Origin of the sequence: Desulfomicrobium escambiense DSM 10707, from assembly GCF_000428825.1 — a bacterium.
Taxonomy (GTDB): domain Bacteria; phylum Desulfobacterota; class Desulfovibrionia; order Desulfovibrionales; family Desulfomicrobiaceae; genus Desulfomicrobium; species Desulfomicrobium escambiense.
This window is the reverse complement of the sequence record NZ_AUAR01000002.1, coordinates 285,564-330,803: the sequence shown is the minus strand read 5'-3', so window position 1 is coordinate 330,803 and position 45,240 is coordinate 285,564. Positions and strand designations below refer to the sequence as shown.

Genomic DNA, 45,240 nt, shown 5'->3' with positions numbered 1-45,240 from the left:
ACAGTTCACCCGAAGGAAGGAAGAATACCCCCTCCCCCTTCGGGTACTCCCCCTTGGCAGGGGGAGATTCAAGTTTGTTCTTGCCGTACAATCTCCTTCGGCAGGCCTGCACCCCTGCCCGCCGGAGGCATCTTCACCATCCCGTCCCCGCTAATGCCTCTCGTCGGCCAGCCGCCGCAAATCCGCCGGAGTGAAGGCGTACGGCTCGCGGCAGAATTCGCAGGTGATGACAGTGTCTTCGCCGCGCTCGGCCAGACTTTTGATTTCGTCCACGCCGAGCGTGATGAGGGCCTGTTCGATGCGGTCGCGGGAGCAGCCGCAGTGGAAGGCCACGTCCTGGTGTCCGAGGATTTCGTAGGGGATGTCGCCGAAGATGTGGTCAAGGATGTCCTTGGGGCCGGCCCCGTCGAAGAGGAGCCTGGCCAGGGGCGGCATGGCCGCGATGCGGGCCGTGAGGGTTTCCAGGGCCGCGTCGTTGGCCGGCGGGAGGGACTGGAGGAGGAAACCGCCGGCCACGGCGATGCCGCCCTGGTCGTCGGGGATGGTGGTCAGGCCCATGGCCGAGGGGGTCTGCTCAGACTCGGTCAGGTAGTAGGCGATGTCCTCGGCGATCTCGCTGGACACGAGGTTGACCACGCCCTGGTAGGGGCTTTTGAGCTGCAGGTCCTTGGTCACGGTCAGCAGGCCGGCGCGCCCCAGGGCGCCGGGGATGTCGAAGCGGCCGTCCCGCAGGGGCAGGTCGGCGCCGGGGTTGCCCACGTAGCCGTGGACCAGACACATGGGGTCGGCCTCGACGACGATCTTACCCAGGGGCCCATTGCCCTCGAACTTGAGAGCCACGCGCTGGCGGCCCTTAAGGAGCGCCCCCAGGAGCACCCCGCCGGTCAGGGCTCGACCCAGGGCCACGGAGGCGGTGGGGCTGGTACGGTGCCTGACGCAGGCCTCGCCGACCGTGGCGGTGGTCAGGCAGGCCATGGCGCGGACGTTGGCTTCGTCGGAGATGACGCGGATAAGGTTGTCTTTCATGGTGTCGTGTCCAAAATTACTGAGTTGATGATCAGGGCTGCGGAACAATGGGGAGGCGGCGGCCCAGGGCGATGCCATCTGGGGTTGCGTGCACCACATGGGGAAAAAACTCCACTCCCCTGTCCAGGGCCTGCCAGAAAAGTTCGGCGAAACGCGGATCGATGAAGTCGGCGGGGCCGAAGCACTGTCCGTCGGGACGCTGGACGGCCAGGAAGACGCCCACGCGCACGCCCCGCTTCGCCAGTTCCATGAGTTCGAGCAGGTGCTTCTGGCCGCGCTCGGTCACTGCGTCGGGGAAGCAGGCCACGCCGTCCTCGACCATGGTCACGTTCTTGGCCTCGATCCAGAACTCCCCGTCGGGGCCGGTGAGCTTCGCGTCCAGGCGAGAATCCCCCCATTTGGCCTCGGCGGTGAAATCCGTGTACGCACCCAGTTCCGGCAGGGCGCGGGTTTCCCAGGCCCTTTTGAGGAGCCGGTTGGGCGCGAGGGTGTTGACGCCGACCCAATCCCCGCACGGGCGCACCAACTCCAGGGTGTACGGCAACCTCCGTCCCGGCGAGGCGGCCGGGGAGAGAAAGACCTCCATGCCGGGCCGCAGGAGGCCGAGCATGGACCCGGAGTTGTTGGTGTGCGCGGTCACGGGTCGACCGTCCAGCAGGACGTGGATCAGGAAGCGCTTCTCGCGGGCGACAAAAAGGGCCGGACGGCTTCCCTGCGGAAATTTCAGGAGATACGGCATATTTCGGGTTGCGTTTCTGTCATATTCTTGACAGTTAGGCAGAATCGGAACAGCATCGAGACCATCCCCGTTCCAGGAGAGGCTATGTCGTTTGATACCTGTGGAATAATTGGAAAGAGTTCCGCCCTGCAAGAGGTATTTCGGGTTCTGGCCAAAGTGGCCCCCTCGGACAGCACCATCCTGGTCACGGGCGAGTCCGGTACGGGCAAGGAACTGCTGGTCCGGGCCCTGCACCGCAACAGCAGGCGGGCGGACAAGCCGTTCGTGCCCATCAACTGCGGGGCCATACCCCGAGAACTGCTCGAATCCGAACTTTTCGGACACGAAAAGGGCGCCTTCACCCACGCCATCCGCACCAAGATCGGCCGCTTCGAGATGGCCCAGGGCGGAACCGTCTTCCTGGACGAAATCGGGGAAATGGAACTTTCCCTGCAGGTCAAGATCCTGCGCGTGCTGCAGGAGCGCGAGTTCGAACGCGTCGGCGGGGGCAAGACCATCAAGGCCGACGTGCGCGTGGTGGCGGCCACCAACCGCGATCTGGAGGAGGAAGTGCGCAAGGGCACCTTTCGCGAGGACCTCTTCTACCGCCTGAACGTCATCCCCATCACCCTGCCCCCCCTGCGCGAACGCGGCGAGGACGTGCTCGTCCTGGCCCGGTACTTCCTGCGGAATTTCTGCGCCAACAACCGCTCTACGACCCTGGGCATGGCCGAAGAGGTGGCCGACATCCTGGCCCGCTACTCCTGGCCGGGCAACGTGCGCGAGCTCGAGAACTTCATGGAGCGCATGTCGATCCTGTGCGACGGCGAGAGCATCGGCCTGGTGGACCTGCCGGACAAGATCCTGCGGGAGACCGGAGTGGAGGTGCCTAAGCGCGCCCCGGTCCTGGCGGACGCTTTGTTCCGTTGGCCGGAACTCAAGGACCTTCGCGAACAGTGCATGGGCCTCAAGGAGTTTCTCGATCAGGTCGAGGAGCGGCTGTTGAACGAGGCCCTGGGAGAGGTCGACGGGGTCAAGAACAAGGCCGCCGAAGTTTTGGGCATCAAGCGCACCACCCTGATTGAAAAACTGAAAAAGAAGAATATGTTGTGATGTTCTGCCCGATTCTTGCTAACAGCAGACCGTGCGCGCACACACACCTGCCAGACTGATCTGGTTCCTCCTTGCCGCCCTTCTGGGCGCCCTCCCCCACCAGAGCGCCTCTGGGGCGGTCTTGACGTGGACTCGGGCGGCCGACCACGAACGGCTCCTGTTCTCGTTCTCCTCCTCCCTGCCCGTCGCCGAGCCCAGACAACGCGGGCTGACGCGGATCATCATCCCCATCTCCGCGGACTTCTGGGCGAACGAGGCCAAACCCAAAATCCCAAATTTTACCGCCTCGGCGCTCATCAAGGGCGTCTCGGTCACAGACGACGGCATTCTGATCGATACCCGCAACGGGGATTTCATCTTTTCCTCGGCCGCACACCCCGCCCTGCAGGAACTGAACGTCATCCTCTACCCGCCGCCGACACAGGCCCCCCCGCCGCCGCAAAATGCGACCCCGGCTACGGAGCCCGCGGCGCTGGATGGAACGAACTCCTCCGCGGAAACGCCCGCCAATGCGTCGACGCCCGGCAACGAAACGGCCCCCTTCCCGGCCGTGCAGGAGGAAGGGCGGGACGCGGCCCCGACGGCGGACGTCAATGCGACGAAGCCTGGAGACGATATCGCGATGGACGGCAATGCCACGGGCGGGTCGCCGCAGGATTCGCTCTCGGGCACGGCTTCCCTGCGCGGACGGATCAGTCGTCCCGCAACTCCACCCGACCAGGCAGAAACGGCGGCCCCCGGACAACGGGAGGCCGGTCTCGACGCCGCAGCGGAACCGAAGTCGCGCGACACGTTCCGGCTGCGCATGCCCGTCGAACGCAACGCGACAGCGCCCTTGCCGCAGACCGAACCTGAAGCGGCGGCCGAGGAGACTCCCACGGAACACGCCACGGGGCCAGGACCGGACGCAGCTGAAGGACATGCGGCGGACAACGCGACCAGTGCGCAGGCTCTGCCGGCTGACGCGCCCCACGCCATCACCGCCCGACCGGACCACGAGACCCAGGAGGCCGGCGCGCCCGACGGAAACGCGACCTCCTCGGCGCAGGAGACACGCCACAAGCCGGCACCCGACTCTGCACACGACGCCGAAGCGACGAACGCGAGCGCATCGCACGACGAACCCGGCAACGCCACCGACGCCGACGCCCCTGCGCAGGAGGCGGCCATGACGGTCAACGCCTCCTCCGAAACTCCCACAGCTGTCACCGGCAACATGACCGAGGACAACAGCACGGCCGAGCTGGAGGCGCTGTACAGACTGGCGCAGGTTGCGGTGGCCGCGGGCGATCTGCCGGCCAGCCGGCAGGCCATAACCGCCATGATCGAGCACCCGAAGGTGCCCGAAGCCCTGCGCGAGGAGCTGCTCTACAATCTGGCCGACATCACCATGCAGCAGGGCAAGGGTGACTTCGCGGGGAACTACACGGCCATCCTCGACGCCTACCAAACGGCCATGTACGCCAACCCCGCATCTCCCAACATGCCCGAGGCCCTGTACCGCATCGGCTTCCTGCAGCTCGCGGTGGGCAACCTGCCCGAAGCCAAGGGCAATTTCGACCTGCTGCGCCGCAAGTACCCGGACAACCCGCGCGTGGCCATGATCGACACGTTCTGGGGCGACCACTTCCTGCGCGAGAAAAAATTCGCCAAGGCCGCCGAGCACTACCGCTACGTCATCGAGAATTTCCCCATGAGCCCTGCCGTCAAGCCGGCCAACGTCGGCCTTCTCAAGGCCTACACGGAGCTGGGTTTTTTCGACAAGGCCATGGACATCGTGAACACCATCGAAAAACGCTGGCCCCGCTACTACCTTGAAGACCCGTCGTTCCTCATGGCCGCGGGGTATGCGGCCATGCTCAGCGGCAACGACGACCGGGCGCGGGATTTTTTCTGGACGTACGTCAACATCGTGCCGGATGCGCCCGACGCCGATGTGGCCATGGCCCGCATCGGCGACATCCACCTCAAGCAGAACAAGCCCAATGCCGCACGCGAACTCTACCACCGCACGGCCGAGGCTTTTCCGGACAGGGAAGGCGGCCTCATCGCCCAGATGCGCCTGGCCGAGGAAGGCGTGCTCGACAAGCCCTCCATCGGCGACATGGCCCCGGTCTTCGACCGCCCGAACGCCAACCCCGAAGAGATTTACACCCGCATCCTCGAACATGCGGACAGCCCCCTGGCCCCGATTGCCAGACTGAAGCTGGCCATGTGGCGGCTGTGGAAAGGGAAATTCCCGGAAAGCCTGGAGGACGTGCGCCGCTTCGAACAGGACTACCCCGAGCACGAGCTGCTGCCCAAGGCGCGGGAAGTCGCCGACAAGGCCCTGCGGGACTGGATCATGCGCGACCTGGAGCAGGGGAATTTCGAGGGCATCGTCCAGAACTGGTCGGACCACCAGGACCTCTACACGGACAGGGAGCCGGACCCGCAGACCAGGCTGGTCGTGGCCACGGCCATGATGCGTACGGGCCGCTCCAGGGAGGCCCTGGAGATGGCCAAACCCTTCGTCTTTGGCTCCATCCCCAGAGGGGAGCATTCCGAGCCGGGCATGGACCTGACCCTGGCCATGCTCGTTGAGCTGCAGGAGTGGAAGGACATTCTCGAACTGGCCCGCAGGGTTGCGCCCTGGAACCTGAACGCCGAGCGTCGGCGCCAGGTCGACTATGCCGCGGCCCTGGCCAACGAGAAGCTGAACCAGGCAGGAATGGCCAAGCCCCTGTGGGACCGGCTGGCCACGGACCTGGGCCTGACGGACACGCAACGCGGCTACGCCCACTATTTTCTCGGCCGGGCCGCGTTGGCCGCGGGTGAGTTCGAACGCGCCACCATCCTGGGCCAGGAGGCCCTGGAACTGCTGAAAAAGGAAAAGGACGACATCCCCAAGCTCAAGGAGACGCTGGAACTGCTCGTTCAGGCCGCCGAGCGGCGCGGACGGAACCAGGAAGCCCTGGCCTGGAGCCTCGAATACGACGGCTACGTCACGCCCGAGGACCGGGACTGGCCCGCGCACACCTACCGCAAGGCCGTCCTTTTCCGCAGGAATGACGACATGAAGAGGTGGCGGGAAACGCTTCTGGGCCTCAAAGAGCGCTTCCCAAACACGCTATATGGCCGTATGGCTGCCGCAGAGCTCGAAGGCGTGCGCATCGAGCGGGAAGTCGAGAAATTTCGCTAGGAGGGAGAGATGAGCATTGATCGCGAGCCCGTTGTCGCGGGACAGTTTTACGCCGGACGCCACGACCAGTGGCTGGCCTCGGTCAGGTCCTGCATGCGCGGGGAAACGGAGCGCGAGGCGGTGACCAGGCTGGCCATGGTGCCCCACGCCGGCCACGTGTTTTCCGGCGGCGTGGCGGGCCAGACCCTGGCCCGGGCCCGGCTGACGGACACGGTGCTGCTGCTGGGGCCCAACCACACCGGCATGGGCGCGCCCCTGGCCGTGTGGCCCGACGGGAAGTGGCATCTGCCCGGAGCGAGCCTGGAGGTCGACGCCGAGCTGGTTGCGGCCATCCTGGCTGCGGAGCCGGCCCTGACTGCCGACCGCGTCGCCCATCTGCAGGAGCATTCCCTGGAAGTAGTCCTGCCCTTCCTGTGGGCCAAGAACCCCGACATGCGCATCGTGCCCATCGCCGTGGGCGACCCGCGTCCCCACAAGCTCGCCGGGGCGGCCTCCAAGATCGCGGAGGTCCTGAACGCCCAGGGCCGCGACGTGTCCGTGGTCGTCAGCTCGGACATGAACCACTTCGCCTCGGACGCCGTGACCCGCATCGTGGACCAGAAGGCCCTGGACCGCATCCTGGCCCTGGACCCCATGGGCTTCTACGGCACGGTGCGCGAGGACAACATCTCCATGTGCGGCGTGCTGCCCATGACCATGGGCATGCACCTGGCCAACATCCTTGGCGCCAAGAAGGCCGAGCTCGTGGCCTACGCCACGTCGGGCGACGTCAACGGGGACATGTCGAGGGTGGTGGGCTATGCCGGGGTCATCATCGAATAGGTGCCGCGCCGAAAGCGGTCATGAAGAGGGGGCCAAAGCCCCCTTTTTTGTTGCCGTCAGCCCACGTGTTCGACGTAGGCTTCGAGGGTGTTGACCAGCAGCTGGGCGATGGTCATGGGGCCGACGCCGCCCGGCACCGGGGTCATGGCCGAGGCCGTGTCCTGCAGACCCGCGAAGTCGCAGTCGCCGACCAGGCCGAGCTCCGTGCGGTTGATGCCCACGTCGATGACCACGGCCCCCGGCTTGACCATGTCCGCGGTCACGAACTTGGGGATGCCCACGGCGGCCAGCACGATGTCGGCGGTGCGGACCTCCTCGGCGATGTCCCTGGTCCGGGAATGGCAGACCGTGACCGTGGCGTTCTTCTGCAGGAGCATGAGCGCCAGGGGCTTGCCGACGATGTTGCTGCGGCCGATGACCACGGCTTTCTTGCCGGCCACGTCGATGCCGTGGCGGTCAAGCAGGGTCATGATGCCGGCCGGGGTGCAGGAGCGCAGGCACGGCAGCCCAAGGGCCAGGCGGCCCATGTTCACCGGGTGGAAGCCGTCGACGTCCTTGGACGGGTCGATGAGGTCCAGGCAGCGCTGGCTGTCCAGCCCCTTGGGCAGCGGCAGCTGCAGCAGGATGCCGTCGATGGCCGGGTCGGAGTTCAGGAAGGTGATGGTGTCTTCGAGCTGCTCCTGGGGGATGTCCGCCGGCAGGCGGAAGCCCTTGGAGATGATGCCGACGTCGGCGCAGGCGCGCTCCTTGTTGCGGACATAGACCTGCGAGGCCGGATTGTCGCCCACCAGGATCACAGCCAGCCCAGGGGCCCTGCCGTGCCGGGCGGCCAGGACCCCGACCTGGTCTTTCAGTTCCTGACGGATGATGGCGGCCGTCTTTTTTCCGTCGATGATGCGCATGGTGTCCTCTGCTGATGAAAAAAGGCGCACCTCGGTGCGCCCTTTCGGTTACTCTTCCTCGTCGAACCAGTTGGCGGCCATGGCCGGTCCGAAGTACACTCCCTGGGAGTCGAGGTCCTCCTCGATGCGCAGGAGCTGGTTGTACTTGGCCATGCGGTCCGAGCGGCACAGGGAGCCGGTCTTGATCTGCCCGGCGTTCACGGCCACGGCCAGATCGGCGATGAAACTGTCCTCGGTCTCGCCGGAACGGTGGGAGATGACCGTGGCGTAGGAGGCCTCCTTGGCCATCTCGATGCAATCCATGGTCTCGGTCAGGGTGCCGATCTGGTTCAGCTTGATGAGGATGGAGTTGCCCACGCCGCGCATGATGCCGTCAGCCAAAAGCGCGGGGTTGGTGACGAAGATGTCGTCGCCGACCAGCTGCAGCCGGTCGCCCAGCACGTCGGACAGCACTTCCCAGCCGTCCCAATCGGCCTCGGCCAGGCCGTCCTCGATGGACACGATGGGGAACTTGCCGGCCAGGTCGGCGTAGTAGTCGGTCAGCTCGCGAGCGGTCAGGATTTTGTTCTCGCCGGCGAAGTGGTACTTGCCGTCCTTGTAGAACTCAGAGGCCGCCGCGTCGATGGCCAGGGCGATCTGGCTGCCTGGCTCGTAGCCGGCCTCCTCGATGGCCTTCATGATGTACTTGAAGGCCTGCTCGTGGCTGGCGAAGTTGGGCGCGAAGCCGCCCTCGTCGCCCACGGAGGTGGCCAGGCCGTCCTTGTGCAGGATCTTCTTCAGGGAGTGGAAGGTCTCGGCGCCCATACGCAGGGCCTCGCGGAAGCTGGCCGCGCCCAGGGGCATGATCATGAACTCCTGGATATCCAGGTTGTTGGCCGCGTGCGCCCCGCCGTTGATGATGTTCATCATGGGCGCGGGCAGGACCTTGGCGTTGATGCCGCCGATGTACTTGTAGAGCGGCAGGCCCAGGAACTCGGCCGCGGCCTTGGCCGTGGCCATGGACACGCCGAGCATGGCGTTGGCGCCCAGGCGGGACTTGTTCTCGGTGCCGTCCAGGTCGATGAGGGCCTGGTCCACTTCCACCTGGCGGATGGCTTCGAGGCCCACGACCTCGGAGGCGATCTCCTCCATGACGTTGCGTACGGCCTGCTCCACGCCCTTGCCGAGGTAGCGGTCGGCATCGCCGTCGCGCAGCTCGAGGGCCTCGCGGGTGCCGGTGGAGGCGCCCGAAGGCACGGCGGCGCGGCCCGTGGCCCCGGATTCGAGGGTCACCTCGACCTCGACGGTGGGGTTGCCTCTGGAGTCGAGAATTTCCCTGGCCCAAATGCCTGTGATGGTGCTCATGATTGCTCCCTGGATGTATCCGGTGAATGTTTCTGGAAATATGCGGCCGCCAGTCCCTGCATGAGCAGGTCCGGGGCCAGGTCGTCGATGCAGTCGGTGATGGCGGCCAGCTGGCGGGCGAAGCCCCCCGTGGCCACGACGCGGGCGTGCGGGTCGTTCAGGCGCTTCTTGAGCCGCGCGGTCAGCCCCTCCAGCATGGAGGCGAAGCCGAAGAGCACGCCGTGGTTGAGGCTTTGGCGCGTGCTGGTGCCGATGTCCAGGTCGTCCGAGTCCAGTTCCAGGCTGATCTGCGGCAGCTTGGCGGTCTGGGTGCCCAGGGCCGTGACCGAGCTGAGCACGCCGGGGCAGATGAGGCCGCCCAGGTAGGCGTTCCCCTGCACGCAGTCGAAGGTGGTGGCCGTGCCGAAATCCACGACGATGAGGGTCGGGTCGTCGAAGAGCTTCCGCGCCGCGAAGCCGCCGAGCAGCCGGTCGGCGCCCACCTCCTGCGGCCGGGCGTAGCGGTTTTCCAGGGGCAGGACGATGTCGCCGGGCACGAACAGGGCCGGACAGGTGAAGTAGCTGCCGCAAGCCGCCTTGAGCAGGCCGTTCAGAGGCGGCACCACCGAGGACAGCACCCAGGCCCGCACCGCGCCCTCGGCCACGCCCTCGCGGGCGCAGATGCCCGCGATGGTCAGCCCCAGCGAATCCGCGGTCTCGCGGTTGGTGGAGGGCAGGGAGTAGGTCCGGCCGAGGCCGTTTTCGTCGGCCAGGCAGAGCTTCACGTTGGTGTTGCCCACGTCGAAGAGCAGGACAGGTCCCGCGGAAGGATTCTTTGCGCCGTGCATCATGGGTGCGTTTGTACCCCATTGGTTCGAAAACTCAAGAACCGGGTGGCGTTTGCGCGCTTGTAACGCGGTATCGATCGGGGTAAGGCCGTGTCCATCATCACACCATGCACACCGGAGGAAACATGGCTCTGAACAAGGAACTTCTGCAGATCCTGGCCTGCCCCAAATGCAAGGGCGGTCTGGAACTCCTGGACCGCGAGGAAGGCCTCAAATGCGCCGCCTGCGGCCTCGTCTACCCCGTGCGCGAGGAGATCCCGGTCATGCTCATCGATGAAGCCGTGCCCGTGGCCAGATGGGAACAGGGCGTACGCGAGAACAAGGCGTGAGCAAAAAGCGGGAACGCGAGCTCCCCGAGACCCTGAACCTTCCGCCCGTGGGCGCGGACAGCCACGCCCACCTCGACGGCCGGGACTACGACGTGGACGAAGTCCTGGCCCGCGCCAGGGCCTGCGGGGTGCGCACCGTGGGCAACGTCTTCCTGGGCCCCGCGGCCTACCGGGAAGGACGCGGCCTCTTCGAGGGCCACCCCGACGTCTTTTTCCTGCTCGGCGTGCATCCCCACGACGCGGCCAAGATGACGGAGGATGACCTGGCCGGGATGCGCGAAGCCTTCACGGCCGACACCAGACTGCGCGCCGTGGGTGAGATCGGCCTGGACTACTATTACGACTTCTCGCCGCGTGAGGACCAGCAGCGCTGGTTCCGCCGGCAGCTGTCCCTGGCCAGGGAGCTGGACCAGCGCGTGGTCATCCACTGCCGCGACGCCGAGGACGACTGCCTGGCCACCCTCGACTCCATGGGCTTCGGCGGACGCCCGCTGCTGTGGCACTGCTTCGGCCTCGGGCCCGACTGGGCCAGACTCATCGTTGAACGGGGCTGGCACGTCTCCGTGCCCGGCACCGTGACCTACGCCAGATCCCAGGAGCTGCGCGAGGCCGTGAAGACCATCCCCGCCGACCGCCTGCTCCTTGAGACCGACTGCCCCTACCTCTCCCCCGAACCCTGGCGCGGCAAGCGCAACGAACCAGCCCTGCTCGGCTTCACGGCCCGGGAGATCGCCCTCCTGCGCGGCGAGGACGTGCGGGAATTGTGGCAGCGCTGCGGCGACAACGCGCGGGAATTTTTCGGCCTAATCTGAAAGAATCGGCGGTTCGACGAGCTTCGCGCCCTGGGCCAGGAGCATCCCGCGCAGGGAATGCTCCGCGTCGGGCGTAAAGCGCAGCTTGATGACCGCGCGGTAGCGGTCCACCACGCTCATGACGGCCAGGTTGTCGTAGCCTTCGAGCAGGAAGCGGTAGAGGGCGATCTGGCGGCGCGGGATCTCGGCGTACAGCACCCGACTCTGCGTGCAGGGGGGAAGAAGGCCGCGGTCGCGCGGCTTTCGTCGGCGCCCGCCCCTCGTGTCAGAGCACCTCATGGCCGTCCTCGGTCACGACCACCATGTGCTCCCAGCGCACGCCGCCCCAGGACGGGTAGTAGAGCCCGGGCTCGACGGTGATGACCATGCCGGGCCGCAGTATCGTCGGCCGGACGGGACCGACGCCGGGGGCCTCGTGGGTTTCCAGGCCGATGCCGTGGCCCAGGGAGTGGGTGAAACGGTCCGCCACGCCGTGGCGCGCGAAATGTTCCCTGGCCGTGGCGTGCAGCTCGTCCGTAGACACGCCGGGCGCAACCCTGGCGATGGCCAGGCCCTGGGCCTCGCGGACCAGGTTCAGGGTGCGCCGGAACTCGTCCGAGGGTCGCTGGCCGACCCACCAGGTGCGGGTCTGGTCCGAGCAGTAGCCGCCGAGGCGCCCGCCCATGTCGATGAGCACCGGCGTCTCGGGCTGCAGACGGGCCTCGCCCGGCGTGGCATGGGGCAGGGCCCCGTTGGGGCCGAAACCGACGATGGGCGCGAAGCTCAGGGCCTCGGCCCCGCCATCCCGGAAAAGCCGCTCCAGCATCCAGGCCACGTCCCGCTCGGTCATGCCGGGCGCCAAAGCCGATTCAAGCGCTTCGTAGACGCGGTGGTTCAGGGCGCAGGACGCCCGCAGCGCAGCCAGCTCCCCTTCGTCCTTGACCGTGCGCAGTTCCTCGACCAGGCGCGGGGCGGTGCGCAGCTCCAGGGATTTCCCCAGCTCCAGATACGTCTCGGCGCACATGGCGTGGGTCTCGACCCAAAGCTCGCGCACCCCGAGGCTCTTCACGAACTCCGCGATCTTCTCCACCCGCGGAGAGCCGTAGACGTGCACATGCTCCTCGGGCCAGTGCCGCCAGGCCTCCACGGTGAAGCGGGCGTCTGTCAACAGCCAGTCCGGGCCGTCCGTGCGCAGCAGCAGGCAGCCCGAACTTTCGTTGCACTGCCCGTCGTGCAACTCGAAGCCGGACAGGTAGAACCGGTTGGCCGGGTGGATGACGAGCAGGGCGCCGACGCCCTGCCGCCGCATGAGTTCCTTGAGCGCGTCGATGCGTTGCGACATGTCCTCTCCTTGGGAAAAATCCGCCGCCGTCACGGCCTGTCCGCCGTCGGCGCGCCCGGACAGCAGGGCCCAGGCTGGGTGTAGACCTCCACGGGCTTGAACAGCCGCCTGTAGAAAAACTCGTCCCCCAGCCGATTCACCACGCGCACGAGCAGGGCCACGACGATCAGCGTGAAGACGACACGCCCCGCCAGCAGGCCCGACGAGTGCCCGCCGAGGACGGCCATGAGGAAGGTGTCCTCGAAGACCGAGTGCGACAGGCTCATCAGGCTCAAGGAGGAGAAGATGTCCTTGGGCGGCACCTTGCCCGAGTGGGCCTCGTGCATGATCATGCCCCCGCCGTAGGACAGGCCCATGACCATACCGACGATGGTCAGGGTCCCGGCCTCGGGCCCGATGCCCAGCAGCCGCAGGACCGGGGAGAGCAGCCGCACGCACAGGGCCGTCAGGCCCACGGCCGTCAGCACCCGCATGAAGGCGTTGAGGGCCGTGATGATGACGAAGACCATGGCCAGGTTGCGGACCTGGTCCACGGACCAGACCACGAGGCTGGCGCTCTCGGGCTCGGGCCGCCACATGAGCACGTTCGGCTCCTGCAGCCATCCGCCCCACGCATAGACGCGAGCCAGGATGAAACCGAGGACCAGGGCCCCGCCGATGCGCAGCAGCGCCTGGAAGCCGATCCTGGGGCCCGATTTGCGCACGATCTGCAGTTCCACGGGCATGGAGTGGGCCACCAGTATCATGGTGCACAGCACCGTGACCTGGGCCACGCTCAGCTCGTGCTGCCCGGCCAGGGAGACGAAGACGATCATGCCGCTGTAGATGTTGTTGATCATGGCCGTGGCCCAGACCAGCCCCATCTCGCCGGGCAGGCCGACCAGGTGCATGACGGGCGCCAGCGGCAGCGCCAGCCAGGCGATGAGGCCCAGTTCCTGCAGAATTTTGACCGCGATCACGATGGGGATCATGATCTTGTAGAGTTCGAGGCTGATGCTGACCGAACGCCGCAGCACGGCCTTGGCTTCTTCGAGGAGGTGCATGCTCTTCCCGTCTGAATGGAGATTGCGGTTGCGGCCCCGGTCCCGAGCGGACCAAAGCCGCAGCCGTCTAGAATATCTGCTTGAGCAGGCTTTCCCCGCCGGCGTTGGAGGAGCCCGGCGCCGCGTCGAGTTCATCCGGCATGGCGGTCATGGTCGGCTCCGTGCCGTTGACGAAGGGCAGCATGTACGCCTCGGCCGCGTCCGGCCCGGCCAGCCGTCCGGTGCGCGCGTCCACACGGGCCATGACGATGCCCGGAGGCACCGTGAAGTTCTCCACGGGATATCCCGGCTCGACCTTGGCGCGGTAATCGATCCAGATGGGCAGTGCGGCCCGGGCCCCGGTCTCGAACTTGCCCATGGGCCTGACCTGGTCGTAGCCGACCCAGACGCCGGTCAGCAGGTATGGGGAGAAGCCCATGAACCAGGCGTCCTGTTCATCGTTGGTGGTGCCGGTCTTGCCGGCCACGGGCCGACCCAAGGACTTGGCCCGGGCGCCGGTGCCCTCCTGGACGACCTGCTGCAACAGGTTGGTCACGACGTAGGCGGTTTCCGGCGACATGGCCTCCCTCGTCTCCGGCGTCGAGGAGTAGAGCTGCTCGCCCCAGGGCGAGACCACGTTCTCGATGAAACGGGGCTTGATGGACGTGCCGCCTCTGGCGAAGGCCGAGTAGGCCTCGCACATGTTGAGGGGAGAGAACTGGCCGGATCCCAGGGCTAGGGACAGATTGGGCTCCATGATGCCCGTCAGGCCCATGGCCTTGCCGCGCTCGATGATCTTGCCGATGCCGATGTCCTGGGCCACGCGGATGGTCACCAGGTTGCGGGACTTGACCAGGGCCGTGCGCAGCAGCGTGGGACCGTAGAAGATGCCTTCGAAATTCTCGGGCTTCCACGTCTCGCCGCTGCCGTCCTCGAAGACGATGGGGGCGTCGAGGACGATGCTGGCCGCGGTGTAGCCGTTGTCCAGGGCCGCCGAGTAGACGATGGGCTTGAAAGCCGAGCCGGGCTGGCGCAGGGCCTGGGTGGCACGGTTGAACTGGCTGCGGAAGAAATCGTAGCCGCCGCACAGGGCCAGGACCTCTCCCGAACGCGGGTCCATGGACACCAGGGCGCCCTCGACCTTGGGCTCCTGGTCCAGGGAAAGCTGCCAGGGCTTGTCCTTGCCCGTTGCGTTCACGACGGCCCAAACCACGTCACCGAGCCTGACCACCTTGCCCGCGTCGCCCACCTTGCCCGCCTCCTCGGGGGCGAGTTTGGGGTTGGGCCGCCTGGCCCAAGACATGGTGGACACGGGCAGCACGCCGGTATGACCGCCGAAGCGCACCTTGGCTCCGACCTTTTCCACGCCGGTCACCAGGACCTGAGTCCGGTCCCCGACCTTGAGGTCGCCGATGTTCTGGCCGCGCAGAAATTCCTCGTAACCGCCCGGCTCGATGGTCGTGACGGGCCCCTGCCAGCCGTGGCGCTTGGAGGTTTCGCGCAGGCCCTCGCGCAGGGCCTGGTCGGCGACGACCTGATGGTCCATGTCCATGGCCGTACGGACCTGCAAGCCGCCGGCGTAGACCTTGTCCTCGCCGTACATCTCGACGAGCTGGCGGCGGACTTCCTCCAGGTAGTACGGTCCGACCTTCCAGGACGGGTCCTCCTGGGCGCCGTAGACCAGCGGCTCGTTGACGGCGGCCTCGTACGCGGCCTGATCGACCCAGCCCAGTTCCCGCAGGCGGGAGAGGACATAGAGCTGCCGCTCCCTGGCCCGCTCGGGGTTGCCGTAGGGCGAGTAGCGCGACGGGGCCTTGGGCAGGCCGGCCAGCAGGGCCGCCTGGGCCAGGGTCAGCTGGGAGGCGTTCACGCCGAAGTACTCCCTGGCCGCAGCCTCCACGCCGTAGGCCTTGGCCCCGAGGTAGATCTGGTTGAGGTAGATGGTCAGGATCTCGTCCTTGCTCAGGTATTTCTCCAGGCGGTAGGCCAGGATGATCTCCTTGATCTTGCGCTCGTAGCTGCGTTCCGGCGTGAGCAGCATGGACTTGATGACCTGCTGGGTGATGGTGCTGCCGCCCTGGACGATGCCCCCGGCCACAAGGTTCTTGACCGCGGCCCGGAAAATGCCCGGCAGATCCACGCCCTCGTGCTGGTAAAACCCCGAGTCCTCGGCGGCCAGGAAAGCCTTGACCGTGATGGGGCTCATCATGGACAGCGGGATGAGAAAACGCTTCTCGCGATAGAAATAGCCCAGAATCCGCCCGTCCCTGGCCCTGACCGTGGTAGCCAGCGCCGGGGAATAGTCGCTCAGCTTCGTGAACCCGGGCAGATCCTCCTGGGCCCAGTAGTACAGGCCCACGCCAGCTCCGCCCGCCAGCAAGGCGCCCAGGACTGCCAGAACCAGAAATATCTTCAGAATTTTCATGATTTCACCTTTGAACTGCATTCAAGCCCAAGCTTCGCGCACATCTCGCGATGCAGGGCCCTGGCTTCGGCGCTGTCGGTGCCCATGGCGCCGAGCATCGAAGAGAGAGAGGAACATTCCCTGTTGGCCAGGCACTCTTCGGCCGTGAACCAGGTCAGCCGGCCCTCGAAATGCCACAGGGGAAAAAGACGACAATAGAAGGGCCGCACGCTGCGCTCCAACCGGCAACCGTTCTCGCCCAGAAAGACGCATCGGCCCTCGGCGGTGGTGGCCAGCCTCCAGTGGGAGCCCTGGAGCGGGAAGGCCTTCCCGATGTCGCAATCCGGGAGGAGCACGGCCAGCTGCTCCACGAAGCCGGGCGTGTTGGCGGCGAGCACGAAGCATTCCGCGCCTTCGCCAGCGCCTCTGATGGCGGTCATCTCGGCCGTGGAGACGGGGAAGCAGTATTCCTCGTCCCCGCTGGAAACGGCGCAGCAGGTGCGCCCCACTGCCGCGCAACGGCGGCAGACATCCGGGTGTATGGTTGGCGTATCGTTCATGATTCTCGGGAAAAAATGTGATGCGGCCCGGTACGGTCAGGACCTGGAGAACTTGACCCGGCCCTTGCCGAGGACATCATGCATGTGCACCATGCCGGCCAGGGTCCGGTCCGCGCCGACCACGGGCAGAACCGTGATGGCGCGGGATTCCATGATGTCGAGGACCTCGGCGGCCTTCTGCCCGGGGGTGGCGTGCAGGGGACCGGCGGTCATGACCGAGTCCACGGCGACGTCCAGATCCAGACGGCCGGCGCAGACCAGGCGGCGCACGTCGCCGTCGGTCAAGAGCCCCAGGAGGCGCCCCTCGCGGTCCAGCACGCAGACGCAGCCGAGCTTGCCGGCGTTGAGGACCTCCAGAGCCTGGCCCAGGGAAGCCCCGCTCGGCGTGACCGGCAGCTGCGAGGAACGCATGAGTTCCTCCACACGCTGGGTCAGACGCTGGCCCAAGGCCCCGCCGGGGTGGAAGCGCCGAAAATCGTCCAGGGCGAAGGACTTCCACTCGATGAGGCAGACGGCCAGGGCGTCGCCGACGGCCAGGGTGGCCGTAGTGCTGGCCGTTGGGGCCACGCCCAGGGGACAGGCCTCGCAGGGCACCGACGTGTCGATGACCACGTCGGACAGGCCGGCCATGGTCGAGTTCACGCCCCCGGTCAAGGAAATGACGGCGCCAGCCAGGGACTTGAGGCTCGGCAGGATGTTGTTCAGTTCGTCCGTCTCGCCGGAGTTGGAGATGGCCACGATGACGTCCTCGCGACGGATCATGCCCAGGTCGCCGTGGGCCCCCTCCACCGGGTGCAGGAAAAAGGACGGGGTACCCGTGCTACTCAGCGTCGCCGCGATCTTACGGCCCACCAGGCCGGACTTGCCCAGGCCCGTGATCACGACACGGCCGGTACAGCCGGCCATGAGCTCCAGGGCGCGGACAAAGGAACCATCCAGCCTGTCGCGCACGGCGCGCAGGCCCCGGGCCTCGATGTCCAGAACCTCGCGGGCCTTGTCCAGCCAGTTTCCGCCCATCCCTTCACCGGCCATCTAGCAGCACTCCAGGGACAGCTTGCCCATGCCCTCGTCGGGCAGCACGGGGTAGGCGCCGTTGAAGCAGGCCAGGCAGAAGTTTTCCGGGGCGCGCACAGCCTTCAGCAGGCCGCCGATGGTGATGTAGTGCAGGCTGTCCAGACCCAGGTAGCGGCCTATGTCGGCCACGGAATGGTTGGCCGCGATGAGCTCGCCCTTGGAGGAGAAGTCGATGCCGTAGTAGCAGGGGTAGCGGATGGGCGGACAGCTGACGCGCATGTGGATCTCCTTGGCCCCCAGCTCCCTGAGCTGCTTGACGCGGGTGCGGATGGTCGTGCCGCGCACGATGGAGTCCTCGACGATGACCACGCGCTTGCCCTTGATCATGGACTTGACGGGATTGAGCTTCACGCGGACCGAAAAGTCGCGCATGCCCTGGGTCGGCTGGATGAAGGTCCGCCCTACGTAGTGGTTGCGGATCATGCAGGCCTCGAAGGGCAGGCCCGACTGCTGGGCGTAGCCCACGGCCGCGTACACGCCCGAGTCGGGGAACGGCATGACGAAATCGGCGTCGGCCGGACACTCCTGGGCCAGGATCTTGCCCATGCTCTTGCGCGCGTTGTAGACTTCCTGGTCGAAGACCAGGGAATCGGGCCGGGCGAAGTAGATGAGCTCGAAGATGCAGGAACTCTGCCTGTCGGCCGGCTCCATGAAGCGGTGCGAGATCATGCGCCCGTCCTCGATGACGAGCATCTCGCCCGGGTCGAGACAGCGCAGGTACTCGGCCTCCAGCAGATCGAAGGCGCAGGTTTCCGAGGCCAGTACGTAGGCGTCGCCGACCCGGCCCAGCGACAAGGGCCTGAACCCCCACGGGTCGCGCACAGCGATGAGCTTCTGGTTGACCATGAAGAGCAGGCTGTAGGAGCCCTTGATGCGGCTGCAGGCCTTGGCGATGGCTTCCTCGGGGGTGCCGCCGTTCATGTACTTGGCCACGAGGTGCATGATGACCTCGCTGTCCATGGTGGTCTGAAAGATGGTGCCCTGGTTTTCCAGTTCCTCGCGCAGGGAGATGGTGTTGACCAGGTTGCCGTTGTGGGCCAGGGCCAGATTCATGCCCTTGTAGGTGACCTTGAAGGGCTGGGCGTTGCGGATCAGCGAGGCGCCCGTGGTCGAGTAGCGGATGTGCCCCATGGCCACGTTGCCCTTGAGCTGGTGGCCCAGGTGGCGCTCCTGGAACACGTCCGCGACCAGGCCCATGCCGCGCTGCTCACGGATGGTCTGGCCGTCCCAGGTGATGATGCCGGCGCTTTCCTGACCGCGGTGCTGCAGGGCGTAGAGGCCGAAATACGTCATGCGCGCCGCTTCGGGATGACCGTAAATTCCAAATAATCCGCAAGCTTCCTTTTTCATATCGTTTCACGTTCCGTGTAGGTGTTCCTGAATGTGCAAAAGCCCAGGACCGCCGAAGGCCCTGAGCTTTGTACCAAAATCCGTGGTCCCGGGCACCCCTGGGCTAGTAGTCGCGACCGGGTTCCCGGTAGTATTCCTGCAGGCATTTCACGTCCAGACCTGAGGAGCTGCGTTCCTTGATGGCCATGGCCAGGGCCTTGGCCGCCGCCAGGTTGGTCGTGTAGGGCAGGCCGTACATGACCGTGGTCCGCCTGAGCTCGGAGGAGTCCTCCTTGGTGCGCTTGCCCGACGACGTGTTGATGACCAGCTGGATGTCCCCGTTCTTGATGTGGTCGATGACGTTTGGCCGCCCCTCGTAGACCTTGTTGACCACCTGGCACTCCACGCCGTGCCCGGCCAGGAAGGCGGCCGTGCCCCGCGTGGACATGATGGTGAAGCCGAGCTTCTGGAAGGTCTTGGCCGGGATGACGATGCCGTTCTTGTCGTGGTCGTTGACCGAGATGAACACGCACCCCGAGGCGGGCAGGAACTGCCCGGCCGCCAGCTGGGCCTTCATGAAGGCCAGGCCGAAGGACGGGTCCACGCCCATGACTTCGCCGGTGGAGCGCATCTCGGGCCCGAGCAGGGCGTCCACGCCGGGGAAGCGGTTGAAGGGCAGCACGGCCTCCTTGACGGCATAGTAACCGCCCTTGCGCATGTCCCAGGGCTTCAGGTCGCGGAGCTTCTCGCCCATCATGACCCGCGTGGCCAGCTTGGCCAGGGGCACGCCCGTGGCCTTGGAGACGAAGGGCGAGGTGCGCGAGGCGCGGGGGTTCACTTCCAGGATGTAGACCTGCTCGTCCTTGAGGGCGAACTGAATGTTCATGAGGCCCACCACGCCCAGTTCCTTGGCCAGGGCCTTGGTCTGACGCTCGATCTCCTGAATCCACATCTTGCCCACGGTGTGCGGGGGCAGCACGCAGGCCGAGTCGCCGGAGTGGATGCCGGCCTCCTCGATGTGTTCCATGATGCCGGCCACATAGGTGTCCTCACCGTCACTCAGGGCATCGACGTCGATCTCGATGGCGTTCTCCAGGAACTTGTCGATGAGGATGGGGTGTTCGGGAGCCACGGTCACGTGCCTGTCGAAATACTCGCGCAGGGACTTGTCGTCATAGACGATGTCCATGGCCCGGCCGCCCAGGACGTAGGAGGGCCGCACCACCACGGGGTAGCCGATGCGCACGGCCACGACCAGGGCCTCGTCCACGCTCATGGCCGTCCCGTTGTTGGGCTGCAGCAGGTCGAGCTTCTTCAGGAGGGCCTGGAAGCGCTCGCGGTCTTCGGCGCGGTCGATGGAGTCGGGGGAGGTGCCCAGGATCGGCACGCCCTCGCGCAGAAGCGGCACGGCCAGGTTCAGCGGGGTCTGGCCGCCGAACTGGACGATGACGCCCTCGGGCTTCTCCTGCTCGATGATGGCCAGCACGTCCTCGCGGGTCAGGGGCTCGAAATAGAGGCGGTCGGAGGTGTCGTAGTCCGTGGACACGGTCTCGGGGTTGGAGTTGACCATGATGGACTCGATGCCCATCTCGCGCAGGGCGTAGGAGGCGTGCACGCAGCAGTAGTCGAACTCGATGCCCTGGCCGATGCGGTTGGGGCCGCCGCCGAGGATGACGACCTTGCGCTTGTCGGAAACGCGGGCCTCGTTCTCGGTCTCGTAGGTGGAATAGTAGTATGGGGTGTAGGCCTCGAACTCAGCGGCGCAGGTGTCCACGAGCTTGTAGGTCGGCAGAATGCCGGCCTCCTTGCGCATGTTGCGGATGTCGATCTCGCCGCGCTTCCAGAGGGTGGCCAACTGCCGGTCCGAGAAGCCCATGGCCTTGGCCTGGCGCAGGACGCTGACGAACTCGGGGTTGTCCACGGTCAGGTTGCCCTGCAGGCCGACGTTCTTGAGCACGGCCTCGAAGTCCACGATGTCCTTGAACTGGCGGATGAACCAGGGATCGATGGCCGAGGCCTCGAAGATGTCCTCCTCGGTCAGCCCGGCCAGCAGGGCCTGGCGGATCTGGAACAGGCGGCGCGAGTTGGGCTTGCGCAGCCCGGCCAGGATCTCCTCGGTGTCGGGGAGGCGGCCGTCGAAATTCTTGCCCAGGCCGGGGTAGCCGATCTCCAGGGACCGCAGCCCCTTCTGCAGGGCTTCCTTGAAGGTCCGGCCGATGGCCATGGTCTCGCCCACGCTCTTCATGGCCGTGGTCAGGTAGTCCTCGGCGCCGGGGAACTTCTCGAAGGTGAAGCGCGGGATCTTGATGACCACGTAGTCGATGGTCGGCTCGAAGGCGGCGATGGTCTCGCGGGTGATGTCGTTCTGCAGCTCGTCGAGGGTGTAGCCGATGGCCAGCTTGGCCGCGATCTTGGCGATGGGGAAACCCGTGGCCTTGGAAGCCAGGGCCGAGGACCGCGACACGCGCGGGTTCATCTCGATGATCATCATGTCGCCGTTGGCCGGGTTGAGGGCGAACTGCACGTTGGAGCCGCCCGTCTCCACGCCGATCTCGCGCATGATGGCCAGGGAGGCGTCGCGCATCTTCTGGTACTCGTCGTCGGTCAGGGTCTGGGCTGGGGCCACGGTGACGGAGTCGCCGGTGTGCACGCCCATGGGGTCCAGGTTCTCGATGGAGCAGATGATGACGCAGTTGTCCTTCTTGTCGCGCACGACTTCGAGCTCGTACTCCTTCCAGCCCAGAAGCGACTCCTCGAGCATGACCTCCGTGGTCAGACTGGCGGCCAAGCCCTGCTGGGCGATGCGCTCCAGGTCTTCCTTGTTGTAGGCCACGCCGCCGCCCGTGCCGCCCAGGGTGAAGGCGGGGCGCACGATGATGGGGAACTTGAGCTTCTCGCCCCACTCGCGCACGTCGTCCAGGGAGCGGGCGATGCCGCTTTTGGGCACCTTCAGGCCGATCTTCTCCATGGCCTTGCGGAAGAGCTGGCGGCTCTCGGCCTTCTTGATGGCCGGCAGGGACGCGCCGATGAGCTCCACGCCGTACTTCTCCAGGACCCCGTTCTCGGCCACGGCCACCGCCGTGTTCAGGCCGGTCTGGCCGCCAAGGGTCGGCAGGAGGGCGCAGGGACGCTCCTTTTCAATGATGCGGGCCACGGTCTCGGGCTCGATGGGTTCGATGTAGGTCCGGTCGGCCAGGTTCGGATCGGTCATGATCGTCGCCGGGTTGGAGTTGACCAGGATCACCTCGTATCCCTCTTCCTTGAGGGCCTTCAAGGCCTGGGTGCCGGAATAGTCGAACTCGCAGGCCTGTCCGATGACGATGGGGCCCGAGCCGATGAGCATTATCTTCTTGAGATCTGTTCTCTTGGGCATGGATGATGTGTGGGTGGGTTATATGTGAAGGAATCCCGTCACAAGCGCGGGCGGGGCTACCGCCGTCATGCCCGCACCGATGAGGCCCCAGTACACTAAACACAGAGTTCGGGAAGGTCAAACACTGCGTTCTTGCAAAATCCTGCCCAACCCGCGCCGACGCCAGGACGCCGCGACGCAGGATTCCTCACTGTTCGGGCACGTTTGACAAAATCCGAAGCTGGGCGAATTTTTGTGACGATAATGTAATCCAGGCCATCTGATTACATCATATTTTCATCATAATTCTTTTTCTTGACCAATCATCCGAATGATATTCATATCCGCCCGTCCATGGCATGTGCCACAGAAAGCCCGGCCGGCTTTGGACACGCGTGCAAACCGGTTCTTTCCCAATAATGGCAATCTTCATTGACGAAGATCATTCAAAGAATTATATTCCCAAAAAGAGAGACAACCGACCATGTTAGACAGCACAGACATCCAGATCCTGAACATCCTTCAAGAAAACGGGAAGATCACCAACGCCGAGCTGGCCCGCCAGATCGGCATGGCGCCGTCGGGCGTTCTCGAACGCGTCAAGAAGCTGGAGCAGAAGGGCATCATCGCCGGCTACGAGGTCCGCCTGAACCCCAAGGCCCTGGGGATTTCCCTCTCGACCTTCATCCAGATCAAGACCTCCGACGCCGTTGGCAGTTCCGAGATAGGCCGCCAGCTGGCCGGGATCGACGAGGTGCAGGAAGTGCACTGGACCGCGGGCGAGTACAACTATCTCGTCAAGGCGCGGGTCAGCAGCACCGAAACCCTGGCCCTGCTCATGAAGAAGTTCGGCGAGATCCCCGGGGTGCGCGACAGCCGCACCACGCTGGTCCTCGATACCCTGAAGGAAACGCAGGCCCTGTCGCTGCAGTTCATCGAGTGCAGGCAACCCAAGAAAACGACAAAATAACACCCAGTACAGGAGACGAGGAATGGACAGTTCAGCTTTGGACAAAAAGATCCGCGACCGCGGCAGGGAGTTCTTCGCCAGCATTTCCGGCGAGGCGCCTTCCATCTTCAACAAGGGCTGGTGGACCGGCAAGGTCATGGACTGGTCCATGAAGAACGAAAACTTCAAGGTTCAGCTTTTCCGCTTCGTCGACGTCCTGCCCTATCTGAACACCTCCGACTCCCTGACCCGCCACATCGACGAGTACTTCGCCGGCGACGACCAGGACGTGCCCAAGGTCCTCAAATGGGGAGCGGGCGCCATGGGCTCGGGCCTGGGCGGAAAGCTGGCCGCCGGCCTCATGGCCAAGACAATCCGCTCCAACATCGAGGGCATGGCCAAGCAGTTCATCATCGGCGAGAACACCTCCGACGCCATGAAGAACCTGAAGAAGATCCGCAAGGACGGCTTCGCCTTCACCGTGGACATCCTGGGTGAGGCCACGGTCAGCGAGATCGAGTCCGAAGCCTACCTGAACGAATATCTGGAACTCCTGGCCGCCCTGAAGAAGGAGCACTCATCCTGGCCCGCCCTGGGCGTGGGCGAACTGGACTGGGGACACGCCCCCAAGGTCAACATCTCGGTCAAGCCCACGGCCCTCTTCTCCCAGGCCTCGCCCAAGGATTTCGAAGGGTCCGTGCGCGGGATCCAGGAACGCCTGGCCGCCATCCTGCGCAAGGTGAAGGAGATGAACGGCTTCATGCGCATCGACATGGAGCAGTACAAGTTCAAGGACATCACCCTTGAGGTGTACCGCCGCCTGCGTTCGAGCGAGGAGTTCCGCGACTACCCACACCTGGGCATCGTCCTGCAGGCCTACCTCAAGGACACGGACCGCGACCTGGCCGACCTCCTGGCCTGGGCCAGGGCCCAGAAGCTCCCCATTTCCGTGCGCCTGGTCAAGGGCGCCTACTGGGACTACGAAACCGTCATCGCCAAGCAGAACGGCTGGGACATCCCGGTCTGGACCGTCAAGGCCGAGAGCGACGCGGCCTACGAGCGCCAGGCCAGGGTCATCCTGGAGAACCACGACATCTGCCACTTCGGCTGCGCCTCCCACAACATCCGCACCATCTCCGCGATCATGGAAACGGCCAGGGAGCTGAACGTGCCCGAGGAGCGCTATGAATTCCAGGTGCTCTACGGCATGGCCGAACCCGTGCGCAAAGGCCTGCTGAACGTGGCCAAGCGCGTGCGCCTCTACGCCCCCTACGGCGACCTGCTGCCCGGCATGGCCTATCTGGTGCGCCGCCTGCTGGAGAACACGGCCAACGAGTCCTTCCTGCGCCAGTCCTTCGCCGAGGAGGCCGAGGTCGACCGCCTGCTGGAAAACCCGGTCCAGACGGCCGAACGCGAAAAGGCCTGCCGCGCCCCCAAGGCGGAAGCCGAGGCCAAGGGCCTGCCCCGCTTCGAGAACGAGCCCTTCGCCGACTTCACCAGGGAGTCCGTGCGCAAGGCCTTCATCGACGCCGTGACCCAGGTCCGCTCACAGCTCGGCCGCGAGTACCCGCTGGTCATCGGCGGCAAGGAAGTGCGCACCGCCGACACCCTGCCCTCGGTCAACCCGGCCAATCCGAGCGAAGTCATCGGCACCATCTGCCAGGCGTCCACCAAGGAGATCGACTTGGCCATCGAGGCCGCCAAGAAGGCCGCCCCGGCCTGGAAGGCCCTGTCCCCCGAGGAACGCGCAAGCTTCCTGCACAAGGCCGCCGACGTCGCCCGCAAGGACATCTTCACCCTGTCGGCCTGGCAGACCCTCGAGGTCGGCAAGCAGTACGACCAGGCCCAGGCCGACGTGGCCGAGGCCATCGACTTCCTCGAATACTACGCCCGCGAAATGATCCGCCTCGGCAAACCCCAGCGCATGGGCCGCGCCCCGGGCGAGATGAGCCAGCTCATCTACCAGCCCAAAGGCATCGCGGCCGTCATCGCGCCCTGGAACTTCCCCCTGGCCATCAGCTGCGGCATGAGCGCGGCGGCCATCGTGACCGGCAACCCGGTGCTGTACAAGCCCGCCGGCCCTTCCTCGGTGGTCGGCTTCACGCTGTCCGAGATCTTCCGCAAGGCCGGCCTGCCCGACGGCGTGTTCAACTACGTGCCGGGCCGCGGCTCGGTCATGGGCGACTACCTCGTCGAGCACCCCGACATCTCCCTGATCGCCTTCACCGGCTCCATGGAGGTCGGGCACCGCATCATCAACAAGGCCTCGGTGGTCCACCCCGGCCAGAAGCAGATCAAGAAGGTCATCGCCGAACTGGGCGGCAAGAACGCCATCATCATCGACGATGACGCCGACTTGGACGAGGCCATCAGGGAAGTGCTCCACTCCGCCTTCGCCTTCCAGGGCCAGAAGTGCTCGGCCTGCTCGCGCGTCATCGTGGTCGAGCCCATCTACGCCAAGTTCATCGAACGGCTGGTGGAGGGCGCCCGCTCCCTGGCCATCGGGCCCGCCGAGGACCCGACCTACTTCATGGGCCCGGTGGTCGACGACAAGGCCCAGGCCAACGTGCTCAAATACATCGAGATCGCCAAGAGCGAGGGCAAGCTCCTGGTTTCCAGCTCCGCGCCGTCGAACGGCTACTACGTGCCCCTGACCATCGTCGAGGACATCACGCCCGAGCACCGCATCGCCCAGGAGGAGGTCTTCGGCCCGGTCCTCTCGATCATGAAGGCCAAGAACTTCGACCAGGCCCTCGAGTGGGCCAACTCCACCCGCTACTCCCTGACCGGCTCCGTCTTCTCGCGCAGCCCCAGGCATCTTGAGCGCGCCCGTGCCGAGTTCAACGTCGGCAACCTGTACCTGAACCGCGGCTCCACCGGCGCCCTGGTCGAACGCCACCCCTTCGGCGGCTTCAACATGTCCGGCATCGGCTCCAAGGCCGGCGGCCCCGACTACCTGCTGCAGTTCATGGACCCCCGCGTGGTCTGCGAAAACACCATGCGCCGCGGCTTCGCCCCCATCGAGGCCGACGACGACTGGATCATCTGACGCGCGTCATCGCTTCGCATCGCGGCTTGCCGGACACCTGTCCGGCAAGCCTTTTTTTTGTCCGCACGGTTCCCGCCAGAGGCCGCAACAAACCTTTGGTCCGAACAATCACCCATCACAGGGGGATGCAAATCCGCGATCATCCGTATTGGGGTCTTGTCCAGCGGTTGTATTCGAACAAAATTTCGCATAATCTATTTTCTTCGAATATTCGCCAACGCAGTTCCGTCCTGGGCGAGCACCTTTCTCTTTTTGGAAAGAAATTGATTTCCAACCGGTTCTCATGTAGTCATTTTTTACAAAATTTGCATATTGATCCCTTCGTTCCCGCTTCCGTCCCTTGTTTTTCCCAAAGGGGGTAATCCGGATTCTCCGGTTCCATATCTCACCCAAACCGGTCCGCCGTCCGCGGACCCAAGGGCTCTGCAACCTGAAGGAGGACTGCATGAAGAAAAAGTTGTTCACACTTGGATTCCTGACCCTGGCCCTCGTGGCGCTGACCCTGGGGTCGGCCTGGGCGAAGACCGTCCGCATCGGCCTCATGTGTCCCCTGACGGGCTCCTGGGCCAGCGAAGGCCAGGACATGAAGCAGATCGTCGAGTTGCTCGCGGCCGAGACCAACAAGGCCGGAGGCATTAACGGAGACCAGGTCGAGATCGTCATCGAGGACGACGGCGGCGATCCGCGCCAGGCCGCCCTGGCAGCCACCCGCCTGACCACCAAGGAAATTTCCTCCGTCATCGGCACCTACGGTTCCTCCGTGACCGAAGCCTCCCAGAACATCTACGCCGAATCCGGCATCCTGCAGGTCGCCACGGGTTCCACGGCTATCCGCCTGTCCGAGAAGAACCTGCCCCTCTTTTTCCGTACCTGCCCCCGCGACGACGAGCAGGGCATGGTCGCCGCCAAGACCCTGGGCGCCCTGGGCTACTCCAAGATCGCCATCCTGCATGACAACACCTCCTACGCCAAGGGCCTGGCCGACGAAGCCAAGTCCCTGCTCGAAAAGGAAGGCAAGACCATCGCCTTCTTCGACGCCCTGACCCCCGGCGAGCGCGACTACAACGCCATCCTGACCAAGCTCAAATCCGCCGCCCCCGACGTCGTCTTCTTCACCGGCTACTACCCCGAAGCCGGCATGCTGCTGCGCCAGAAGATGGAAATGGGCTGGAACGTGCCCATGCTCGGCGGCGACGCCACCAACAACCCCGACCTCGTCAAGATCGCCGGCAACAAGGCTGCCGACGGCTACATGTTCCTGAGCCCGCCCGTGCCGGCCGACCTCGACACCCCCGAAGCCAAGGCTTTCATGGAAGCCTACAAGGCCAAGTACGGCACCGCTCCCGGCTCCGTCTGGGCCGTGCTGGCCGGCGACGCCTACCGCGTCATCGTCGAAGCCATCGCCAAGTCCAAGGAAACCTCCGGCGAAAAGCTCGCCGCTTACCTCAGGACCCAGCTCAAGGATTTCTCCGGCCTGACCGGCAAGATCTCCTTCAACGATAAGGGCGACCGCGTGGGCGACCTGTACCGCGTGTACAAGGTCGACGCCGCCGGCGCCTTCGTCCTGCAGCCGTAAACGCCAAGGGCTCCCCCGTTCGGGGGAGCCCTTTTCCATCAACACATTGCCCTGGCGTTCATCATGGAAGAATTTTTTCAGCAGCTGACCAACGGTCTGGCGGTCGGAGGCATCTACGCCCTCATCGCCCTGGGCTACACCATGGTCTACGGGGTCATGAAGCTCATCAACTTCGCCCACGGAGACCTTTTCACCATTGGCGCCTATCTCGGCCTGACCCTGCTGGTGTCCCTCGGCCTCTTCGACAAGATCGGGCCGCTCCCGGCGGTGATCCTGCTGGCCGTCATGGTCATGATCCTGGTGGCCATCATCGGCGCGATCCTCGAGCGGGTGGCCTACAAACCCCTACGGCATTCGCCGCGGCTGTCGGCCGTGGTCTCGGCCCTGGGCGCGTCCATCTTCTTTCAAAACGCGATCATGGCCATCTACAGCCCCAAATTTCTGGTCTACCCCCACGACATCCTGCCCAAGGCCGCCATCAACATCCTGGGCCTGGACATCCCGGTCATGCGCATCATCCTGTTCCTGACGTCCCTGCTGCTCATGCTGGCCCTCTACTTCTTCATCCAGAAGACCAAGATCGGCACGGCCATCCGCGCCGCGGCCATCGACCAGGGCGCGGCCAAGCTCATGGGCATCAATGTGGACCGCGTGATCATGCTCGTCTTCTGCATCGGCCCCGCCCTGGGCGGCGCGGCCGGTCTCATGGTCGGGCTCTACTACGGACAGATCAACTTCAGCATGGGCTGGATGTACGGCCTCAAGGCCTTCACCGCCGCCATCCTCGGCGGCATCGGCAACATCCCCGGAGCCATGGTCGGCGGGCTGCTGCTGGGCGTCATCGAAGCCCTGGGCGCGGCCTACATCTCCATCGCCTGGAAGGACGCAATCGCCTTCTGCGTCCTGATCCTCATCCTCATCGTCAGGCCAACGGGCCTGCTTGGAGAAAGGGTGGCTGAAAAAGTATGAAATCGAGCAAAATCCTCTATCTCGTCTTCGCCGCGGCCATGGCCACGTGCCCGTTCTTCCTCAACGCCTACTGGACGGACGTCTTCAACAACGTCGGCCTGTACGCCATCCTGGCCCTGAGCCTCAACGTCATCCTCGGCCACTGCGGGCTCTTCCACATGGGACACGCCGCGTTCTACGCCATCGGCGCGTACACCGCGGCCATCCTGAACACCACGTACGGCGTCCCCGTGCTCTGGCTCATGCCCCTGGCCGGCGTCATGGCGGGGCTGTTCGCGCTGGTCGTGGCCCGGCCCATCATCCATCTGCGCGGCGACTACCTGCTCATCGTGACCATCGGCATCGTCGAGATCGTGCGCATCGCCCTCATCAACAACGTCTTCGACATCACCGGCGGCGCCAACGGCATCTTCGGCATCAGCCGCCCTTCGGTCTTCGGCTTCAAGATTTCCAAGCCCGACCACTTCTTCTACCTCATCTGGGGGTTCGCCGCCCTGACCATCTTCCTGCTCATGCGTCTGGAGCACTCGCGCTTCGGCCGGGCGCTCCTGTACATCAAGGAGGACGAGGTGGCGGCCGGCGGCAGCGGCATCAACGTGGCCCACCACAAGCTCGTGGCCTTCATCATCGGCGCGGTCTGGGCCGGCATGTGCGGCACCATCTACGCGGCCAAGATGACCATCATCGCGCCGGAGTCCTTCTCCTTCGCCGAGTCGGTCATCCTCTTCACCATCGTCATCCTGGGCGGCTCGGGCAGCATCCCCGGCGTCATCCTCGGGTCCTTCCTGCTCGTCGGGCTGCCCGAAGTCTTCCGCGGCCTGGCCGAATATCGCATGCTCGTCTTCGGCGCGGCCATGGTCCTGATGATGATCTTCCGCAACCAGGGCCTGCTGCCGCCCGGACCCAAGCGGTACGACATCGCGGCCAAGCTCCACGCGGGAGGTGCACAGTGACCCTTCTGTCCGTCGACAACCTGAGCAAGAGCTTCGGTGGCCTCATGGCCGTGAACGACGTCACCTTCGAGGTGGAGAAAGGCAGCATCGTCGGCCTCATCGGCCCCAACGGCGCGGGCAAGACCACGGTCTTCAACCTCATTACAGGCAACTACCAGCCCAACACGGGCACGGTCCTCTTCGACGGTCAGAACCTCGTCGGACTGCCCACCCACACCATCGTGGAAAAGGGCATCGCGCGCACGTTCCAGACCATCCGCCTGTTCCAGAACATGACGGTTCTGGAGAACGTCCTGGCCGGAGTCCACTGCCGCATGCGCGCGGGGTGCATCGCGGCCATGCTGCGTACGCCCGCACAGCGCCGGGAAGAGGAAGAGGCCATGCGGCAGGCCATGTCGGAACTGGAATTCGTGGGCCTGGCCAGGGAATGGCAGAACAAGGCAAAGAACCTGTCCTACGGCAACCAGCGTCTCCTGGAGATCGCCCGCGCCCTGGCCACCAAGCCCAAGCTCATCGTGCTCGACGAACCCGCCGGCGGCATGAACGACCAGGAGACACAGGAACTCATCAGCCTCATCCGCGCCATCCAGGACCGCGGCATCACGGTGCTCCTGATCGAACACGACATGGGGCTGGTCATGCGCGTCTGCTCGTCCCTGGTGGTGCTGGAGCACGGGGCCAAGATCGCCTCCGGAACCCCCGCTGAAATCCAGTCCAATCCACGGGTCATCGAAGCCTATCTCGGCGCCGACTCCGAATAAGGTATCCGCCATGCTGCTCAAAATCGAAAATCTGCGCGTCAACTACGGCAATGTCGAAGCCCTGCACGGCATCAACCTCGAAGTGAACGAGGGCGAGATCGTGACCATCCTCGGCGCCAACGGGGCCGGAAAGTCCACCACCCTGAACGCCATCAGCGGCCTGGTGCAGATCACCGGCGGTGGGATCTTCTTCCAGGACACAGCCCTGCACAAGCTCCCGGCCCACGAGATCGTCAAGCTCAAGATCACCCAGAGCCCCGAAGGCCGGCGCGTCTTCACGACCCTGACGGTGCAGGAGAACCTCATGCTCGGGGCTTTCACCTCGGTCAACACCGAGCGCATCCAGAAGAGCCTGAAGTGGATCTACACCCTCTTCCCGCGCCTGGAGGAACGCCGCAGACAGCTGGCCGGCACCCTGAGCGGCGGCGAACAGCAGATGCTGGCCATCGGCCGGGCGCTCATGGCCAACCCCAAGATCCTGCTCCTGGACGAACCGAGTCTGGGTCTGGCGCCCATCCTGGTCAAGTCCATCTTCGACACGGTCAGGGAGATCAACAAATCCGGCGTGACGGTCATCCTCGTGGAGCAGAACGCCAAGGCCGCCCTCAAGCTCGCCGACCGCGGCTACGTCATGGAAGTGGGCAACATCGTGCTGGCCGACTCCGCCGCCAACCTGCTCCAGAACGAACAGGTCCAGAAGGCCTACCTGGGCGGCGGTCACTAGCCCCTTTCAGCGCAGAGCGGACAAAGGAAAGCCACGCCGGTTCCGCCGACGTGGCTTTTTCATTGCGCGCTGTCCGCACAATCCCCCTTTCCTCCCAGAATCCGTCATGGCGGAAAGGGTCTGCAGAGAACCGCCGGACCGGTGTACCGCAGCGCCCTCACTCCCTGCCCAGGCGGCAGACGATCTCGAACTCCTCCGGCGCGACCGGCATGACCGACAGCCGCGAGCCCTTCTTCAGCAGCTCCATCCGCTCCAGGCCCTTGACCCCGCGCAACGCGGCCAGAGGGACAGGGCTCGCAAACTTCTCCACGAACTGCACATCGACCATGAACCAGAGGGGCTTATCGGGCGTGGACTTGGGATCGAAGTGTCTGTCCTCGGGATTCCAGGCCGTGTGGTCCGGATACGCCTCCCTGGCCACCCTGGCGACGCCGGCCACCGAAGGGTTCGTCACGCTGTGGTAAAACAGGATCAGATCCCCCACGCTCATGCCGTCGCGCATGAAGTTGCGCGCCTGGTAGTTGCGCACCCCGTCCCAGCTTGTGGTGCCGCCGGGCAGGGCCGCTAGATCGTCGATGGAAAAGCACCCCGGTTCCGTCTTCATGAGCCAGTATTTCATCGCAGCCTCCCCCACTGAAAATTTCCCGCACTGTCCCAGAATCGCGCAAGGTCGGCAACACCCCGCCATGCGCCGCAGATACAAAAAAGGCTTCCCCCGCGCACGGGAGAAGCCTTTGAGGCGCATATCAGGCCCGATTCTACCAGTTGGAATCGGCGAAGGGATCCTGAGAACCGCCGGAGAAGCCGAAATCGGTTCCGGCAGCGGCTTCGGCCGGGGCGCCGGCGGCGCCTTCGGCGGCAGGAGCGGCTGCACCGGCGGCAGCGGCGACACCGGCCACGCCGGCAACCACGACACCGGTCTTCTTCACTTCCTCGACTTCCTTCAGCAGGGCTTCGAGCTTGCCGGTGAATTCGACGATGCGGGCTTCGGTGGTCACGAACAGGGCTTCGGCTTCGCCCTTCTTCTGGCCTTCGAATTCCTTGACCTTGGCGGCCAGGGCGGCGATTTCGGCGTCCTTGGCGGCCAGAGCCTTGGTCAGCTCATCGATCTTGGCGGCCTTGGCGTTGATCTGACCCTTGTAGTCGGCCAGTTTGGCGAACACTTCGTCCACTTCGGTCTTGGCCTTGACGGGCATGGGGGCCACGGAGACGGACTGGCCCAGCTCCACCACCTGTCCCTTGGACATCTTGGTCAGCTCGGGGTGCTGCTCGTAAATCCAGGCCTTGGCCAGGGCTGCGGCGAAGGGCACGGAATCGGCATCCAGGTCCTTCTGGGTCAGGTAACCGAGCATCTCGGCCACATTGGCGCTGCCATCACCCTTCAGATAGGCCACAAACGTATCCATGGGAAAAATCTTGCGAGCTTCAGACATGGTGTCCTCCTTTAATTAAATAACAAAGATTTTATCGTCTTCGATGAGCTTTTCGCCGATGGGCAAACGACCTACGTACCGGGCGTAAATGAGCGCCGTGGTACGGTACACCAGATGCCCCAGCTTGGACCAGGGCAGGTACCCGATAAGCATGAAGATGCTGACCAGGTGCACGTAGTAGGTGAAGAAGGCCAGGGGGGCCACGCCAGCCAGTCGGAACACTTCCGAACCGATGCCGGTCAGGGTCACGACCCAGATCACGCCGAGCAGATACCAGTCATAGTAGTTCGACCGGGATTTCGAGGTGTCCGCGTTGAGGCGGCGACGGGTCAGCAGGGTCAGGCCGGTCACCAGCAGGACGGCGCCCACGTTGGCCAGGATCTTGACCGGGCTCCACAGGGGCATGGGCGTATGCCCGAGAGGCGCGATGAAGTGCACGACCTTGCCGCCCCAGTGGCTCACCGCCACGATGGTGGTGACGATGGCGCACGCCACGAAACCGTAAAACAGGATCTGGTGACCCTTGACGCGCTCTTCATCGGCTGGGCTGTCCACGCAGTTCTTGAACCTGGAGTGCTGCAGGATGTCGTACTTGACGGTATCGATGATGGCGTCCTTCAGGCTCGGCTTCTTGTAGCCGATGACGAAGGTCTGTCCCACCGTGGCCTTGAAGCCGTCGATCATGTTCTTGATGCCCATGCCGAAGCACAGACACACGCACAGGAACAGCAGCACGAACACCGGGTCGATGGTGAAGTCACCGGGGAAGAGGTTCCCGTAGACGATCTTGCCGTCTTCGGTCAGCGGGAAGAATGTCCCGAGCATGGCGGCCCGGATCATCCAGATGATGGCGAAGAGGGCGGCCGGGATGCCTGCCAGGATGGGCAGGTGCTTGGGCGAACTCATCCAAGTGCCGATGATGGTCGGTGCGACGAGCTTGCGGTACGCCATGTTGCGCAGGGCCGACATGAGATCGCCCGGCTTGGCGCCGCGGGGGCACAGCTCGGAGCAGTTGCCGCAGTTGTGGCACAGCCAGATGTCGATGTCGTTGACGAGCTTGTCCTTGAGACCCCACTGCGCCCAGACCATTTCCTTGCGAGGATACGGGTTGTCGGCGGGAGACATGGGGCATGTGACAGAGCAGGTCGCGCATTGGTAGCACTTCTTGAGGTCCGCACCACCCACCTCCTGCAGTTCCTTGACGAACTGCAGATTAGGCTCGATTTTCACTGTTTTGGACATACATGCTCCTCCTAGTATCCCTTGAACGGGTTGGGTCCGAGCTTGGTGATCGCATCGACGAAGTCGTCGATCATGCCGGGCACCTTGTCGTATTCGTCGATGGCCACCTGCATCTGCTGCACCCGTTCGGTTTCGATGCCGAGCTTGCCCAGAGTCTCGCCGATGTTGGCCATGCGGCGATTGCACAGCTCAGAGCCCTTGACGAAGTGGCACTGGTAGTCTTCGCCGTACTTGCAACCAAGGAGCAGACATCCGTCCGTGCCCTTGGACATGGCGTCGGCGATCCAGATGGTGTTCACGGAACCGAGACAACGGACCGGGACGATGCGGACGTACGGGCTCCACTTCTTGCCGCGCAGGGCGGCCATGTCGAGAGCCGGGTAGGCATCGTTCTCGCAGGCCAGAATGAGCATGCGCGGGCCGCCCACGGCCATGTCGTCAGGCACTTCGACCTGCTTGATGGCGGAACCGATCTGGTCGACGTTGTAGTTGTCGAAGTAGATGACGCGTTCCGGACAGGCGCCCATGCACGTGCCGCAACGGCGGCAGCGTGAGGTGTTGGGCATCGGGTTGCCCTTCTCGTCCTCGTCCAGGGCGCCGAAGGGGCATTCCTCGGTGCAGCGCTTGCACTGCGTGCAGCGCACCAGGTTGAACCTGGGGTAGGACAGGTCGCCCGAACGAGGATGGACGGCCATGCCGCGGTTGGCGGACTCGAGGCACTGGATGGCCTTGAGGGCCGCGCCGGCGGCGTCGGTCTCGGTCGTGGACAGGGTCATGGGCTGGCGCACGGTGCCGGCGGCATAGATGCCGGTGCGGCGCGTTTCGTACGGGAAGCAGATGTAGTTGGAGTCGGCGTAGCCGCTGAAGAGGTCCAGGTCGGGCATGGCCGGGCCCTGGCGGTATTTCAGCTTGAGGATCGGATCCAGGGCCGTGGTGGGCACCAGGGCCGTGGGCAGGACAAGCATGTCGACCTCGACCTCGATCTTGGCACCGAGCAGCGTATCCTCCAGGACCACGATGATGTCGCCGTCGCCGCCGTCACGTACGTCGTTGATGACGCCCTTGGTCATCATGACGCTCGGGTCGTTCTGGGCGGCCTTGTAGTAGAGTTCGTTGATGCCGGGCACCATCATGTGCTCGTAGACGACCATGGCCACGCCGCCGGGAATGAACTCGCGCACGTAGTTGGCCTGCTTGAGGGCCGTGATGGAGGTCAACTCGGAGCTGTAGTAGAGGTGCTTGCAGGTGTCCTGCTTGCTGAAGTTGGTCTTGGGCGCGTCGTCGGCTTCCTTGTTGGCAGCCGCGGCCAGGGCCGCAGCCTTGGCTTCGGCTTCCTTGGCCTCCTGCGGGACGAGTTTGTCGCCCACGCCGAGCAGGAACATGATCTTCTGGGGCTTGGCACCGTCGCTCTTGCGCACGATGGCCCCAGCCTTGGCCATGGCCTCGAACTCGCGGGAGGTCACGACGTTCTTCAGCTTGCCGTAGCCCAGGGGCTTCAGCACGGCCGTATCCTGCGGAACCCAGCCTGTGGCCAGGACCACGGAACCGCACGGAATGACGCGCTCTTGGCCGCCGACGGTCACCGTCGCCTCGTAGTTGCCAGGGGCGCCAGCGATGCTCGCGACCTCGGAATTGAGCAGGACTTCGATCTTGTCGTTGCCGGTCACTTCGGCGATCTTTTTCTCCACTCCCGTGGGGTGGGCCGCGTCATAGGGGTAGGAAAGGGGGATGGTCTTGTACATGGCCGCCGCAGCGCCGCCAAGGACATCCTTCTTTTCCACCAGGGTCACATCGTAGCCGACGGCGGCGACGTTCTTGGCCGCGGTCAGGCCGGCCCAGCCGCCGCCGATGACCAGCACGCGCTTGATGACCTCAACCTGGTCGCTGGCAGGGACGTTGGCCTTCTGCAGTTTGACCACGCCCATGTTCACATAGTCGTTGGCCATCTTGTGCAGCAGTTCAGGCGTCTGCCCGGGCTGGACCTTCTCGCCGCTCGGGTCGGCGTAGCAGAGCACGCACTGCTCGCGCAGGTTGACGCGCTCGACCAGGATGCCCTCGCCGAACTTGTAGAAGTCCCACTCCACGCGCGGCGACGTGCCGCAGATGCAGACGGCGTTGATCAGGCCGGCGTCGATGTCCTTCTGGATCATCGAACGGCCCTCGTCGCTCGCCAGGCGGGGATGGACCTTGACCACCGGACACAGATCGCTCCATTTCTTCTGCACGCCTTCGCAGAGCTTCTGGATGTCCAGCAGCCCGCCAAGGCTCGATTCGTCAAAGTATACACCAATCTTGTCGGCCATGTCCTACCTCCCTCTCACCGTCTGGATCGCTTTCATCGCTGCCCCGGTGGCAGACTGGGCCGACTTCATCACGTCCAGAGGTTGTTTGGCACAGCCAGCGGCGAAAATTCCCTTTTCCTCCCCGCCGATGATGAACCCCTCGGAGTCAACCGGGACATCGATGGGCAGGGAAGCGCCGGCCAGGCTGGGCTGCATTCCTGTGGCCAGAACCACGAGATCGAAACGTTCGACGGACTTGCTGCCGGACACCGCGTCTTCCACGGTCACCCAGACGTCGTCGCCCGCCTTGTCCTGCTCGACGGCAGCGACTTTGCCCTTGACGGCAAAGGTCTTCTCGTCGGCCAGCACCTTCTTGGCAAAATTGTCGTACCGGCCCGGCGTGCGCAGATCGATGTAGAAGATCGTGACTTCGGCGTCCGGATACTGCTCACGGACATACTGCGCCTGCTTCAACGATGCGGCGCAGCAGATATAGGAGCAGTAGTGCAGGTGGTTTTCATCGCGAGAACCGGCGCACTGCACAAAGGCGATCTTCTTCGGCTCGCGACCGTCCGAAGGACGCACGATCTTGCCGTTGGTCGGGCCGTACGGAGAAGCCAGACGCTCCATCTGCATGTTTGAAATGCAGTTCTTGACCTGACCGGCGCCGAGGTTCGTCAACTTCGTGACGTCATACGGCTTCCAGCCCGTGGCGATGACGATGGAACCGACGTTCAGGGTGACCGTCTTTTCCTCTTCGTTCAGGTCGATGTACTCGCACTTCTTGGCCTTGGCCTTGTCGGCATCGCTCATCGCGGCCTTGTCGACGACGTAGCGCTGCGGAAAGGCGAACGGGGCGTCCATGTACACGGGCTTGCGCGTGGCAAGTCCAAATTCGAAGTCGTTCACCACGTCCGAATCGAGCGAACCGCACAGTTCGGAAAGATCGGGACTGCTGGGGCCAGCGTAGCGCGGCTTGATGCGGACGGTAACGTCATAGTTGCCGACACCGCCTTCCACCTTGGTGACTTCGGCCAAGGTGAAGAACTTCACTTTGGGGTTGTTCTTGATTCGCTGATACTGGATTTCCAGGCCGCACGACGGTGGGCACAGCTTCGGAAAATACTTGTTCAGCTGCATAACGCGTCCACCCAGAAATGGGGTCTTCTCTATGATGAAGACCTCATGACCGATCTCTGCGGCCTCAAGGGCGGCGGTGAGTCCTGCAAAACCACCACCTATGACAAGTATGCTGTTGCTAGCCATTAGATTCCTCCCAGAACACACATGTTGAAGGCCATAAAAATGAATAGAATGGCCCAAGCATGATCTATAACTACCAGAGGTTACAGATCATGCATAGACCATTCTATATCCTGATACAGAAAAAAGGCTGCGGGTTGGACCCGCAGCCTTTTGGCCCATAAACTAGTCAGGGATGATCTGGTAGTAGTGTCTCTTGAAGATCTCGGTTTCACCAGTGGCCGGGTTGAACTTGGAGTTAACAAAGCACTTCCACTTGGCATCGTCCAGACCCATGAAGTCGGCACGATAGTAGAAACCGGGGTAACGGCTTTCCTGACGGAACCGGATGTGCTGCATGTGCAGACGAACGGTCCACAGTCTGTGGTACTGTTCCCAGCAGCGGAGCAGTTCGTGCAGGTCACGGGCGGCCAGCTTCTGGGAGTCTTCTTCCAGCATGTCGAGCAGGGCGAAGCCGGTGTCGAGCAGTCTGTCGGAAGTGGTGTACAGGGTGGCAACACCGCCGCCGTATTCATCGGTGGCCTTGATCAGGCGCATCATGAAGTTGTTCGGGGTGATGTAGTTCGGGTTGACGACCGGATCGGTGGACGCGCCCTTGAACTGCTCGAAGGTGTACCAAGGCTGATAGATTTCCTTCTTCAGCTGGTCGGCGGACACGTTCAGCGTGGGGGTGAAGTCCTTGTGGTCCACGCAGTAGCGCACCATCTGCTTGCCGACGATGCGGCCTTCAGCGTGCGAACCGGAGGAGAACTTGTGACCGGAAGCGCCGACGCCGTCAGCGCAGGTGAACAGACCGTTGACCGTGGTCATGCGGTTGTAGACCTTGCCGTTGGCGGCCTTGACCTTGTATTCCTCGGGAACCCAAGGCTCGTTCGGACCGGAAACCCAGATGCCGCAGCAGCCGGAGTGGGAGCCGAGCAGGTAGGGTTCGGTGGGCATGATCTCGGAGCCGCGCTCTTCGGGCTTGATGTTCATGGCGGCCCACAGGTTGGCCTGGCCGACGCACATGTCGAGGAAGTCTTCCCAAGCTTCGGACTCAAGGTGCTTCTGCTCGGCCTTGGACAGGGTGGCGAAGGTCGTGTTCAGAGCGGTGGCGGTGTCCATGTAGATGGGGCCGCGACCTTCACGCATTTCGCGCAGCATCATGTGGTTACGCAGACAGGTCGGGATGACGTGACCCTTGGCGTAGCCGCGATCCTCGTAGGGCTTCAGCATGGCGCGGTTGGTGACGCAGTAGTCTTCACCCTTGGCGTTGGTGGCTTTGGCCTTGAACAGCAGGAACCAAGCGCCGACCGGGCCGTAACCGTCCTTGAAGCGGGCGGGGACGAAACGGTTTTCCATCATGGTCATTTCGGCGCCAACCTGAGCACACATGGTGTAGGTGGAACCGGCGTTCCATACGGGATACCAGGCGCGGCCGAGGCCTTCACCGGTGGAGCGGGGGCGGTACACGTTGACGGCGCCGCCGCAAGCCACGGACATGGCCTTGGCCTTGATGATGTACACCTTGTTTTCGCGAACGGAGAAGCCCACGGCGCCGGCGATCTGGTTGGAGACCTTGGCGTCGAGGAGCAGCTTCACGATGAACAGGCGTTCGATGTAGCGGTCGGAACCCAGGGCGTTCTTGGCGGCTTCCGCAACGATGACCTTGTAGGATTCACCGTTGATCATGATCTGCCAGCGGCCGGAACGGACAGGGGCGTCACCCTTGCGCAGGGACAGGCCTTCTTTCTTGGCCTGGGCGCCGTCCAGGTTCTTGCCGTCTTTCTTGATCCAGCAGGGCAGGCCCCACTCTTCGAACAGGTGGACGGAATCGTCGACGTGGCGGCCCAGGTCGAAGATCAGGTCTTCGCGGACCAGGCCCATGAGGTCGGTGCGGACCATGCGGACATAGTCGTCGGAGTTGTTTTCACCGATGTAGGTGTTGATGGCGGACAGACCCTGGGCAACCGCGCCGCCGCGGTCGATGGCGGCCTTGTCGACCAGCATGATCTTCACACCGAGGGGATCGCCCCAACGCACGGCTTCGAACGCCGTGCCGCAGTTACCCATACCACCGCCGACCATGAGAATGTCGGTTTCAAGCTCAACAACTTCCGGCTCAGCAAGGGCCAGGCCCTTGATCGTATCTTTAACAGGAATCTGAGGCATGTGTTCCTCCTGAAATTTCTTGCGTTACAAAGCCCAGAATTAGGCGACGGCGGACTTGAAGGTGACCTTCAGGTCGGCTTCACCAACTTCGATCTTCTTGCCAAGGGCCTCTTTCGGGGTGGCCAGGGCAGACTCGGTGAACAGCAGTTCGCTTTCCAGATCGCCGGGTTCGGGCTTGCCATCGAAAGGCTTGATGGAACCTTCAACAGTGGTACGGATGGGGAACTTGAAACGCTTCACTTCGCCGCTGCGGAACTGGACGGTCCACATGATGTCTTCAGCGCCGCGCAGCGGGATGCAGGTGCCGCCCATGGGAGCGAAGTCGGCGTAGGGGCGGGCAGTGATCGCGCCCTGGGGGCAGATCTTGACGCAGGAGTAACATTCCCAGCAAGCGGCCGGCTCCTGGTTGTAAGCCTTCATCTCAACGGGGTCCAGGATCATCAGGTCGTTAGGACAGATGTACATGCAGGCAGTCTTCTCACCGCCCTTGCATCCATCACACTTTGCTGGATCAACAAAGGTTGGCATAATTCCTCCGAATAAAGAGTTAAAAACTACTTAGCCACAGGCCCGAACAAAAATACCCAAGCGTTTCGCTTGTGAATCTTTTATCAAAGCACGTATGCCGTGTCAAGCAGCCCGACGGCATATCATGACCGTCTCAAGCCGTGCCCCACATGGCAAAACGGGAGGCTGGGATTACCCCGGCCCCCCGATGATCATCGAAACTACATCTTGGTCGCAGCAGCGTGGCTCTGCATCTTGATCTCGACCTTCTCGGTCAGAGAGGAGTAGTATTCGCGCAGGATTTCCAGGACTTCGTCGCGGCCAAAGTGGTCGGCGACGGGAGCGCCTTCGGACAGGGCCTTGCGCAGCTTGGTGCCGGACAGGACCACGCGGTCTTCCTTGCCGTGCGGGCAGGTGCGCAGGGAGGCCATGCCGTCACACTTGTAGCAGTAGAAGGTCCAGTCGATCTTCATGGGCTGGGTGACCAGGTCCTTGCCGGCGCCAAGGTTCTTGGGAATGCGGTCAAAGATTTCCTGGGCCTCGAACAGGCCGTAGAAGTCGCCGACACCGGCGTGGTCACGGCCGATCAGCATGTCGGAAACGCCGTAGTTCTGGCGGAAGGTGGCGTGCAGCAGGCCTTCGCGGGGACCGGCGTAACGCATGTCGAGCGGGTAGCCGCCCTGCACGACGTTGGCCTTCACGAAGTACTTGTCGATGAGGGTGTCGATGCACTTGATGCGCACTTCGGCCGGGATGTCGCCGGGCTTCAGGTTGCCGACCAGGGAGTGGATGAACACGCCGTCGCACACTTCAACAGCGATCTTGGCCAGGAACTCGTGGGAACGGTGCATGGGGTTGCGCAGCTGCAGAGCGGCGACCTTGCTCCAACCCTTCTCTTCGAAAGTCTTGCGGGCTTCGGCCGGGGTCATGTAGCAGCCGGGGAATCTGTCGCGGTAGTCGCCTTCGGACAGAACCTTGACCGGGCCGGCGACGTTGAACTTCTTCTGAGCCATGACCATCTGCACGCCGGGGTGATCCTTCGGGGCGATTTCCCAGAACTTGTCATCAGCGGACTCTTCGCCCTGGCCCTTGTAGACCTTTTCACATTCCCACTTCTTGTCGGCTTCGGTCATTTCGTACACTTCGGTGACCTTCATGGTCGCCATGAAAACGCCCTTCTTGGGGTCGAACAGGGCGATCTCTTCACCGACCTTCACTGCCTCGTCCATATCCAGGGTCACGGGCACGGGCCAGAAGGTGCCGTCGGCCAGCGTGAAGTTTTCACAAACGGACTTCCAATCGGCCTTGGACATGAAGCCGTTCAGCGGGCTGAACCCGCCGATGCCCATCATGATCAGGTCGCCCTTGGCGCGGGGGCTGATGTCGATCTTCTTCAGACCTTCGGCCTTCTTCTGCTCGGCAGCGAGTTCAGCGCCCTGAAGCAGACAGCAAACCAAACCTTTTCCACCATGCGGGGGTACGAGAGCCATAATGCGGATCCTCCTAAATATAGTTTGTTATTATCTTCACAAATAACAGGTCGGAGACCCCTATTTGCGTCGGCTCGGCAAACTTGTCAACCTTTTTGTGATTTTTTTATCAACCTCTCTTCAACCACCCATGAAACATGCACGGACTCTGAACAACCAAAGATTAATACTTTGATTCCAATATCTTGCGATCTTGCACGCCAACAAGCCCTTGCAATCCGTACCTTATTATTGTTAAACAACCCTATTGTTCCCTGAGTAATCAATGCGTTCATCTACCCATGAACCAGCAACACCCTAGCCCCGAAGCGAACCGAATGGCCGAAAAACACACGACCCTCTCACTCACCCAGGAATTGGCGCAGCTCGACGAACGCCTCGTATCCCTCATCGCCGCGCGCACCAGCCTGCTGTCGCGGGCGGCGGCGTCCCGCCGGGCAAAAAACCTGGGCATCACCGACCCGAATCAGGAAAAGGTCCTGTGGCAAGTCTGGAGGGATACGTCAAAGGGCGACAATCTGGAGCCCCAGATCCTCAAGAAGATCTTCCACCTGACCAACAATCTTTCCTACGCCCGCGTCGAGCGAAACGCCTCCAACGAGAAGCCCCTGTGCCTCTATCCCAGGCGCAAACCCGTCAACATCGACCTCTCGGCACCGCGCGACCAGATCCTGCGTAGCATGATGTTCTTTCTCGGCGCCACGAATCCCGCACCCCTGACGGTGGCCCCGTTCCAGGGCAACGACATATCTCTGGAACTCATCAACGCGCTGAACCTCTGCGGCTTCAACCTGACCTTCCAGAACCGCGCGTGCTCGACACAGCCGGTTTCGTCATGGTCCCTCGACAACAAGATCATTTACGCCGGCCAGAGCAAGTTCCATTTCTATCTCCTGCTCTGCCTCGCGCTGGGCAAGGTGACTCGGGCCAAGTTCACGGGCTCGACCAAACTGAAAATTCACGATGTCAGGCCGGTCCAGGACCTTCTGCCCAAGCTCGGCGCCCGGCTGACCATCGTCGAACCGCACAGCAACGGCGTGCCCGTGCGCGTGGAATCGAGCGGACAGCTGCCCGAGACCATCTTCATCCCCGAGGGCGTGTCCAGAAAGTTCATCCTCGCCCTGGCCGTGGCCGCAACCACGTTCAAATCCGGCCTGACCATCCGCCTGCACGAGTCCTACGCAGGCAGCAAGCTCCTGCGCAAGGGCATCGTCTTCCTGCAGCAGTACCTCCCGGAACTGCAGTACGAAGGGACCGCCATCATCGTTCCGCCCGCGCCGCTGAGTCTTGATCTTTCCTCCGTCGACATCCCGGTGGACCCGCTCATGAGCCTGCACCTGCTCGCTCTGCCGTTCTTCGTGGATGGCAACGTGGTGCTGCACGGCAAGTGGCCGGAGCATGCGCCGCACCTCCAGGACGTCATGGACATCCTTCATGAGTTCGGCCTGCGCATCAACATCGGCTCAGACCAGATCTCCTCGCGCATGGGCAACAGGCCCAAGCAGCTTTCCATTGATCTTACATGCTGCCAGGAGTACCTGCCCCTTGTCCTGGCCATGGCCATGGGCCTGCGCGGCAAGTGCGCCATCACCCTGGACACCTCCCGTGAAGACGTCGAGTACGCCCAGGACATGCTCGAAAACCTCGGCGCGGGCTACTCCATCGAGCCTGGGCTCCTGCAGGTCGGGCTCCCCGCCTCGCCCCAGGCGAACAGGAAATCCGGCGAGTCGCCCTGGCAGAGCCCCGGTCCCTACTGGACCCTGGCGGGCGCGCTCATCTCCTTCACCCATCCCGGGCTGTGCATGAGCAACGCCGACAACATCACCTCCGCATGGCCCTGGTTCTGGAAGATCTTCATGAATCTCCCGGACCCCCAGAACTTCATCAACCAGCCGCGCAGCGAAGAAAAGGAAGACGAAACCCGCGATGACAAGCCCAAGCGCAAGCGCATCAGAATCTCCACAGACTGAGGCCATCGAGCGGGACATCGACCGCATCCGGACGGAGCAGGCCGCCATCCAGGCCCGGGTCCAGGATCTGCTGCAGCGCGAGGACCCGGCCCAGGGCGTGACCTTTCACGAAGAGATCTTCCACCTGCAGCAGGACAAGCTGCGCATGGACACGGAGATCCAGTTCCTGCAGGTCAAGCTGCGACGTCTCACATCCACCTGGTGAACCAGACACGACAGGCTCCCGGCTTCGGCTGGGAGCCTTTTTTCAAATACCCGTCTTTCCCGTGAAGGAGCATCCATGAAACAGAACCTGACCCAGAAGATCATCGCGGCGCACCTCGTCGAAGGCGACATGACGCCCGGCAGGGAAGTGGCCATCAGGATAGACCAGACCCTGACCCAGGACGCCACCGGCACCATGGCCTACCTGCAGTGGGAGGCCATCGGCCTGCCGAGGGTCAAGACCGAGCTCTCCGTCAGTTACGTGGACCACAACACCCTGCAGATGGGCTTCCGCAACCCCGACGACCACCGCTACCTGCGCAGCGTCGCGGCCAAGTACGGCATAGTCTTCTCGCCTCCCGGCACGGGCATCTGCCACCAGCTGCATCTTGAGAACTTCGCCGTCCCGGGCAAGACCCTCATCGGCTCCGACTCCCACACCCCCACGGCCGGCGGCATCGGCAGCCTGGCCATGGGCGCCGGCGGGTTGTCCGTGGCCCTGGCCATGGCCGGCGAGCCCTACACCATCACCATGCCCAAGGTCTTCAAGATCCGCCTGGAAGGCGAACTGACCGGGCACGCCTCGGCCAAGGACGTCATCCTGCACCTGCTGGGCGTGCTGACCGTCAAGGGCGGCGTGGGCGCGGTCATGGAGTACTGCGGCCCCGGCGTGGCCAGCCTGAGCGTGCCCGAGCGCGCGACCATCACCAACATGGGCGCGGAACTGGGCGCCACGGCCTCCGTCTTCCCCAGCGACGAGCAGACCCGCGCGTTCCTGGCCCTCATGGGCCGCGAGGCGGACTTCGCGCCCCTGGCCGCCGACGACGGCGCCGAGTACGACCGCGAGATCGTCATCGACCTGAGCACCCTTGCGCCCTTGGCGGCCCGTCCACACATGCCCGACCTGGTCGTGCCCGTGGCCGAACTCGACGGCCTGACCGTGGATCAGGTGGCCATCGGCTCCTGCACCAACTCCTCCTACTCCGACCTGCAGGCCGTGGCCCAGGTCCTGCACGGCGAGCACATCGCGCCGAACACGGACCTGCTGCTCTCGCCAGGCTCCAAGCAGGTCCTCAAGATGCTCATGGCCGAAGGCCTCCTGGATAAGATCCTCGACGCCGGCGGCCGGCTCCTGGAGTGCTCCTGCGGCCCGTGCATCGGCATGGGCGGCTCGCCATCGAGCCACGGCGTCAGCGCCCGGACCTTCAACCGCAACTTCGAGGGCCGCAGCGGCACCCAGGACGGCCAAGTCTATCTGGTCAGCCCCGTGACCGCGGCCTTCTGCGCCCTGAACGGCAAGTTCACCGACCCCGCGGGCTGGACCAAGGCCGTCTCCAAGCCGTCCCTGCCGTCCTCGGCCCCGTCCATCCGGCACCTCTTCGCCTTCCCGCCCGAAGACGGCTCCGCGGTGGAAATCGTGCGCGGGCCCAACATCGTCGCCCTCTCGCCCTTCGACAGACTGCCCGACACCATGGAACTGCCGGTGCTGATCAAGGTCGGCGACAACATCACCACGGACCACATCATGCCGGCCGGCGCGGCCATCACGGCCCTGCGCTCCAACATCCCGGCCATCAGCCG

36 protein-coding genes (1 of these 36 cut by a window edge) are annotated in these 45,240 nt (G+C 64.1%); 15 read left to right on the top strand and 21 right to left on the bottom strand.

Going from position 1 to position 45,240, the window contains the following annotated elements:
• Positions 1 to 150 precede the first annotated feature (150 nt).
• The gene (hslO, locus tag G394_RS0103285) at positions 151 to 1,026 is read right to left on the bottom strand and encodes an Hsp33 family molecular chaperone HslO (RefSeq protein ID WP_028576439.1); all 876 of its coding nucleotides are present in this window, start codon (positions 1,024 to 1,026) and stop codon (positions 151 to 153) included.
• Positions 1,027 to 1,057: 31 nt separating this feature from the next.
• The gene (gene sfsA, locus G394_RS0103280) at positions 1,058 to 1,765 is read right to left on the bottom strand and encodes a DNA/RNA nuclease SfsA (protein ID WP_028576438.1); all 708 of its coding nucleotides are present in this window, start codon (positions 1,763 to 1,765) and stop codon (positions 1,058 to 1,060) included.
• 84 nt (positions 1,766 to 1,849) lie between these two features.
• On the opposite strand from sfsA, the gene G394_RS0103275 reads away from it, so the two are divergent.
• The 3 genes from G394_RS0103275 (at position 1,850) to amrB (ending at position 6,860) form a co-directional block, all read left to right on the top strand.
• Complete coding sequence (locus G394_RS0103275) at positions 1,850 to 2,857, top strand: sigma-54 interaction domain-containing protein (protein ID WP_028576437.1); 1,008 nt, start codon at positions 1,850 to 1,852, stop codon at positions 2,855 to 2,857.
• 121 nt (positions 2,858 to 2,978) lie between these two features.
• On the top strand, positions 2,979 to 6,038 hold the full coding sequence (locus G394_RS0103270) for a tetratricopeptide repeat protein (RefSeq protein WP_028576436.1): 3,060 nt from the start codon (positions 2,979 to 2,981) through the stop codon (positions 6,036 to 6,038).
• A gap of 9 nt (positions 6,039 to 6,047) precedes the next feature.
• A complete protein-coding gene (gene amrB, locus G394_RS0103265; RefSeq protein ID WP_043774569.1) occupies positions 6,048 to 6,860 on the top strand; it encodes an AmmeMemoRadiSam system protein B in 813 nt (270 codons plus the stop codon).
• Positions 6,861 to 6,916: 56 nt separating this feature from the next.
• Here amrB and folD read toward each other — a convergent pair whose 3' ends face one another.
• The 3 genes from folD to G394_RS0103250 are packed head-to-tail and all read right to left on the bottom strand — an operon-like array spanning position 6,917 to position 9,936.
• On the bottom strand, positions 6,917 to 7,762 hold the full coding sequence (gene folD / locus G394_RS0103260; RefSeq protein WP_028576434.1) for a bifunctional methylenetetrahydrofolate dehydrogenase/methenyltetrahydrofolate cyclohydrolase FolD: 846 nt from the start codon (positions 7,760 to 7,762) through the stop codon (positions 6,917 to 6,919).
• Positions 7,763 to 7,810: 48 nt separating this feature from the next.
• Positions 7,811 to 9,106, bottom strand: a complete 1,296-nt coding sequence (gene eno, locus G394_RS0103255) for a phosphopyruvate hydratase (RefSeq protein ID WP_028576433.1) — start codon at positions 9,104 to 9,106, stop codon at positions 7,811 to 7,813.
• A complete protein-coding gene (locus tag G394_RS0103250) occupies positions 9,103 to 9,936 on the bottom strand; it encodes a type III pantothenate kinase (RefSeq protein WP_245578246.1) in 834 nt (277 codons plus the stop codon). The genes eno and G394_RS0103250 overlap by 4 nt, the downstream gene beginning before the upstream one ends.
• A gap of 122 nt (positions 9,937 to 10,058) precedes the next feature.
• Here G394_RS0103250 and G394_RS0103245 point away from each other — a divergent pair, with 122 nt between their 5' ends.
• Together G394_RS0103245 and G394_RS0103240 are read left to right on the top strand one after the other, a co-directional pair.
• The gene (locus tag G394_RS0103245; protein WP_028576431.1) at positions 10,059 to 10,262 is read left to right on the top strand and encodes a Trm112 family protein; all 204 of its coding nucleotides are present in this window, start codon (positions 10,059 to 10,061) and stop codon (positions 10,260 to 10,262) included.
• On the top strand, positions 10,259 to 11,074 hold the full coding sequence (locus G394_RS0103240) for a TatD family hydrolase (protein ID WP_028576430.1): 816 nt from the start codon (positions 10,259 to 10,261) through the stop codon (positions 11,072 to 11,074). The genes G394_RS0103245 and G394_RS0103240 overlap by 4 nt, the downstream gene beginning before the upstream one ends.
• On the opposite strand, the gene G394_RS17755 is transcribed toward G394_RS0103240, so the two are convergent.
• The 8 genes from G394_RS17755 to carB form a co-directional block, all read right to left on the bottom strand.
• A complete protein-coding gene (locus G394_RS17755) occupies positions 11,066 to 11,272 on the bottom strand; it encodes a DUF4911 domain-containing protein (RefSeq protein ID WP_051306908.1) in 207 nt (68 codons plus the stop codon). The two genes, G394_RS0103240 and G394_RS17755, sit on opposite strands and share 9 nt — an antisense overlap.
• Before the next feature lie 67 nt (positions 11,273 to 11,339).
• Positions 11,340 to 12,395 carry a M24 family metallopeptidase gene (locus tag G394_RS0103230; RefSeq protein WP_028576429.1) on the bottom strand — a complete coding sequence of 352 codons (1,056 nt, stop codon included), beginning with the start codon at positions 12,393 to 12,395 and terminating at the stop codon, positions 11,340 to 11,342.
• Between the two features lie 29 nt (positions 12,396 to 12,424).
• Positions 12,425 to 13,438 (bottom strand): nucleoside recognition domain-containing protein, encoded by a 1,014-nt coding sequence (locus G394_RS17750; RefSeq protein WP_043774563.1) that lies wholly within the window; start codon positions 13,436 to 13,438, stop codon positions 12,425 to 12,427.
• Between the two features lie 67 nt (positions 13,439 to 13,505).
• Positions 13,506 to 15,842, bottom strand: coding sequence for a penicillin-binding protein 1A (locus G394_RS0103220; protein WP_043774561.1), 2,337 nt, complete (start codon positions 15,840 to 15,842; stop codon positions 13,506 to 13,508).
• Entirely contained in the window at positions 15,839 to 16,381 is a 543-nt protein-coding gene (locus G394_RS17745) for a YkgJ family cysteine cluster protein (RefSeq protein WP_156902393.1), read from the bottom strand. Before G394_RS17745 ends, G394_RS0103220 begins: the two co-directional genes overlap by 4 nt.
• A 36-nt stretch (positions 16,382 to 16,417) precedes the next feature.
• Positions 16,418 to 17,413, bottom strand: coding sequence for a KpsF/GutQ family sugar-phosphate isomerase (locus tag G394_RS0103210; protein ID WP_028576427.1), 996 nt, complete (start codon positions 17,411 to 17,413; stop codon positions 16,418 to 16,420).
• Entirely contained in the window at positions 17,414 to 18,805 is a 1,392-nt protein-coding gene (gene purF / locus G394_RS0103205) for an amidophosphoribosyltransferase (RefSeq protein ID WP_028576426.1), read from the bottom strand.
• 103 nt (positions 18,806 to 18,908) lie between these two features.
• Complete coding sequence (carB, locus tag G394_RS0103200; RefSeq protein ID WP_028576425.1) at positions 18,909 to 22,157, bottom strand: carbamoyl-phosphate synthase large subunit; 3,249 nt, start codon at positions 22,155 to 22,157, stop codon at positions 18,909 to 18,911.
• 463 nt (positions 22,158 to 22,620) lie between these two features.
• On the opposite strand from carB, the gene G394_RS0103195 reads away from it, so the two are divergent.
• The 7 genes from G394_RS0103195 to G394_RS0103165 all read left to right on the top strand — a co-directional run bounded on the left by G394_RS0103195 (position 22,621) and on the right by G394_RS0103165 (position 31,117).
• Positions 22,621 to 23,106: an Lrp/AsnC family transcriptional regulator gene (locus tag G394_RS0103195; RefSeq protein ID WP_028576424.1), complete on the top strand. Its 486-nt coding sequence runs from the start codon at positions 22,621 to 22,623 to the stop codon at positions 23,104 to 23,106.
• Positions 23,107 to 23,128: 22 nt separating this feature from the next.
• Positions 23,129 to 26,134 carry an L-glutamate gamma-semialdehyde dehydrogenase gene (pruA, locus tag G394_RS0103190; protein WP_028576423.1) on the top strand — a complete coding sequence of 1,002 codons (3,006 nt, stop codon included), beginning with the start codon at positions 23,129 to 23,131 and terminating at the stop codon, positions 26,132 to 26,134.
• A 445-nt stretch (positions 26,135 to 26,579) separates the two neighbouring features.
• The gene (locus tag G394_RS0103185) at positions 26,580 to 27,710 is read left to right on the top strand and encodes a branched-chain amino acid ABC transporter substrate-binding protein (RefSeq protein WP_028576422.1); all 1,131 of its coding nucleotides are present in this window, start codon (positions 26,580 to 26,582) and stop codon (positions 27,708 to 27,710) included.
• A 63-nt stretch (positions 27,711 to 27,773) separates the two neighbouring features.
• Positions 27,774 to 28,679: a branched-chain amino acid ABC transporter permease gene (locus G394_RS0103180; RefSeq protein ID WP_028576421.1), complete on the top strand. Its 906-nt coding sequence runs from the start codon at positions 27,774 to 27,776 to the stop codon at positions 28,677 to 28,679.
• Entirely contained in the window at positions 28,676 to 29,632 is a 957-nt protein-coding gene (locus G394_RS0103175) for a branched-chain amino acid ABC transporter permease (RefSeq protein WP_028576420.1), read from the top strand. Before G394_RS0103180 ends, G394_RS0103175 begins: the two co-directional genes overlap by 4 nt.
• Positions 29,629 to 30,393, top strand: coding sequence for an ABC transporter ATP-binding protein (locus tag G394_RS0103170; RefSeq protein WP_028576419.1), 765 nt, complete (start codon positions 29,629 to 29,631; stop codon positions 30,391 to 30,393). The genes G394_RS0103175 and G394_RS0103170 overlap by 4 nt, the downstream gene beginning before the upstream one ends.
• Positions 30,394 to 30,403: 10 nt before the next feature.
• The gene (locus G394_RS0103165) at positions 30,404 to 31,117 is read left to right on the top strand and encodes an ABC transporter ATP-binding protein (RefSeq protein ID WP_028576418.1); all 714 of its coding nucleotides are present in this window, start codon (positions 30,404 to 30,406) and stop codon (positions 31,115 to 31,117) included.
• A 157-nt stretch (positions 31,118 to 31,274) separates the two neighbouring features.
• Here G394_RS0103165 and G394_RS0103160 read toward each other — a convergent pair whose 3' ends face one another.
• From G394_RS0103160 to sat, 8 genes are all read right to left on the bottom strand, one after another.
• Positions 31,275 to 31,736: an EVE domain-containing protein gene (locus G394_RS0103160; RefSeq protein WP_028576417.1), complete on the bottom strand. Its 462-nt coding sequence runs from the start codon at positions 31,734 to 31,736 to the stop codon at positions 31,275 to 31,277.
• 139 nt (positions 31,737 to 31,875) lie between these two features.
• A complete protein-coding gene (locus tag G394_RS0103155) occupies positions 31,876 to 32,550 on the bottom strand; it encodes a coiled-coil domain-containing protein (protein ID WP_028576416.1) in 675 nt (224 codons plus the stop codon).
• Between the two features lie 15 nt (positions 32,551 to 32,565).
• On the bottom strand, positions 32,566 to 33,792 hold the full coding sequence (qmoC, locus tag G394_RS0103150) for a quinone-interacting membrane-bound oxidoreductase complex subunit QmoC (protein WP_028576415.1): 1,227 nt from the start codon (positions 33,790 to 33,792) through the stop codon (positions 32,566 to 32,568).
• A gap of 11 nt (positions 33,793 to 33,803) precedes the next feature.
• On the bottom strand, positions 33,804 to 36,095 hold the full coding sequence (locus G394_RS0103145) for a hydrogenase iron-sulfur subunit (RefSeq protein WP_028576414.1): 2,292 nt from the start codon (positions 36,093 to 36,095) through the stop codon (positions 33,804 to 33,806).
• Positions 36,096 to 36,098: 3 nt separating this feature from the next.
• Positions 36,099 to 37,340: a CoB--CoM heterodisulfide reductase iron-sulfur subunit A family protein gene (locus tag G394_RS0103140; protein WP_028576413.1), complete on the bottom strand. Its 1,242-nt coding sequence runs from the start codon at positions 37,338 to 37,340 to the stop codon at positions 36,099 to 36,101.
• A 162-nt stretch (positions 37,341 to 37,502) separates the two neighbouring features.
• Entirely contained in the window at positions 37,503 to 39,488 is a 1,986-nt protein-coding gene (gene aprA, locus G394_RS0103135; RefSeq protein ID WP_028576412.1) for an adenylyl-sulfate reductase subunit alpha, read from the bottom strand.
• A 39-nt stretch (positions 39,489 to 39,527) separates the two neighbouring features.
• Positions 39,528 to 40,016, bottom strand: a complete 489-nt coding sequence (gene aprB, locus G394_RS0103130; RefSeq protein WP_028576411.1) for an adenylyl-sulfate reductase subunit beta — start codon at positions 40,014 to 40,016, stop codon at positions 39,528 to 39,530.
• 200 nt (positions 40,017 to 40,216) lie between these two features.
• Complete coding sequence (gene sat / locus G394_RS0103125) at positions 40,217 to 41,488, bottom strand: sulfate adenylyltransferase (RefSeq protein ID WP_156902391.1); 1,272 nt, start codon at positions 41,486 to 41,488, stop codon at positions 40,217 to 40,219.
• A 314-nt stretch (positions 41,489 to 41,802) separates the two neighbouring features.
• On the opposite strand from sat, the gene G394_RS0103120 reads away from it, so the two are divergent.
• From G394_RS0103120 to G394_RS0103110, 3 genes are all read left to right on the top strand, one after another.
• Positions 41,803 to 43,455 (top strand): chorismate mutase, encoded by a 1,653-nt coding sequence (locus G394_RS0103120; RefSeq protein ID WP_028576409.1) that lies wholly within the window; start codon positions 41,803 to 41,805, stop codon positions 43,453 to 43,455.
• Positions 43,412 to 43,660 carry a hypothetical protein gene (locus G394_RS0103115; RefSeq protein WP_028576408.1) on the top strand — a complete coding sequence of 83 codons (249 nt, stop codon included), beginning with the start codon at positions 43,412 to 43,414 and terminating at the stop codon, positions 43,658 to 43,660. The genes G394_RS0103120 and G394_RS0103115 overlap by 44 nt, the downstream gene beginning before the upstream one ends.
• Before the next feature lie 75 nt (positions 43,661 to 43,735).
• Positions 43,736 to 45,240: the 5' portion of an aconitate hydratase gene (locus G394_RS0103110; protein WP_028576407.1), read on the top strand. Its footprint extends 418 nt past the window's final position; only the first 1,505 of its 1,923 coding nucleotides appear in the window; its start codon is at positions 43,736 to 43,738; the stop codon falls past the right edge of the window.

Coding starts and splice junctions, on each gene's coding strand:
- hslO (WP_028576439.1), bottom strand. CDS start 1,026: ATGAAAGACAACCTTATCCGCGTCATCTCCGACGAAGCCAACGTCCGC.
- sfsA (WP_028576438.1), bottom strand. CDS start 1,765: ATGCCGTATCTCCTGAAATTTCCGCAGGGAAGCCGTCCGGCCCTTTTT.
- G394_RS0103275 (WP_028576437.1), top strand. CDS start 1,850: ATGTCGTTTGATACCTGTGGAATAATTGGAAAGAGTTCCGCCCTGCAA.
- amrB (WP_043774569.1), top strand. CDS start 6,048: ATGAGCATTGATCGCGAGCCCGTTGTCGCGGGACAGTTTTACGCCGGA.
- folD (WP_028576434.1), bottom strand. CDS start 7,762: ATGCGCATCATCGACGGAAAAAAGACGGCCGCCATCATCCGTCAGGAA.
- eno (WP_028576433.1), bottom strand. CDS start 9,106: ATGAGCACCATCACAGGCATTTGGGCCAGGGAAATTCTCGACTCCAGA.
- G394_RS0103250 (WP_245578246.1), bottom strand. CDS start 9,936: ATGATGCACGGCGCAAAGAATCCTTCCGCGGGACCTGTCCTGCTCTTC.
- G394_RS0103245 (WP_028576431.1), top strand. CDS start 10,059: ATGGCTCTGAACAAGGAACTTCTGCAGATCCTGGCCTGCCCCAAATGC.
- G394_RS0103230 (WP_028576429.1), bottom strand. CDS start 12,395: ATGTCGCAACGCATCGACGCGCTCAAGGAACTCATGCGGCGGCAGGGC.
- G394_RS17750 (WP_043774563.1), bottom strand. CDS start 13,438: ATGCACCTCCTCGAAGAAGCCAAGGCCGTGCTGCGGCGTTCGGTCAGC.
- G394_RS0103220 (WP_043774561.1), bottom strand. CDS start 15,842: ATGAAAATTCTGAAGATATTTCTGGTTCTGGCAGTCCTGGGCGCCTTG.
- G394_RS17745 (WP_156902393.1), bottom strand. CDS start 16,381: ATGAACGATACGCCAACCATACACCCGGATGTCTGCCGCCGTTGCGCG.
- G394_RS0103210 (WP_028576427.1), bottom strand. CDS start 17,413: ATGGCCGGTGAAGGGATGGGCGGAAACTGGCTGGACAAGGCCCGCGAG.
- purF (WP_028576426.1), bottom strand. CDS start 18,805: ATGAAAAAGGAAGCTTGCGGATTATTTGGAATTTACGGTCATCCCGAA.
- carB (WP_028576425.1), bottom strand. CDS start 22,157: ATGCCCAAGAGAACAGATCTCAAGAAGATAATGCTCATCGGCTCGGGC.
- G394_RS0103195 (WP_028576424.1), top strand. CDS start 22,621: ATGTTAGACAGCACAGACATCCAGATCCTGAACATCCTTCAAGAAAAC.
- pruA (WP_028576423.1), top strand. CDS start 23,129: ATGGACAGTTCAGCTTTGGACAAAAAGATCCGCGACCGCGGCAGGGAG.
- G394_RS0103185 (WP_028576422.1), top strand. CDS start 26,580: ATGAAGAAAAAGTTGTTCACACTTGGATTCCTGACCCTGGCCCTCGTG.
- G394_RS0103180 (WP_028576421.1), top strand. CDS start 27,774: ATGGAAGAATTTTTTCAGCAGCTGACCAACGGTCTGGCGGTCGGAGGC.
- G394_RS0103175 (WP_028576420.1), top strand. CDS start 28,676: ATGAAATCGAGCAAAATCCTCTATCTCGTCTTCGCCGCGGCCATGGCC.
- G394_RS0103165 (WP_028576418.1), top strand. CDS start 30,404: ATGCTGCTCAAAATCGAAAATCTGCGCGTCAACTACGGCAATGTCGAA.
- G394_RS0103160 (WP_028576417.1), bottom strand. CDS start 31,736: ATGAAATACTGGCTCATGAAGACGGAACCGGGGTGCTTTTCCATCGAC.
- G394_RS0103155 (WP_028576416.1), bottom strand. CDS start 32,550: ATGTCTGAAGCTCGCAAGATTTTTCCCATGGATACGTTTGTGGCCTAT.
- qmoC (WP_028576415.1), bottom strand. CDS start 33,792: ATGTCCAAAACAGTGAAAATCGAGCCTAATCTGCAGTTCGTCAAGGAA.
- G394_RS0103145 (WP_028576414.1), bottom strand. CDS start 36,095: ATGGCCGACAAGATTGGTGTATACTTTGACGAATCGAGCCTTGGCGGG.
- G394_RS0103140 (WP_028576413.1), bottom strand. CDS start 37,340: ATGGCTAGCAACAGCATACTTGTCATAGGTGGTGGTTTTGCAGGACTC.
- aprA (WP_028576412.1), bottom strand. CDS start 39,488: ATGCCTCAGATTCCTGTTAAAGATACGATCAAGGGCCTGGCCCTTGCT.
- aprB (WP_028576411.1), bottom strand. CDS start 40,016: ATGCCAACCTTTGTTGATCCAGCAAAGTGTGATGGATGCAAGGGCGGT.
- G394_RS0103120 (WP_028576409.1), top strand. CDS start 41,803: ATGGCCGAAAAACACACGACCCTCTCACTCACCCAGGAATTGGCGCAG.
- G394_RS0103115 (WP_028576408.1), top strand. CDS start 43,412: ATGACAAGCCCAAGCGCAAGCGCATCAGAATCTCCACAGACTGAGGCC.